Source organism: Cupriavidus sp. H19C3, from assembly GCF_049393815.1.
Classification (GTDB): Bacteria; Pseudomonadota; Gammaproteobacteria; order Burkholderiales; family Burkholderiaceae; genus Cupriavidus.
In genome coordinates this window covers 1,529,638-1,584,912 of sequence record NZ_CP184986.1, presented here as the reverse complement: position 1 = coordinate 1,584,912, position 55,275 = coordinate 1,529,638, and the positions used below count along the sequence as shown (strand labels likewise).

56 protein-coding genes (2 of these 56 cut by a window edge) are annotated in these 55,275 nt (G+C 67.5%); 40 read left to right on the top strand and 16 right to left on the bottom strand.

The genetic code is table 11. From position 1 onward, the window contains the following. The 5 genes from oxlT (DFLDMN_RS26685) to DFLDMN_RS26665 all read left to right on the top strand — a co-directional run. Positions 1 to 382, top strand: the 3' end of a protein-coding gene (gene oxlT, locus DFLDMN_RS26685; RefSeq protein ID WP_423198752.1) for an oxalate/formate MFS antiporter. Its footprint begins 965 nt before the window's first position; 382 of the gene's 1,347 nt are visible here — the last part of the coding sequence; its start codon lies off the left edge, out of view; its stop codon occupies positions 380 to 382. Between the two features lie 134 nt (positions 383 to 516). After that, on the top strand, positions 517 to 1,476 hold the full coding sequence (locus DFLDMN_RS26680; RefSeq protein WP_423198751.1) for a LysR family transcriptional regulator: 960 nt from the start codon (positions 517 to 519) through the stop codon (positions 1,474 to 1,476). Positions 1,477 to 1,701: 225 nt separating this feature from the next. Further along, positions 1,702 to 1,926 (top strand): hypothetical protein, encoded by a 225-nt coding sequence (locus DFLDMN_RS26675; protein WP_423198750.1) that lies wholly within the window; start codon positions 1,702 to 1,704, stop codon positions 1,924 to 1,926. A 705-nt stretch (positions 1,927 to 2,631) separates the two neighbouring features. Then, complete coding sequence (oxlT, locus tag DFLDMN_RS26670) at positions 2,632 to 3,951, top strand: OFA family MFS transporter (RefSeq protein ID WP_423198749.1); 1,320 nt, start codon at positions 2,632 to 2,634, stop codon at positions 3,949 to 3,951. A gap of 158 nt (positions 3,952 to 4,109) precedes the next feature. Next, positions 4,110 to 5,126 carry a zinc-binding alcohol dehydrogenase family protein gene (locus tag DFLDMN_RS26665; RefSeq protein WP_423198748.1) on the top strand — a complete coding sequence of 339 codons (1,017 nt, stop codon included), beginning with the start codon at positions 4,110 to 4,112 and terminating at the stop codon, positions 5,124 to 5,126. On the opposite strand, the gene DFLDMN_RS26660 is transcribed toward DFLDMN_RS26665, so the two are convergent. Together DFLDMN_RS26660 and DFLDMN_RS26655 are read right to left on the bottom strand one after the other, a co-directional pair. Continuing rightward, the gene (locus DFLDMN_RS26660; protein ID WP_423200586.1) at positions 5,127 to 6,134 is read right to left on the bottom strand and encodes an alpha/beta fold hydrolase; all 1,008 of its coding nucleotides are present in this window, start codon (positions 6,132 to 6,134) and stop codon (positions 5,127 to 5,129) included. 273 nt (positions 6,135 to 6,407) lie between these two features. Next, entirely contained in the window at positions 6,408 to 7,058 is a 651-nt protein-coding gene (locus DFLDMN_RS26655; RefSeq protein WP_423198747.1) for a TetR/AcrR family transcriptional regulator, read from the bottom strand. A 279-nt stretch (positions 7,059 to 7,337) separates the two neighbouring features. On the opposite strand from DFLDMN_RS26655, the gene DFLDMN_RS26650 reads away from it, so the two are divergent. The 21 genes from DFLDMN_RS26650 to DFLDMN_RS26550 all read left to right on the top strand — a co-directional run bounded on the left by DFLDMN_RS26650 (position 7,338) and on the right by DFLDMN_RS26550 (position 27,339). Beyond that, positions 7,338 to 7,751: a helix-turn-helix domain-containing protein gene (locus DFLDMN_RS26650; protein WP_423198746.1), complete on the top strand. Its 414-nt coding sequence runs from the start codon at positions 7,338 to 7,340 to the stop codon at positions 7,749 to 7,751. Between the two features lie 652 nt (positions 7,752 to 8,403). Next, positions 8,404 to 9,747, top strand: coding sequence for a homogentisate 1,2-dioxygenase (gene hmgA / locus DFLDMN_RS26645; RefSeq protein ID WP_423198745.1), 1,344 nt, complete (start codon positions 8,404 to 8,406; stop codon positions 9,745 to 9,747). 16 nt (positions 9,748 to 9,763) lie between these two features. Continuing rightward, entirely contained in the window at positions 9,764 to 11,053 is a 1,290-nt protein-coding gene (fahA, locus tag DFLDMN_RS26640; RefSeq protein WP_423198744.1) for a fumarylacetoacetase, read from the top strand. Between the two features lie 503 nt (positions 11,054 to 11,556). Further along, positions 11,557 to 12,399 (top strand): beta-ketoacyl synthase chain length factor, encoded by an 843-nt coding sequence (locus tag DFLDMN_RS26635; RefSeq protein WP_423198743.1) that lies wholly within the window; start codon positions 11,557 to 11,559, stop codon positions 12,397 to 12,399. Continuing rightward, the gene (locus DFLDMN_RS26630; protein WP_423198742.1) at positions 12,392 to 13,168 is read left to right on the top strand and encodes a lysophospholipid acyltransferase family protein; all 777 of its coding nucleotides are present in this window, start codon (positions 12,392 to 12,394) and stop codon (positions 13,166 to 13,168) included. The genes DFLDMN_RS26635 and DFLDMN_RS26630 overlap by 8 nt, the downstream gene beginning before the upstream one ends. Next, a complete protein-coding gene (locus DFLDMN_RS26625) occupies positions 13,155 to 13,427 on the top strand; it encodes a phosphopantetheine-binding protein (protein WP_423198741.1) in 273 nt (90 codons plus the stop codon). The genes DFLDMN_RS26630 and DFLDMN_RS26625 overlap by 14 nt, the downstream gene beginning before the upstream one ends. A 50-nt stretch (positions 13,428 to 13,477) precedes the next feature. Further along, positions 13,478 to 13,735 carry an acyl carrier protein gene (locus DFLDMN_RS26620; protein ID WP_423198740.1) on the top strand — a complete coding sequence of 86 codons (258 nt, stop codon included), beginning with the start codon at positions 13,478 to 13,480 and terminating at the stop codon, positions 13,733 to 13,735. A gap of 12 nt (positions 13,736 to 13,747) precedes the next feature. Next, a complete protein-coding gene (locus DFLDMN_RS26615) occupies positions 13,748 to 14,377 on the top strand; it encodes a hypothetical protein (protein WP_423198739.1) in 630 nt (209 codons plus the stop codon). Continuing rightward, on the top strand, positions 14,370 to 16,091 hold the full coding sequence (locus tag DFLDMN_RS26610) for an AMP-binding protein (RefSeq protein ID WP_423198738.1): 1,722 nt from the start codon (positions 14,370 to 14,372) through the stop codon (positions 16,089 to 16,091). Before DFLDMN_RS26615 ends, DFLDMN_RS26610 begins: the two co-directional genes overlap by 8 nt. Next, complete coding sequence (locus DFLDMN_RS26605) at positions 16,088 to 16,840, top strand: glycosyltransferase family 2 protein (protein WP_423198737.1); 753 nt, start codon at positions 16,088 to 16,090, stop codon at positions 16,838 to 16,840. The genes DFLDMN_RS26610 and DFLDMN_RS26605 overlap by 4 nt, the downstream gene beginning before the upstream one ends. Continuing rightward, a complete protein-coding gene (locus tag DFLDMN_RS26600; RefSeq protein ID WP_423198736.1) occupies positions 16,837 to 17,778 on the top strand; it encodes an acyltransferase in 942 nt (313 codons plus the stop codon). Before DFLDMN_RS26605 ends, DFLDMN_RS26600 begins: the two co-directional genes overlap by 4 nt. Positions 17,779 to 17,810: 32 nt before the next feature. Next, positions 17,811 to 18,227, top strand: coding sequence for an acyl-CoA thioesterase (locus DFLDMN_RS26595; RefSeq protein ID WP_423198735.1), 417 nt, complete (start codon positions 17,811 to 17,813; stop codon positions 18,225 to 18,227). Further along, on the top strand, positions 18,224 to 18,859 hold the full coding sequence (locus DFLDMN_RS26590) for a LolA family protein (protein ID WP_423198734.1): 636 nt from the start codon (positions 18,224 to 18,226) through the stop codon (positions 18,857 to 18,859). Before DFLDMN_RS26595 ends, DFLDMN_RS26590 begins: the two co-directional genes overlap by 4 nt. Continuing rightward, positions 18,852 to 21,233 carry an MMPL family transporter gene (locus DFLDMN_RS26585; RefSeq protein WP_423198733.1) on the top strand — a complete coding sequence of 794 codons (2,382 nt, stop codon included), beginning with the start codon at positions 18,852 to 18,854 and terminating at the stop codon, positions 21,231 to 21,233. The genes DFLDMN_RS26590 and DFLDMN_RS26585 overlap by 8 nt, the downstream gene beginning before the upstream one ends. Before the next feature lie 24 nt (positions 21,234 to 21,257). Then, positions 21,258 to 22,496, top strand: a complete 1,239-nt coding sequence (locus DFLDMN_RS26580; protein WP_423198732.1) for an NAD(P)/FAD-dependent oxidoreductase — start codon at positions 21,258 to 21,260, stop codon at positions 22,494 to 22,496. Between the two features lie 143 nt (positions 22,497 to 22,639). Further along, the gene (locus tag DFLDMN_RS26575; protein WP_423198731.1) at positions 22,640 to 23,119 is read left to right on the top strand and encodes a DUF3261 domain-containing protein; all 480 of its coding nucleotides are present in this window, start codon (positions 22,640 to 22,642) and stop codon (positions 23,117 to 23,119) included. Continuing rightward, on the top strand, positions 23,116 to 24,306 hold the full coding sequence (locus DFLDMN_RS26570; RefSeq protein WP_423198730.1) for a beta-ketoacyl-ACP synthase: 1,191 nt from the start codon (positions 23,116 to 23,118) through the stop codon (positions 24,304 to 24,306). The genes DFLDMN_RS26575 and DFLDMN_RS26570 overlap by 4 nt, the downstream gene beginning before the upstream one ends. 50 nt (positions 24,307 to 24,356) lie before the next feature. After that, positions 24,357 to 24,818 carry a hypothetical protein gene (locus DFLDMN_RS26565; protein WP_423198729.1) on the top strand — a complete coding sequence of 154 codons (462 nt, stop codon included), beginning with the start codon at positions 24,357 to 24,359 and terminating at the stop codon, positions 24,816 to 24,818. Continuing rightward, on the top strand, positions 24,815 to 25,546 hold the full coding sequence (gene fabG / locus DFLDMN_RS26560) for an SDR family oxidoreductase (RefSeq protein ID WP_423198728.1): 732 nt from the start codon (positions 24,815 to 24,817) through the stop codon (positions 25,544 to 25,546). Before DFLDMN_RS26565 ends, fabG begins: the two co-directional genes overlap by 4 nt. Next, positions 25,543 to 26,772: a beta-ketoacyl-[acyl-carrier-protein] synthase gene (locus tag DFLDMN_RS26555; RefSeq protein WP_423198727.1), complete on the top strand. Its 1,230-nt coding sequence runs from the start codon at positions 25,543 to 25,545 to the stop codon at positions 26,770 to 26,772. Before fabG ends, DFLDMN_RS26555 begins: the two co-directional genes overlap by 4 nt. A gap of 114 nt (positions 26,773 to 26,886) precedes the next feature. Then, a complete protein-coding gene (locus DFLDMN_RS26550) occupies positions 26,887 to 27,339 on the top strand; it encodes an excinuclease ATPase subunit (RefSeq protein ID WP_423198726.1) in 453 nt (150 codons plus the stop codon). A 47-nt stretch (positions 27,340 to 27,386) separates the two neighbouring features. On the opposite strand, the gene DFLDMN_RS26545 is transcribed toward DFLDMN_RS26550, so the two are convergent. Together DFLDMN_RS26545 and DFLDMN_RS26540 are read right to left on the bottom strand one after the other, a co-directional pair. Beyond that, positions 27,387 to 28,187 (bottom strand): IclR family transcriptional regulator, encoded by an 801-nt coding sequence (locus tag DFLDMN_RS26545; RefSeq protein WP_423198725.1) that lies wholly within the window; start codon positions 28,185 to 28,187, stop codon positions 27,387 to 27,389. 15 nt (positions 28,188 to 28,202) lie between these two features. Beyond that, positions 28,203 to 28,439, bottom strand: coding sequence for a hypothetical protein (locus tag DFLDMN_RS26540; RefSeq protein ID WP_423198724.1), 237 nt, complete (start codon positions 28,437 to 28,439; stop codon positions 28,203 to 28,205). Between the two features lie 112 nt (positions 28,440 to 28,551). Between DFLDMN_RS26540 and DFLDMN_RS26535 the strand changes: the two genes are divergently transcribed. From DFLDMN_RS26535 to DFLDMN_RS26525, 3 genes are read left to right on the top strand one after another with little or no spacing between them, the layout of a single operon-like run. Continuing rightward, positions 28,552 to 28,938 (top strand): cupin domain-containing protein, encoded by a 387-nt coding sequence (locus tag DFLDMN_RS26535; RefSeq protein ID WP_423198723.1) that lies wholly within the window; start codon positions 28,552 to 28,554, stop codon positions 28,936 to 28,938. Positions 28,939 to 28,961: 23 nt separating this feature from the next. Beyond that, entirely contained in the window at positions 28,962 to 29,954 is a 993-nt protein-coding gene (locus DFLDMN_RS26530) for a Bug family tripartite tricarboxylate transporter substrate binding protein (RefSeq protein WP_423198722.1), read from the top strand. A 31-nt stretch (positions 29,955 to 29,985) separates the two neighbouring features. After that, a complete protein-coding gene (locus DFLDMN_RS26525) occupies positions 29,986 to 31,158 on the top strand; it encodes an acyl-CoA dehydrogenase family protein (RefSeq protein ID WP_423198721.1) in 1,173 nt (390 codons plus the stop codon). Between the two features lie 474 nt (positions 31,159 to 31,632). On the opposite strand, the gene DFLDMN_RS26520 is transcribed toward DFLDMN_RS26525, so the two are convergent. Beyond that, on the bottom strand, positions 31,633 to 31,815 hold the full coding sequence (locus DFLDMN_RS26520; protein ID WP_423198720.1) for a glycine zipper 2TM domain-containing protein: 183 nt from the start codon (positions 31,813 to 31,815) through the stop codon (positions 31,633 to 31,635). A gap of 343 nt (positions 31,816 to 32,158) precedes the next feature. Between DFLDMN_RS26520 and DFLDMN_RS26515 the strand changes: the two genes are divergently transcribed. Beyond that, on the top strand, positions 32,159 to 34,225 hold the full coding sequence (locus DFLDMN_RS26515; protein ID WP_423200585.1) for a putative bifunctional diguanylate cyclase/phosphodiesterase: 2,067 nt from the start codon (positions 32,159 to 32,161) through the stop codon (positions 34,223 to 34,225). Here DFLDMN_RS26515 and DFLDMN_RS26510 read toward each other — a convergent pair. Next, the gene (locus tag DFLDMN_RS26510) at positions 34,209 to 34,445 is read right to left on the bottom strand and encodes a copper resistance protein CopQ (RefSeq protein WP_423198719.1); all 237 of its coding nucleotides are present in this window, start codon (positions 34,443 to 34,445) and stop codon (positions 34,209 to 34,211) included. The genes DFLDMN_RS26515 and DFLDMN_RS26510 overlap by 17 nt on opposite strands. Before the next feature lie 438 nt (positions 34,446 to 34,883). Between DFLDMN_RS26510 and DFLDMN_RS26505 the strand changes: the two genes are divergently transcribed. Beyond that, positions 34,884 to 35,234, top strand: coding sequence for a histone-like nucleoid-structuring protein (locus DFLDMN_RS26505; RefSeq protein WP_423198718.1), 351 nt, complete (start codon positions 34,884 to 34,886; stop codon positions 35,232 to 35,234). Between the two features lie 130 nt (positions 35,235 to 35,364). Here the strand turns inward: DFLDMN_RS26505 and DFLDMN_RS26500 are convergent, their stop codons facing one another. Continuing rightward, positions 35,365 to 35,868 (bottom strand): hypothetical protein, encoded by a 504-nt coding sequence (locus DFLDMN_RS26500; protein WP_423198717.1) that lies wholly within the window; start codon positions 35,866 to 35,868, stop codon positions 35,365 to 35,367. 376 nt (positions 35,869 to 36,244) lie between these two features. Between DFLDMN_RS26500 and DFLDMN_RS26495 the strand changes: the two genes are divergently transcribed. From DFLDMN_RS26495 to DFLDMN_RS26475, 5 genes are all read left to right on the top strand, one after another. Then, a complete protein-coding gene (locus DFLDMN_RS26495) occupies positions 36,245 to 36,931 on the top strand; it encodes a heavy metal response regulator transcription factor (RefSeq protein WP_423198716.1) in 687 nt (228 codons plus the stop codon). Beyond that, entirely contained in the window at positions 36,928 to 38,388 is a 1,461-nt protein-coding gene (locus DFLDMN_RS26490) for a heavy metal sensor histidine kinase (RefSeq protein ID WP_423198715.1), read from the top strand. The genes DFLDMN_RS26495 and DFLDMN_RS26490 overlap by 4 nt, the downstream gene beginning before the upstream one ends. 95 nt (positions 38,389 to 38,483) lie before the next feature. Then, positions 38,484 to 38,891 carry a VOC family protein gene (locus tag DFLDMN_RS26485; protein ID WP_423198714.1) on the top strand — a complete coding sequence of 136 codons (408 nt, stop codon included), beginning with the start codon at positions 38,484 to 38,486 and terminating at the stop codon, positions 38,889 to 38,891. 141 nt (positions 38,892 to 39,032) lie between these two features. After that, complete coding sequence (locus DFLDMN_RS26480; protein WP_423198713.1) at positions 39,033 to 39,281, top strand: hypothetical protein; 249 nt, start codon at positions 39,033 to 39,035, stop codon at positions 39,279 to 39,281. Between the two features lie 65 nt (positions 39,282 to 39,346). After that, positions 39,347 to 41,527: a heavy metal translocating P-type ATPase gene (locus DFLDMN_RS26475; RefSeq protein WP_423198712.1), complete on the top strand. Its 2,181-nt coding sequence runs from the start codon at positions 39,347 to 39,349 to the stop codon at positions 41,525 to 41,527. Between the two features lie 73 nt (positions 41,528 to 41,600). Here the strand turns inward: DFLDMN_RS26475 and DFLDMN_RS26470 are convergent, their stop codons facing one another. Genes DFLDMN_RS26470 through DFLDMN_RS26440 form a run of 7 tightly spaced genes read right to left on the bottom strand, consistent with a single transcriptional unit; the run spans position 41,601 to position 48,742 of the window. Then, the gene (locus DFLDMN_RS26470; RefSeq protein ID WP_423198711.1) at positions 41,601 to 42,500 is read right to left on the bottom strand and encodes a polysaccharide deacetylase family protein; all 900 of its coding nucleotides are present in this window, start codon (positions 42,498 to 42,500) and stop codon (positions 41,601 to 41,603) included. A gap of 1 nt (position 42,501) precedes the next feature. Next, complete coding sequence (locus DFLDMN_RS26465; protein WP_423198710.1) at positions 42,502 to 43,554, bottom strand: bifunctional UDP-4-keto-pentose/UDP-xylose synthase; 1,053 nt, start codon at positions 43,552 to 43,554, stop codon at positions 42,502 to 42,504. Then, a complete protein-coding gene (locus DFLDMN_RS26460) occupies positions 43,551 to 44,489 on the bottom strand; it encodes a formyltransferase (RefSeq protein ID WP_423198709.1) in 939 nt (312 codons plus the stop codon). The genes DFLDMN_RS26465 and DFLDMN_RS26460 overlap by 4 nt, the downstream gene beginning before the upstream one ends. Then, positions 44,477 to 45,475, bottom strand: a complete 999-nt coding sequence (locus DFLDMN_RS26455; protein WP_423198708.1) for a glycosyltransferase — start codon at positions 45,473 to 45,475, stop codon at positions 44,477 to 44,479. Before DFLDMN_RS26455 ends, DFLDMN_RS26460 begins: the two co-directional genes overlap by 13 nt. Then, positions 45,454 to 46,629 carry a DegT/DnrJ/EryC1/StrS family aminotransferase gene (locus DFLDMN_RS26450; protein ID WP_423198707.1) on the bottom strand — a complete coding sequence of 392 codons (1,176 nt, stop codon included), beginning with the start codon at positions 46,627 to 46,629 and terminating at the stop codon, positions 45,454 to 45,456. Before DFLDMN_RS26450 ends, DFLDMN_RS26455 begins: the two co-directional genes overlap by 22 nt. Before the next feature lie 8 nt (positions 46,630 to 46,637). Then, positions 46,638 to 47,009, bottom strand: a complete 372-nt coding sequence (locus DFLDMN_RS26445; RefSeq protein ID WP_423198706.1) for a DMT family transporter — start codon at positions 47,007 to 47,009, stop codon at positions 46,638 to 46,640. Further along, entirely contained in the window at positions 47,006 to 48,742 is a 1,737-nt protein-coding gene (locus DFLDMN_RS26440; protein ID WP_423198705.1) for a glycosyltransferase family 39 protein, read from the bottom strand. The genes DFLDMN_RS26445 and DFLDMN_RS26440 overlap by 4 nt, the downstream gene beginning before the upstream one ends. A 445-nt stretch (positions 48,743 to 49,187) precedes the next feature. Here DFLDMN_RS26440 and DFLDMN_RS26435 point away from each other — a divergent pair, with 445 nt between their 5' ends. Then, positions 49,188 to 50,054 (top strand): hypothetical protein, encoded by an 867-nt coding sequence (locus DFLDMN_RS26435; RefSeq protein WP_423198704.1) that lies wholly within the window; start codon positions 49,188 to 49,190, stop codon positions 50,052 to 50,054. Between the two features lie 7 nt (positions 50,055 to 50,061). Here the strand turns inward: DFLDMN_RS26435 and DFLDMN_RS26430 are convergent, their stop codons facing one another. Both DFLDMN_RS26430 and DFLDMN_RS26425 read right to left on the bottom strand, forming a co-directional pair. Continuing rightward, positions 50,062 to 50,973 (bottom strand): amino acid ABC transporter substrate-binding protein, encoded by a 912-nt coding sequence (locus DFLDMN_RS26430; RefSeq protein WP_423198703.1) that lies wholly within the window; start codon positions 50,971 to 50,973, stop codon positions 50,062 to 50,064. 190 nt (positions 50,974 to 51,163) lie between these two features. Next, on the bottom strand, positions 51,164 to 52,000 hold the full coding sequence (locus DFLDMN_RS26425) for a DUF1120 domain-containing protein (RefSeq protein WP_423198702.1): 837 nt from the start codon (positions 51,998 to 52,000) through the stop codon (positions 51,164 to 51,166). 141 nt (positions 52,001 to 52,141) lie between these two features. On the opposite strand from DFLDMN_RS26425, the gene DFLDMN_RS26420 reads away from it, so the two are divergent. From DFLDMN_RS26420 to DFLDMN_RS26410, 3 genes are all read left to right on the top strand, one after another. Continuing rightward, entirely contained in the window at positions 52,142 to 53,233 is a 1,092-nt protein-coding gene (locus DFLDMN_RS26420) for an acyltransferase family protein (protein WP_423198701.1), read from the top strand. A 325-nt stretch (positions 53,234 to 53,558) separates the two neighbouring features. After that, positions 53,559 to 54,797 carry a GTP cyclohydrolase II gene (locus DFLDMN_RS26415; protein WP_423198700.1) on the top strand — a complete coding sequence of 413 codons (1,239 nt, stop codon included), beginning with the start codon at positions 53,559 to 53,561 and terminating at the stop codon, positions 54,795 to 54,797. Next, positions 54,794 to 55,275, top strand: the start of a protein-coding gene (locus DFLDMN_RS26410) for a URC4/urg3 family protein (protein WP_423198699.1). It continues 820 nt past the right edge of the window; only the first 482 of its 1,302 coding nucleotides appear in the window; its start codon is at positions 54,794 to 54,796; its stop codon lies beyond the right edge, outside the window. The genes DFLDMN_RS26415 and DFLDMN_RS26410 overlap by 4 nt, the downstream gene beginning before the upstream one ends.

Here is a 55,275-nt window from a genome sequence, read left to right as displayed (position 1 = left end):
GGAGTTCGGCCACAACCCGTACTGGTTCATGTTCTTCGCGGCGCTGACGTTCCTGTTCTGGGGCGAGATCTTCTCGATCTTCCCGGCACTGTGCGCCGATACGTTCGGCAGCAAGTACGCCGCCGCCAACGCCGGCACGCTCTATACGGCCAAGGGCACGGCCGCGATGCTGGTGCCGGTGGCCTCGGTGCTCTCGCACCATGGCGGCTGGGGCCTGGTGTTCACCGTGGCGGCCGTGATGACGGTGGCGGCGGGTCTGGCGGCAAAGTTCCTGCTGCAGCCGATGCGTCGCCGCTTCATTACCGGGCACGCGATGCATGCACAGACGGTCGGCGACAACGGTACCTATCTCGCAGGCTTCTCGACCGGCAAGGGCGAGTAAGGTCAGGCTTCGGGCGTGCACGCCCAGGCAACGCGGGCGCCTGCGGGCGCCCGTACTCATGAGAAGTCGGAACGGGCCGACCAAACCGACTAGACGTTTTACGACAATGCGGCATCAGAACAAGGAGCGGCACCATGAATGTTTCGCTTCCCCAATTGAAGGCCTTCGCAGCGGTGGCGCGGCAGAAGAGCTTTACCCGCGCCGCTGCCGAACTGGGCCTCACGCAATCGGCGATCAGCCGTAGCGTGCGGGAACTCGAGGAGGAAATCGACCAGCGTTTGTTCGATCGCACCACGCGGCAGGTGGAGCTGACCGATGCAGGTCAACACTTGTCGCAACGGATCTGCCATCTGATCGAGGAAGTCGAGCAGACGCTGCGCGAAAGTCATGGCACGGCCAAGCCCTCGCAGGGCATGGTGCAGATCGCGACCGATCCGGTGCTGTCGTCGATGTGCGTACCGGCGTGGATGGCCGGCTGCCGCAGCGCCTGGCCCGGCATCGGCATCACGCTGCGCGACCGCTCGCACGACGGTGTGCTGCAGAGCGTGCGCAGCGGCGAGGTGGATTTCGGCATCGCCAGCAATCCCACGCCGTGCGACGACCTGTATTGCGAGCCGCTGTGCGTGGATCCGCTCCATGCGGTGCTGCCATCGCAGCATCCGCTCGCCTCGCGCGAGTCGTTGGGGTGGGGGGAGCTCGCCGACGCGACCGTACTCACGCTCGACCAGAACTCCGGCGTGCAACCCGCGGTCGAGCGTGCGCTCTCGACCTATCACGTGCGGCCAGGCACGTTGCAGGTGCTGGGGCATTTCGCGGCGATCTTCGGCATGGTGGCAATGGGTCTCGGCATCGGCGTGGTCCCGGCACGTGCGCAGGCGGCCGGCATGGCGCCTGCCGCGGTGCTGCGGCCGTTGCGGCCGCAGGTGACGTCGACGGTGATGCTGGTGCGCCGCAAGAGCCGGTCGCTCAAGCCCAATGCGGCCGCGGTCTGGGACAATCTGCGCGCGCAGGAATACGACCAGGGGCAGCAGAAGGAAGCGGCACAGAAGGCCGCTGCCGGCCGTCCGCCGATATTGGCGCCGGAGGCCGTCTGACGCAGTGCCGCACGGACTTTTTGGACGAATTCGGCCACTGCAGCGATATTCGCACACGAAAACGCCGCCTCTAAGAGACTGACAACGCACCCCTAGGGGTGCGTTGTTGCTTTATGTGCACTTAGAGGGAAAGCTCTCGTGATATATTACATACAAGATATTTACACGCTGTGCGTTGCAGCATATAATGAAAACTCCTTGACCTACCTCACTTAGGAGTTTTCCATGAATGCCGCTCTGCTGACCGTCCTTGCCCTTGGCCTGGTTTCCCTCGGTGTTGCCGTGACCTGGCTGCTTGCCACCCGCGTGCCGATGTCGACGCTGACCACCGCGCAGGAACATGGCCGCTTTGCCGGATTGGGCGCCGCCTCGCAAGCTTCGAACGGTGTTGGCCGCACCCGTCCCGTGGCCGCCACCCCGGCGCTGCAACCGGCCCTGGCACGCGCCTGAGCCTTGCCGGCGGTTGCCACGCGGTCTCTCCGTGCGTGGTACGCAGCCTGTCGTCCCGTAGTGCGTAGTCCCGTAGTGTGGAGCTTGTTACGGCCGGCAACTCCATGGATCGATGCCACCGCCGCATCGATGCAACAGGCTTGATGCAGTATCCAAAGCTTACGGCCGTCTCTCCCTGCCTCCCGGGGGCTTCTCCCCGTCGCTCATACATCTCTTTCCGCCCCTGCGCGCCCGATCTCAGGTCCGCTCGCAGGCACGGCGATTTGTCCGCATCCATTCCTGTCGCTTCTGAACGTCCAAACATTCAGCATCGAGAACACTTGTCCGCTTCTTAGGACTTTCCCTATCAGGGTATGCAGCGTGCTGCGAGCGCGTGTCTACGCACGCTCGGTCGAGGGGCGCGACATTGATTTGCCAGGCTGTGCTAACTCGTTGATCGGCAACGAAGACCGCGCGCAGAGCACGCCGCGTTTCATGCGGCACGCGCACGATTGCGGGCGGCGGAGCGGGACAGCGACGCGGCAGCGCGGGACGGGTGCCGCAGTGCATCGGAAACGGTCGCTTGACTTGGTTGATATACCACATACTGTATAGCACTAGAACGGCTCAGCTGTTCGAGAACCAGTGCGCAGTGCCTGATCAGAAAGAGCGTCCTCAAAGGGCGCCTATCCACAACGGCGGGCCCACCGCCCAGAAGGAGACACCATGGAACATTCGCAACATGCGCCGACGTCCCGGTTTGCATCCCCGTGGACGCAACTTGTCTTTGGCGTGATCTGTATGGCGATGATCGCCAACATGCAGTACGGCTGGACACTGTTCGTCAATCCCATCGACGACAAGTACCACTGGGGCCGCACCGCAATTCAGGTGGCCTTTACCATCTTCGTCGTCACGGAAACCTGGCTGGTCCCGATCGAAGGCTATCTCGTCGACAAGTACGGTCCGCGGCCGGTGGTGGTCGGCGGCGGTCTGCTGTGCGCCATTGCGTGGGCGTTGAACTCGGTGGCGTCGTCGCTGCCGCTGCTGTACATCGCGGCCGCCATCGGCGGGGTGGGTGCGGGCGCGGTGTATGGCACCTGCGTGGGCAACGCGCTCAAGTGGTTCCCCAACCGGCGAGGGCTGGCGGCGGGGATTACCGCGGCGGGCTTCGGCGCGGGCTCCGCGCTGACCGTGGTGCCGATCGCCAACATGATCAAGACGAGCGGGTACGAAGCCACGTTCCTGTGGTTCGGCCTGGGCCAGGGCCTGGTGGTGTTCTTCCTCGGCATGGCGCTCTATCCGCCTTCGGCCAGGATTCTCAGCGAGGCCAAGGCCACGCTCAAGAGCGCGCTTACCTACAACGCCACGCCGCGCCAGGTGCTGTCGTCGCCGATCTTCTGGGTCATGTACGCGATGTTCGTGATGATGGCGGCCGGCGGCCTGATGGCCACTGCCCAGCTCGGCCCGATCGCCAAGGACTTCGGCCTGCATGACGCGCCGGTGTCGATCCTCGGTCTGACGCTGCCGGCATTGACCTTCGCGCTGACCATCGACCGCGTGCTCAACGGCCTGACGCGACCGTTCTTCGGCTGGGTGTCCGACAATATCGGCCGCGAGAACACCATGTTCCTGGCGTTCGCGGTGGAGGCCGTCGGCATTCTGCTGCTGGCCAAGTACGGGCACAATCCGGTTGCCTTCGTGGTGCTGACCGGCATCGTGTTCTTCGCCTGGGGCGAAATCTACAGCCTGTTCCCGGCCACCTGCGGCGATACGTTCGGCCCCAAGTTCGCCGCCACCAACGCCGGCATGTTGTACACGGCCAAGGGCACGGCCGCGCTGCTAGTGCCGTTCTCGAGCGTGATCACGGCCGCCACCGGCAGCTGGCAGGCGGTGTTCGTGCTCGCGTCCGGCATGGCAGCAGTCTCGGCGGCGCTGGCGATCTTCGTGCTCAAGCCGATGCGCGAGGCGCATGCCCGCAAGTACGTGCATGCCAATACCACGGGGCCCATGGGCTACCAGCCGGTGCCGGACGACGTGACCTGACGCGCCCCTTGCCTGGCAACATTCCGAGCCCGCCGCAATGGCGGGCTTTTTCATGCGCGGATTTTCCTGGATTTCGTGAAAGTGATTGCCGTGGCTTGTGGCTAATCAAGCGGATCGAAGCGGGCTACGATGGCGTCATTGCTAATCGAGGAGTCGTCATGAAAGCCATTGGCCTGACCCGTTACCTGCCCATCAGCGATCCGCAGTCCCTCGTCGACGTGGAACTGCCCCAGCCCGTGGCCACGGGCCACGACCTGCTGGTCAGGATCGAGGCGATTGCCGTCAACCCGGTGGATACCAAAGTGCGTGCACCGAAGGACAAGGTCGAGGACGCGCCCCGCGTGCTCGGGTGGGATGCCGCCGGTACCGTGGCGGCGGTCGGGCCCGACGTCACGCTGTTCCGCGTGGGCGATCCGGTGTACTACGCTGGCAGCATCACGCGCCCCGGCACCAACAGCGAATTCCATCTCGTCGACGAACGCATTGCTGGCCACAAGCCCGCCACGCTGGACTTTGCCCATGCCGCCGCGCTGCCGCTGACCGCGATCACGGCATGGGAAGCCCTGTTCGATCGTCTCGGGGTCTCGGCCTCCGGTCAGGACGCCGGCCGTTCGGTGCTGATCATCGGCGGGGCAGGCGGGGTGGGCTCGATCGGCATCCAGCTGGCCAAGGTGCTGGCCGGGCTGACGGTGATCGCCACCGCCTCGCGCCCGGAGTCGGAGGCCTGGTGCCGCCGCCTGGGAGCCGACCATACCATCGACCACCGCGGCGACATGCCCGCGCAACTGCGCAAGCTCGGCTTCGAGCACGTGGACTACATCCTGTGCTTCAACGATACCGACCGGCACTTCGCGGCGATGGCCGAAGCCATCGCGCCGCAGGGCAAGATCTGCTCGATCGTCGAGAACGCCGGCCCGCTGGCGGTGGGCGCGCTCAAGAGCAAGAGCGCAACGTTCGTGTGGGAGTTCATGTTCACGCGCGCGATGTTCGGCACGCCGGATATGATCGAGCAGCATCGGCTGCTCAACGAAGTGGCGCGTCTGATCGATGCGGGACGCCTGCAGACCACGCTCGGCGAGAACCTCGGCCCGATCAACGCCGCCAACCTGCGTCGTGCGCACGCGTTGCTGGAAGGCGGCCAGACCATCGGCAAGCTGGTGATGGCCGGCTTCTGATCAGCACGTGCGCATGCGTGCGTCCTCCCGCTCGCGGGAGGACGGCGCCAGGCGATCGTGCGCGGCGCCGGCAAACGCCGCGATGCGCGCGATCACGTCGGCATCCAGCAGGATGCGCCGATGTCCGAGGCCCTGCGTGGTCATCAACCGCGCACCGGGCCAGGCGCCCGCGATGGCGGCGCCGTCTTCCCAGCGTACTTCCTTGTCGTCGCGGTCGTGAATGACCAGCGTGGGCGGCACCTCGCGCGTGCGTCCCAGATCGGGCACATTGAGCGCGGACCATGGCATGCCGAGCCATCTGGCGCTATCCCGCTCCATGCGCGCGCATACGGCCGGACTGAAACCGAGCTCGAAGGCAAGCGCGCGGCATGCGTGCGACATGTCGGCGGGCGGGCAGATCAGGGCGGCCGCGCGCACCGGCAGGCCTTCGCGCAGCGCCAGCGCGGTGGCCGGGCCGCCGGCGGAGTGGGAGATCACCGCATGTACCGGTCCCACGTGCCACGCCACCGCCAGCAGCGAGCGCGAGAGTTCGACGATCGAGCTGCGCTCGACGCCATGCGCGCCGGCATCGGAGGCGCCGTGCGAGAGCGCGTCGAACGCCACCACGCGCAGGCCGGCAGCGAGCAGGCCGGCCACCACGCCATGCCACTGGCCGGCGTTGCCGCCCCAGCCGTGCACCAGCAGGACCAGCGGGCCATGATGGCCCCAGCGGTACACGCGTACGCGGCGGCTGGCGCCCTGGCCCGTGACGAGCGCCCATTCGGTGCGCGCGCGATCGAGCATGCGCAGGCCGGCCGGCGGTACCGGCGCGCGCGGGGGGCGGAACCACGCGCGCTCCAGCGCCCTTGCGGCGGCCGCCGGGTGGAGCAGGGAAGTGGCCTGCCAGGCGAGGCGCCGCCAGCCCGGTACGGGCGCACGGCGGGCCGGGGCTGCGCCCTGGGCGGGGGCCGTGGAGGCAGTGGCCGGCGTGGCGTGCGGGGACGGCGCGGGAAGTGGGGCCTGGACCAGCCCGGATGAGATCTCCGTCCCGGCGGCAGCGGGGACGGCGGATGTAGACGACAGCACTTGCGACACGGCGAACACCTCCATCTGTTCCGACTTCGGACCGGGTCGGCGCGGCAAATTTCAGATTCGCCGCTTTTTTTATTATTTGCGACCGACCAGTCGTGCTATTTTTTGGGCAAGAAATCGCGGCGGAAATGCCGTTGGAAGCCCCCGCGCGCGTGCCCGGACGTGCGGTGCGTGATCCGTCTCCGGGCGGGCGGTCTCCTGCCGGATGCCTCAGTGGACGGCCGCGTGGCCGGCGCCGGCAAGCGGCCTCCCGGCACCGTCCACATCGGCCGCATCGGCCGCATCGGCCAGCAGGCGCGCAAACGCATGCCGTGCCATCGCCTCCGCGTCGGCGCCGCCGAGCAGTTTGAACGACGACTGGAACGCCATGCCGATCCCGACCATTTCGAACGCGAACTGGCGCGGATCGAGGCTGGCCCGCACCGCGCCTTCGTCGATGGCATCGCGCACCACGCGCGCGATGGTGCTGTGCCAGTCCTTCAATGCCTGCACCACCAGGTCCCGGATGGTGCCGGGCCGGTCGCGATATTCCTGTGCCAGGGCCATGAACAGGCAGCGCCCGCCCGTCACCGTTCCGCCGACCCAATCGAGATAGCCGTCAAACAGCGTACGCAGCCGCGGCAGGCCGCGCGGCTGGCGCATGGCAGGGGCCACCACAATCTCGGTGAAGCGTTGCGCGGCACGGTCGAGTACGGCCTCCTGCAGCGCCTCCTTCGACTTGAAGTGCGCATAGAGTCCGCTTTTCGACATGCGGGTCGCCGCGGCGAGGGAGGCGAGCGAGAGTTGCTCGAAGCCCACCTTGCTGGCGGTTTGCAACGCCTGTTCGATGATCGCGGTGCGAGTCAGTTGGCCTTTTTGCATGCGCTGCAGATTAGCACGACCGGTCGGTTTGTCAACTTGCCTTCATACACACATCGACAATACTTATGTGACGTCAACGCAAAGCGGACAGTGCCGTTACTGTCTGGGTGGCGGGCGCTGTGCTGCATACGCCTTTTGGACTAGAGCCCCGGGCACGTGAAAGGTCCATCATAAGAAATCTGCAAAAGTGTTCTGGCGAAGACCTACGGAACGCTTTACGTGCTCTATACTCGAATGCACGTCCGCGCACTTTTTTTTCACTGGTGACTGGAGACCGACATGAACAGTACAGCCGTGCCACGAGGCGCTAGCGAACCGTTCCGGCAACTGCGGGCGTTGCGTCGAGCGCGCAAGCTCAAGCAGGAGGACGTCGCCCGTAAGGCCGGGATCTCCCGGGAAGCTTATCTGCGGGCGGAATCGGGTCAGGCCGATCCGCGTATGTCCACCTTCCTCGCGGCCTGCGAGGCATTGGGCCTGGAGGTGGTACTCGCACCCCAGCATCTTGCCGCCGACGTGAACGCATTTATCGCCAGCCGCAACGGCGGGGTGACCGCCGCGTCGATGGCGGGCCAACCGGCCGCGTCGGGAGGCGCGGGCTCCGGCTCCGCGTCCGGCGCTTCGGGTGCGTCCGGCGGCGCGTCCGGCGGGTTTGGCTCGGGCTCGAACGTCGGCGAGGGCCACAAGCCGATGTAACAGCGGCCTCGCCGCGAGGCGGGCCCTGTCACGGGCAAGATGAAGGCACGGCGGCTGGCGCACAGCCTGTGCGCCAGCCGCCGTGCATCGTCCTTTGCCGGCGGGTGCTGCCGGGAAGTTGGCCGATGCATGGCGGGTGCTCCGGTGCGCGGCTTGATCGCGCTGTCGGCACTGTCTTCCGCCGTCTGCCTGCGTCGCTCGCCTGCGTCGCTCGCCTGCGTCGCTCACCTGCGTCGCTTACGGCGACGCTTTCTGCGTCGCTGCCTCGCGACCGCTTCCCGCGCCCCCTACCCGCGACCCCTTCCTGCGACCCCTTCCCGCGACGCCTTCCCGCGCCCGCGGCCGCACATATCGCGTGGGCCGCCGGGGGTTGCCCTGTCCTGCGGACCGGGCCCGTGGGTCTTCTTGTTGCCGCGCCACGGAATGGCCGGTGTTCTGCCGCACACTGGCACCGTCTCCCGGCGCATGCGCGCCTGGCTTCCACTTCCATGCCCGGTGTGCCGCCCTGCCTTGTCATGCTCGCGGACCCGTCATGGCTTTCCTCGACTATGGTTCTTCTGCATTGACACGGCCATGGCGTGTAATTACGATTAGCGAAATTCATTTCCTAATATGTAATTTTTGCGGCATAGCCGTCACGCGAGGAGACACCATGAGCGAGATCCGCAGCGCGGGCCCGGCCAGCCAGACGGGCACGAACGGCGACACCCGGTACCTGTCGGGCTTTGCCAATGAATTCGCCACCGAGGCCCTGCCGGGCGCATTACCGGCAGGCCAGAACTCGCCACAGCGGGTGCCCTACGGCCTCTATGCCGAGCAATTGTCCGGCACCGCCTTCACCGCGCCCCGTGCCCAGAACCGGCGCAGCTGGCTTTACCGGATCCGCCCGGCCGCCATGCACCGGCCCTTTGCGCGCATGGACGCGCCGCGCTGGGTCAGCCGCTTCGACGAAGTGCCGCCATCGCCGAATCAGCTGCGCTGGAGCCCGCCCGCGATGCCGGCGGCGCCCACCGACTTTGTCGACGGCATCGTGACCATGGCGGGCAACGGCGGTCCGGAGGCCAGCACGGGCTGCGGCATCCACCTTTACCTGGCCAACCGGTCGATGCAGGACCGCTTCTTCTACAACGCCGACGGCGAGATGCTGATCGTGCCGCAGCAGGGTCGCCTGCTGCTGGCCACGGAGCTCGGCCGGCTCGAGGTCGAGCCACAGGAGATCGCCGTGATACCGCGCGGGGTGCGTTTCCGCGTGGAGCTGCCCGATGGTGAGGCGCGCGGCTATATCTGCGAGAACTACGGCCAGTTGTTCCGGCTGCCGGACCTCGGTGTGATCGGCGCCAATGGCCTTGCCAATCCGCGCGACTTCCTGACGCCGGTGGCCTGCTACGAGGACCGCGAGGGGAGCTTTGAACTGATTGCCCGCTTCCAGGGCAACCTGTGGCGCGCCGAGATCGATCACTCGCCGCTCGATGTGGTGGCCTGGCATGGCAATTACGCGCCGTACAAGTACGATCTGCGTAACTTCAATACGATCGGCTCCATCAGCTACGACCATCCGGATCCATCGATCTTCCTGGTACTGCAGGCGCCGTCGGACACGCCGGGCGTGGACACCATCGACTTCGTCATCTTCGGCCCGCGCTGGCTCGCGGCGGAGCACACGTTCCGTCCGCCCTGGTTCCATCGCAACGTGGCGAGCGAGTTCATGGGCCTGATTGCCGGTGTCTACGACGCCAAGGCCGAGGGCTTCGCGCCGGGCGGCGCCAGCCTGCACAACTGCATGAGCGGCCACGGCCCCGATGCCGAAACCTTCGAGCGCGCCAGTGCCAGCGATACCGCGCGGCCGCACCACATCACGGACACCATGGCTTTCATGTTCGAAACGCCGGGCGTGATCCGCCCGACGCCGTATGCCGCGCAGTCGGCGCTGCTGCAGCACGACTACTACACGTGCTGGCAAGGCCTGCGCAAGCATTTCAACCCGAACGTACGCTGAGGCCGGAGACCGAACGATGACGCATCCGATGAAGAGCTGGATCCCGTCGGCCAACGATGGCCACACGCATTTTCCGTTGCAGAACCTGCCCTACGGCATCTTTTCGGCACCCGGCCGCTCCGCGCGCGTAGGGGTTGCGATCGGCACCATGGTGCTGGACCTGGCCGTGCTCGACGAGGCCGGCCTGCTGCCGGCGGCGGCGCGTGGCACGTTCGCGGCGGACGCCGGGCCCTGCACGCTGAACCGCTTTATCGCCTTGGGCCAGCCGGTCTGGCACGAGACCCGCGCGCGCCTGACCGCGCTGCTCGCCGAGGGCGATGCGGCGCTGGCCGGCAATGCCGCGTTGCGCGCACGCGCCTTGCTGCCGATGCAAGACGTGACGCTGCATCTGCCGGTGGAGATTCCCGGTTATACCGACTTCTATTCGTCGCGCGAGCATGCCACCAATGTCGGCCGCATGTTCCGCGATCCCGAGAATGCGCTGCTACCTAACTGGCTGGAGATTCCGATCGGCTACAACGGGCGCGCAAGTTCGGTGGTGGTGAGCGGCACGCCGCTGCGCCGGCCCAATGGCCAGATCAAGCTGCCCAACGAGCCGCGCCCGATATTCGGACCGTGCCGCAAGCTCGACTACGAACTCGAGATGGGCTTTGTCGTGGGCCAGCCGTCCGCGCTGGGCGAGCCGGTCGATGTGGCCGACGCGCCCGCGCACATGTTTGGCATGGTGCTGCTCAACGACTGGAGCGCGCGCGATATCCAGCAGTGGGAGTACGTGCCGCTGGGGCCGTTCAACAGCAAGTCGTTCGGCACCTCCATCTCGCCATGGGTGGTGACGATGGAAGCGCTGGCGCCGTTTCGCCGCGATAACCCGCAGCAGTCGCCGGAACCGTTGCCGTATCTGCGGCAGCAGGCGCGCAATGCGTACGACATCGCGCTGGAGGTCATGCTGCGTCCGCACGGCGCGGCCGACGCGACCACGGTATGCCGGACCAATTTCCGGGCGATGTACTGGACCATGGCGCAACAACTGGCGCACCACACGATATCGGGTTGTAACGTGCGCGTGGGTGACCTCATGGGCTCGGGCACTATCAGCGGTACCACGCCGGACTCGTTTGGCAGCCTGCTGGAGACCACGCGCAATGGCGCCGAGCCGGTGACGCTGGCCGATGGCAGCCGCCGAAGCTTTCTCGAGGATGGCGACGAGGTGATCATGACGGGCTGGTGCCAGGGCGAGGGCTTCCGTGTCGGCTTCGGCGAGGTGGCGGGCCGCATTCTGCCGGCCCGCATCCTGCCCACCTGTTGAGTCGGCTCTCACGCATCCCTCCATGCACGGGGGGCAACACGTCGGACCGTGTTGCCCCCCGGTTACATTTTTGCCCGACTTTAACGTTCGTACACACCTGCGGCAGTGGGTTTGTGCGAGAATTCGCCCCTGATTAAAACCACGCCCGGACCGGTTTGCCGGTACCGCGCGGATCGCCGGTCGTGCCACCGGTGCCTCAGCCCACGGCCCCGAATGCGTGACCGTCAGACTACGGATTGGTCGCGGCGCTGCCGTTAGTGGAGCGTATTGCCGTTAGTGTTTCCTGAACGCGCGGCTTGGCGCAGGCGGAGACACGGTGACAGCGGTGTTGCACACTAACCAGAAAATCACGGTGAATTACCGCGATTTCGGTCTAATTTCAGGGAAAATGCGGAGTTTTTATCCAGGACGCGCGCAAGCGCGGGGCCCTGTCCGCCTGCCCGGACAGAGCGCTTCGTGTGCGTGTGGGGCGCTGGATCGTCTCTCGGCTCAAGGCGTTCGGCATGGCATTTGAATTCGGAATTCGCGCATGGGCGGCCAGTGCGCCCGCGCTGCAGTCGCCAGATGCCTGGCGCGCGTGGAGCCACGCGCCCTGGGTGCCGACCGGCACCGAACTGCCTCAGTTGGCGCACATGGCGCCGATGTTGCGCCGGCGCGTCAACGCGCTTGGCCGCGCCGCACTGCATCCGGCCTACGCATGCCTGCCGCAGGACTACGCCGATGCCGCCACCGATGCCGCCACCGATGCCGCCACCGACGCCGCCACCGACGCCCATGTCCCTGCGCCCCGCACGGCCATGCCGATGGTCTTTGCCTCGCGTCATGGCGACACCGCGCGGGCGTTCGACATGCTGACCGAACTGGCCAGCGACCAGCCGCTTTCTCCGACCGCCTTTGGCCTGTCCGTCCACAATGCCGTGGGCGCGATGTTCTCGATCGACCAGGCCGATACCGCCAACCTGCAAGCCATCGCGGCGGGCCGCGATACCGTGGAGGCAGCCGTCGTGGAGGCCTGTGGCCTGCTGGCCGACGGCGCGCCGGAAGTTTTGCTGGTGTGCTACGACGCGCCGCTGCCGGAGCCCTATGTGCCGTTTGCCGACGAGCCCGATTGCCTGTACGGCTGGTGCTGGCGCATTGGCGCGCCGCGCGCGGGCGAGCCGGCGTGGCAGCTGGAATATGAGGCTGACGTGGGGGACGCTGCGGGGCACGCGGCGGAGGCGCGCCCGGGCGAGGCGGCGCCGCTGTTGCCGCATGGTCTCGACGTGCTGCGTTTCATGCTGACGGCGGCGCCCGAACTGCGCTATCGCGGCGAACGCGCGGTCTGGAGGTGGCGTCGCCATGGTTGAACGGTTCGACCGCGCCTGGCGCATCTGCGCCACCGGGCTCTGCTTCTCCAGTTTCGGTCTTGGCGGGCTGGTACTGCGCGTGGTGATATTCCCGCTGGTGTCGCTGTTGCCGTGGTCACGGCTGACACGCCAGCATGTATGCCGCGATATCGTGCATTACTCGTTCCGGCTGTTTATCTGGGTGATGCGCACGCTCGGCGTCAATCGCTGCGAGGTGCGGCATGCCGAGCGCCTGCAACGGTCGGGTCTGCTGATCGTGGCCAATCACCCGTCGCTGATCGACGTCATCTTCCTGATGGCGATTGCGCGTCGCGCCGATTGCGTGGTGCGCTCGGGGCTGGCGCGCAATCCGTTCACGCGCGGCCCCGTGCGGGCGGCGGGCTGGGTGCTCAACGACGCTGGCGCCGCCATGGTCGACGATTGCGTGGCATCGTTGCGCGCCGGCAATTCGCTGATGATCTTTCCCGAGGGCACGCGCACGCGGCCCAACGAACCGATGCGCCTGCAGCGCGGCGCGGCCAATATCGCGGTGCGCGGCGGTTTTGCGCTGACACCGGTGGTGATCCGCTGCACCCCGCCCAACCTGATCAAGGGGCAGAGCTGGTGGCGCGTGCCGTCGCGGTGTCCGCGTTACGTCATCGACGTGCATCCCGACATCCATGTCAACGACCTCGTGGCGCCCGGTACCGAGGATGCCCTGGCCGTGCGGCAGGTCACGCAATCGCTATCCGAATTTTTTACCAGGGAGGTCGGCCGTGAAGCCGCTTGAACAGGAAATCAAGGAACTGATCATTTCGGCGCTGTCGCTCGAAGACATCACGCCCGACGACATCGATACCACCGCACCGCTGTTCGTGGAAGGGCTGGGCCTCGATTCGATCGATGCGCTCGAACTCGGCCTGGCGCTGCAAAAGCGCTATGGCGTCACGATGAACGGCGACAAGGAAGCCATTCGCGCACGCTTTGCCAGCGTGGCCGCGCTGGCCGAATTCGTGACGGAGCAGCGCGCTGGCGCGCCCGCTGCCTGAGCGCAGTCCCCCGCCCATACCGGCATACCGGAACCAACGGAGTCCAGATCATGACCCACGACGAAATCTTTGCGCGCGTGGCCGCGGTGCTCGAGGAAACCTTCGAGATCGAGCCGGCCCGCATCGTGCCCGAGGCGCGGCTCTACGAAGACCTCGACATCGACAGCATCGATGCGGTGGACCTCATCGTCAAGCTCAAGCCGATGCTCGACAAGCCCGTCAAGCCGGAGCACTTCAAGACCGTGCGTACCGTGCAGGATGTGGTGCAGGCCCTTGCGCAACTGATCGATTCGCCGGCCACGGCCTGATCGCTGCCACGCATGTCCTGGCGCAAATGGGGACTGGGGCTGTCCATGGGGCTGCTCACGCTGTCCTATCCCGTGATCGTCTACCTTGGGCTGCAACACTGGTCGCCACGTGCCATGGCACTGGTGCTGGTGGCGCTTGTGTTGCTGCGTGTGGGGTCGTTTCGGCGGGCGCGTGCCAGGGCGCAGTCGCCGGCGCAACCGCCGGTCGCCGCGCCGCTCGCCACGCCGGCCAGTCGCGGTGCCACCGCGCTCCTTGCCGCGCTGCTGGCGATGGCGGTCCTTGCCACTGACAGCGCCTTGCCGCTCAAGTTCTATCCCGTGCTGGTCAACGCCACCATGCTGGTCGTGTTCGGCTGGAGCCTGCGTCATCCGCCTTCGCTGATCGAGCGGCTGGCGCGCCTGCGCGAACCCGATCTGCCGCCGCGCGGCGTGGCCTATACGCGGCGTGTGACGCAGGCCTGGTGCCTGTTCTTTGTCGCCAACGGCACGGCCGCCATGGTTACCGCGCTGTGGGCGAGCGACCGCGTCTGGGCGCTCTACAACGGCGCCATTGCCTATGTGCTGATCGGCGCGATGTTCGCCGGCGAATGGCTGGTGCGCCAGCGCGTGATGGCGCGACCCGCGGAGCACGGTCATGGTTGAGTGGTGCGGTCTCGGCGAGGTCATGGCCACGCGCGCCGCCGCCGCGGGCCAGGAGGGACCGAGCGATGCGCGCGCGTGGTTCACGCGCGCCGACGCCTGGCGGCGCGCGTTTGCCGCAAGCGATGGCGCGCGCTGGGCCCTCTATCTGGATGACACCGCGGAATTTGCCGCGGCGCTGTTCGGCGCATGGCACGCGGGCAAGCATGTGGTGCTGCCCGGCGACACGCGCGCGGAGACGCTGGCCGCGCTGCGCGCGCAAGTCGATGGCTGGGCCGGCGACATTGGAGAGGGTGCGGCACGCGGGGCCGCGCTGCAACCCGCGCCGGAAGCTGCCGCATCGGCATCCGCCCTCGGCTGGTCCGCATTGTCGACGCGCGACACCGGCATCACGCTGTTCACGTCGGGATCGACCGGCGCGCCGGAAGCCATTGCCAAGCGCCTCGACCAGCTCGATGCCGAGGTTCATGCGCTGGAGCAGGCTTTCGGTCCGCGGGTGGCCGGTGCGCGCCTGTTCAGCACGGTGTCTCACCAGCATATCTACGGCCTGCTGTTCTGCGTGCTGTGGCCGCTTGCGGCCGGGCGCGCGCTGCCGGCCGCGCGCCTCGCCTATCACGGCGAACTGATCGATGCCTGTCTGGCCGATGCGCGCCCCGCGCTGCTGGTCAGCAGTCCGGCCCATCTGCGGCGCATGCCCGGGACGCACGCGTGGGACGCGGTACGCCGGACCCTGGTCGCGGTGTTTTCGTCGGGCGGACCGCTGCCGGCCGATGCCGCGGCCGAGGCCACGCGCCTGCTCGGCGAAGCGCCCATCGAAGTGTTCGGCAGCTCGGAGACGGGCGGCATCGCATGGCGCCAGCGCACCACCCATGGCGACCGCTGGCAGGCGCTGCCGGCGGTGTCATGGCGCCTGGAGGACGGTTGTCTCGCGGTGCGTTCCCCGCATCTGCCCGACAGCGACTGGTTCATCTGTGCCGACCGCGCGCTGCCGGCCGGCGACGACAGCTTTGTGCTGGCGGGCCGTGCCGACCGCATCGTCAAGATCGAGGAGAAGCGCGTCTCGCTGACACGCATCGAGCAGGTGCTGTGCGGCTCGGCGCTCGTGCGCGAGGCGCGCGCGTTACTGGTGGAGCTGGACCTCGGCACGCGCGTGGCGGTGGCGGTGGTGCCCGGCGAAGCCGGGCAGGCGCTGCTGGCGCGCGAGGGACGGGCCGCATTGGGCGCGGCCCTGCGCGCGCTGCTCGCGGATGCCGTCGATGCGGTGGCATTGCCGCGCCGCTGGGCCTTTGTGCCGGCGCTACCCTGCAATGCACAGGGCAAGACCACCGAGGCGATGCTGCGCGACCTGTTCCGGCGGACCTTGCCCCAGGTGCAATGGGAGACGCAGGAGCCGGGCGCGGACAGCGCCGCCGCCACGCTGGAGGTGTCGGCCGACCTTGCCATCTTCGATGGGCATTTTCCCGACGCGCCGATCGTGCCGGGCGTGGCGCAGGTGGACTGGGTGATGACGCTCGCGCCGCAGCGCCTGCCGATCCCGCCGCGCGACCGCTTCCATCGGATCGACGTGCTCAAGTTCCAGAACGTGATCCGGCCTGGCGACATCGTGCAGATGGCGCTGACGTGGCAGCCCGATACGCAGGTGCTGGCGTTCCGCCTGACCTCCGCGGCCGGCCCGCACGCCAGTGGCAAGATTCTTTTTCATCCCGCGCAGCCATGAGCGAAGCCTTCCGTCCCGTCGTACTGGTCCCGGTCTACGATCATGAAGGTGCCATCGGCGCCATGGTCGGGGCGATCCTGCGCCATCCGTGGCCGTGCCTGCTGGTCGACGACGGCAGCGGCCCGGCCTGCGCCACCGTGTTGCGCGAACTGGCCGCGGCCCATCCCGAGCGGGTGCGGCTGCTGCGTCTGCCGCGGAACCAGGGCAAGGGCGGCGCCATCATGGCCGGCTTTACCGAGGCCGCGCGTCTCGGTTACACGCATGCGTTGCAGATCGATGCCGATGGCCAGCACGATGCGGACAGCTTGCCGCAATTCGCGGCGCTGGCATGCGCGCAGCCCGCGGCGATGATCTGCGGCCAACCGGTGTACGACGATACCGTCCCGCTCGGCCGCAAGATCGGGCGCTACGCGACCCATGTATGGGTGTGGATCAATACGCTGTCGTTCGAGATCCGCGATTCGATGTGCGGGCTGCGCGTATATCCGCTGGCGGCGGTCACGGCGCTGATGCGCGACGTCGAGCTCGGCAAGCGCATGGAGTTCGATACCGAGGTGCTGGTGCACCTGGTCTGGCGCGGCGTACGCGTGGTCAATGTGCCAACGCGCGTGACGTACCCCGCCGATGGCGTTTCGCACTTCGACGTGTGGCGCGACAACGTGCTGATCTCGCGCATGCATGCGCGTCTCTTCTTCGGCATGCTGTGGCGCCTGCCGCGGCTATTGGGCCGCAAGGTGGGGCTGGCATGAGCGTGGAGACCGGGCTGCGGAGTGCGCCGCCGCGCCACTGGAGCGCGCTTGGCGAAGCGACCTGCGCCTGGGGCGTGTGGACGCTGTACGGGCTGTACCGCGTATCGGGCCGCGCGCTGTTCCGGCTGGTGCTGTATCCGGTAGTGGCGTACTACTGGCTGTCGCGCCCGCTTGCGCGGCGCGCCTCGCTCGACTATCTGCGGCGCATGCAGGCCGCGGCCGGCACCATCGGCACGCGTCCCGCCTGGCGCCACTCGCTGCGCCATCTGTTCTCGTTTGCCGACACGCTGCTCGACAAGCTGCTGGCGATCGGCGGCCATTACCCGCTCCACAACGTCCGGCAGGAAGGGCACGAGGTACTCGTGCGCCAACTGGAAAGCGGGCAGGGCGGCATTATCGTCACGGCCCATATGGGCTGCCTGGAGCTGTGCCGTGTGCTGGCCAACCGGCGTGCCGGCCTGCGCCTGACAGTGCTGGTTCATACCGCGCATGCCGAACGCTTCAACCGCATCCTGGCGCGCCTCGATCCGCGCGCCGGGCTGCAGCTGTTGCAGGTGGACGACATCACGCCGGCCACGGCCGTGGAACTGCAGGCGCGCGTGCGCGCCGGAGAATTTGTCGCGATTGCGGGCGACCGCGCGCCGCTGCACAGCGGTCGCGCGGTGCGCGTGCCGTTCCTGGGCGCACCGGCGCGCTTTCCGGTGGGGCCTTACGTACTGGCGTCGCTGCTCGATTGCCCGCTGTTTGCGATGGGCTGCGTGCGGCACGGCAAGGGCCACCTGATGCGCGTCACCGAGCTTGCGCGCGAGGTCAGGCTGCCGCGTGCCTCGCGCGAGGCGGCGCTGGCCGGATACGCGACGGCCTACGTGCAATGGCTCGAGGCGCTGCTGGTGACCGCGCCGTACGACTGGTTCAACTTCTACGATTTCTGGGCCTAGCCCGGGATTCCAGACGCTTTCCGCTTTTGCTCATGCCCAAGGTCCTCAGTCACGAGATTACTCTCAGCCCGGCGTTTCACGACCTCGACCCGATGAACGTGGTCTGGCACGGCAACTACGCCCGCTATTTCGAACTGGCCCGCTGCGCGCTGCTGCAGCAGATCGACTACGACTATCCGCAGATGCGCGACTCCGGCTATGCGTGGCCGGTGGTGGACATGCGCATCAAGTTCGTGCGTCCGCTCGTATATGGCCAGGCGATGATCGTGCGCGCTACCTTCACCGAGTGGGAGAACCGGCTCAAGATCGATTACGAGATCCGCGATGCGCAGTCGGGCCAGCGTCTGACCAAGGGCTATTCGATCCAGGTGGCGGTGGAGATGGCGACCAACGAGATGCTGTATGTCTGCCCGCAGGTGTTGTGGGACCGTCTGGGGGTGCAGCCATGATGCGCCGCCGTTTGCTGTCGGTGCTGGCCGCCGCGCTCGGGACCGCGGTGCTGGCCGTGCCGATGCCGGTGCGCGCGCAGGGCGACCTTGCCGCGGCCGTCTCGGCCCGGCTGTCGGATGCCGCGGTGATTCGTGGCCGCTTCGAGCAGACGCGCAAGCTGGCTGGCTTCAGCAATCCGCTGGTGTCCAGGGGCGATTTCGTGGTGGCGCGCGGGCGTGGCGTGTTGTGGAGCACGCTCGAGCCGATCGCGTCGAGCCTGCTGGTCACGCCGGACAAGCTCGTCGTGCGCGGTGCCGACGGGCGCGTGCAGCAGCAGATGCAGGCCGATGCGCAACCGGCCATGCGCGTGGTGGGCGAATCGATGATCGCGGTGCTGCGTGGCGACCTGCGCGGCCTGTCGTCGCGCTTCGAGATCGATGGCAAGCTGGTCGGCAAGGCCGGCTGGACGCTGACGCTGGTGCCGACCGACGCAGGCATGAAGCGCGTGTTCGCCCGCATCGAGCTGGCGGGCGACCGCTTTGTGCGCGACGTGCGCATCGCGGAGGCCGGAGGCGATAGCACGACGGTGCGCATGATCGACCCGGTGGCCGCGAGCCAGCTCAGCGCCGCGGAGGAGCAGCGCTTTGAGTGAACTGGTGCACGGCATACGCCGCGGTCAACACGGCCCGACCCGCGTCGAGCGCCTGCTGGCGTTCGCGTGGCTGGTGCTGGTGCTGGCCGTGGTGGCCCACCAGGTGCAGTTCTGGCGCGCGTTCCGCGTCGATACCGACGTGATGGCACTGCTGCCGGCCAGCGAGCGTACCGCCACCGCCGACCGCGTGCTGCGGCAACTGGCCGACAGCGTCGCGAGCGAGGTCGTGGTGCTGGTGGGCAGCCCCGACTGGGCGCGCACGCGCGCCGCGGCCGGGCGCTTTGGTGCCGCCGCCGCGCAAGGGCAGGGCTTGCTGCAGCCGGTGGACAAGCTGGCCGCGTTCAACCTGGACGCCGCGCTCGCGTTCTACCGGCCCTGGCGCGATCGCCTGCTGACCGACGCGCAGCGCGCCATGCTGCGCGATACCACATCGGACCAACTGGCGCAGCAGGCGCTGACGCGGCTGTATCAGTTCTCCACCGGGCCGCACCTGACCGACTGGGCATCGGACCCGCTCGGCCTGTGGCAGGCATGGTGGCTGCAACGCGCGGCAGTGACGCGTGTGCACGAACGCGATGGCCTGGCCGCGCTCGAAGGCGATGGCCTGGCATGGGCGCTGCTGACGTATCGCATCACGCGGCCGGCGTTCTCCGTCAGCGGCGATACCGCCTATGGCGACCTGCTGGCGGCGGCCGGACGCGCGGCACGGCAGGGCGATGCGCAGGTACGCGTGATCGCCGCCGGCATTCCGCTTCATGCCGAAGCCGCGGCGGCACGGGCCAATCTCGAAATGAACGTGATCGGCTGGGGCTCGCTGGCGGCCGTGCTGCTGCTGGTGTGGCTGGCGTTTCGTTCGCTGCGGCCGATTGTGCTGGTGGGGCTGTCGCTCGCGGTGGGCACCGCGGCAGCGATTTCGGTCACGGCGCTGGTCTTCGACCGCGTGCACCTGATCACGCTGGTGTTCGGCGCGAGCCTGGTGGGCGTGGCGGAGGACTTCGGCATCCATTACTTCGTCGCGCGCCAGGCCTCGCCGCAGGCTTCGCCGCCGCGCGTGATGCGCTTCCTGTTTCCCGGCATGGCGCTGGCGCTGTCCACCAGCGTGGTGGCATATCTCGCGCTGGGCATCGCGCCGTTTCCGGGGTTGCGGCAGATGGCGCTGTTCTCCGCGGTGGGCCTGGTGGCCGCGTTCGTGACCGTGGTGTTCTGGTTTCCGTTGCTCGATCGCGGCACGCCGCGCCAGACGCGGCTGTCGCAATGGCTCGCCGCAAGCCTGGCACGCTGGCCGCGTGTGCGGGCCGACCGCCGCACGTGGATCGCGCTGCTGGTACTCGCCGCCATCATCGTGCCCGGCGTGCTGCGCGTAGATGTGGTGGACGATGTGCGCCAGTTGCAAAGTTCGCCGCAGGCCCTGATCGATGCGCAACGCGCGGCCGGGCGGCTGCTGGGCACGCCGAGCCCCGCGCAGTTCGTGCTCGTGCGCGGCAGCACGCCGGACCAGGTGCTGGCGCGGGAGGAGGCGGTCAAGGACGCGCTGGCCAGCGTGGTGGCTGCGGGCAAGCTCGAAGGCGTACTGGCGATTTCGGACTGGGTGCCGTCGGCGGCGCGCCAGCAGGCCGACGCGGCACTCGCGGACCGGCAGGAAGCGGCAGTGCGCGAACGGGTCGCACAGATCGTGGGCGGCGCGATTGCCGCGCCGCGCGGCGTCTCGGCGCAACCACTGACGCTCGACGCGTGGCTCGCGCATCCGGTTTCGAATACGCTGCGGCACTTGTGGTTAGGGCGCGAAGGTAGCGGCCAAGATAGTGGCTACGCCAGCGTGATGCTGCTGCGCGGGCTCGACAGTCCGGCCACCATGCCCGCCATCGAGGCGGCCGTGGCCACCGTGCCGGGTGCCGAATGGGTCGATCGCATCGCCGGGCTATCGTCGCTGCTGCGCCATTACCGGGTGTTGATGAGCTGGCTGCTGCTGGCCGGGGCTGCCGGCGTGGCGGTGCTGCTGGCCTGGCGTTACGGCCGCGCGGGCTGGCGCGCGCTGGTGCCGACCTTGCTGGCGGCCGCGTTCAGCGTGGCGGTGCTGGGCTGGCTTGGCGTGCCGTTGCAGCTGTTCTCGGTACTGGCGCTGGCGCTGCTGCTGGGCGTGGGCGTGGACTATGGCATTTTCCTGCTCGAACACCCGGGCGATGGGGTGTCGTGGACCGCGATCGTGCTCGGCGCGGCCAGTACGCTGCTGGCCTTCGGCCTGCTCGCGCTGTCTTCCACGCCGGCGCTCCATGCGTTTGGCATGACCATGCTGTGCGGCGTGGGTGCGGTCTGGGTGCTGTCACCCTGGTTCCGCCCGGCCGTGCCGCATGCCGCGGCATCATCACAACACTGACAAGGTAGAAGGTAAGGTCGCCTCATGAACACTGAACAGGCCGAAGTACTGATCGTTGGCGCCGGGCCCGCGGGCTCGGTGGCGGCAGGGCTGCTGCGCAAGCGCGGCATCGATGTGCTGGTCATCGAGAAGGAAACCTTTCCCCGCTTTTCCATCGGCGAAAGCCTGCTGCCACAAAGCATGGCGTATATCGAGGAAGCCGGCATGCTGCAGGCCGTGGTCGAGGCCGGCTTCCAGTACAAGAACGGCGCCTCGTTCGTGCGCGGCGACCGCTATACCGATTTCGATTTTCGCGACAAGTTCTCGCCGGGCTGGGGCACGACCTACCAGGTGCAGCGCGCGACGTTCGACGATGTGCTGATCCGCGAGGCGCAGAAGCAGGGCGCGCGCGTGCGCTTCGGTCATGTGGTGGAAGCAGTGGACGCGGTGGACGTCGGCGGCGCGCAGCCGGTGGTGACCGTGCGCCCGCCCGAGGGCGAGCCCTACCGCGTGCAGGCAAAATTCCTGCTCGATGCGTCCGGCTTCGGCCGCATTCTGCCGCGCCTGCTGCAGCTCGAGTCGCCGTCCAACTTTCCGGTGCGCGCGGCGATCTTCACGCATGTGGAGGACCGCATTCCACCGGGCACGTTCGATCGCAACAAGATTCGCATCAGCGTGCACCCCGAGCATGTGGACGTGTGGTACTGGACCATTCCGTTCTCCGATGGGCGCTGCTCGCAGGGCGTGGTGGCCGAGAAGGCCTTCCTCGACCGCTATACCGGCACCGAGAGCGAACGTCTGCGCACACTGTGCAACGAGGAGCCGGGCCTGGCGTCGCTGCTGCGCGATGCCAACTGGGATACGCCCGCACGTCAGATCGTCGGCTACTCGGCCAATGTCCGGTCGCTGTGGGGCAACGGCTACGCACTGCTCGGCAATGCCGGCGAATTCCTCGACCCGGTGTTCTCGTCGGGCGTGACCATCGCGTTCAAGTCCGCGAGCCTGGCCACCGCCTGCCTGATGCGCCAGCTGGCCGGTGAAACCGTGGACTGGGAGCAGGATTTTGCGCGCCCGCTGCGCGCCGGTGTCGCCTGCTTCCGCACCTTCGTCGAGGCGTGGTACCAGGGCAGTTTCCAGAAGGTCATCTTCCATCCGCATGCCACGCCCGAGATTCGCCGCATGATCTCGGCGATCCTGGCCGGCTATGCATGGGATACCGACAATCCGTTCGTGGCCGAGTCGCGGCGCCGCCTGGGTGTGCTGGAGCAGCTTTGCACGGGCTGAGACATACCCTCCCATGGCTGGTCGCCGTCCTGCTGCTCGGCGCGTGTGCCGGCGCGCCGCCGGTGGAACCGGGCGCGGTGCCTGCCGTGATACAAGGCACGGACTCAGCCACGGACTCAGCCACGGACGCGGCGCCAGGGACGATGCCGCTGCTGCGTCTGCCGCCGGCTTCGCTTGGCCGCACGCTGCAGCTCCAGCAACAGATCACCGTGCAGTACCCGTCGCCGCAGGGGGAGCAGACGCGCGATATTCTGGCGCTGCTGGAGGCCGATGCCGCGCATACCCGGCTCGCCGCGATGGCGGGCGGGCAGGTCCTGGCGCGGCTCGACTGGGATGGCCGCGACCTGCATGTGACGCGCGCGCCGTGGGCGCCCGCGGAACTTGTGCCGGAGCGTATCCTCAGTGACCTGCAGCTGTCGCTCTGGCCCGTGCCGGCGATTGCGGCGGTCTTGCCGGCTGGCTGGCACGTCGAGGACATGGGCGACGTGCGCCGCCTGCGCGCGGGTAACGAGGTCGTGGCGGAGGTGCGTCATCCCGATGCCATCACCACGGTGTTCGACCAGCGCCGCGCCGGCTACCGGCTGACGATCCGCACGCTACAGCGGACAGGAGGGCAGCCATGACAATCTATCTGAACGCGTGCAACGTCATCTGCGCGCTCGGCAGCGGCAACGATGCCGTGCGGGCCGCGCTGTGGCGCACCGATGGACCGGCCGGGGGCGAGCTGACCGACCGCTATACGCCCGGACTGCCATTGCATCTCGGCACCGTGCGCGAGCCGCTCTCGGCCGCCGACCTGCCCGTCGATACGCCGGCGCGTCATCGCAGCCGCAACAATGCGCTGCTGCTGCGCACGCTGGACGCCATGCGTCCCGCGGTGGCGGCGGCGATCGCGCGCGTGGGCCCGGCCCGCGTGGCGGTGGTGCTCGGGACCAGCACGTCGGGCATCAGCGATGCGGAGCGCGCCGTGCGCGCGCGCGTGAGCGCGGGCGCGTGGCCGCCGGCGTTTCACTATGGCCAGCTCGAACTCGGCTCGCCCGCGCAATTCCTCGCGGCCACGCTGGGCATCGCGGGGCCGGCCTATACGCTGTCGACGGCGTGTTCGTCGAGTGCCAAGGCGCTCGCATGCGCGGCGCGGCTGCTGCGCCATGGCATGGTCGATGTTGCCATCGCGGGCGGTGTCGATACGTTGTGCAGCTTTACCATCGCCGGTTTTCGCGCGCTCGATTCCGTGAGCGTGGAACGCTGCAATCCGCTCTCGCTGCATCGCCATGGCATCAACCTGGGCGAGGGTGCCGCGCTGTTCGTGATGTCGCGAGAGCCCGGTCCGGTGCGGCTGGCGGGCTGGGGCGAAACCTCGGACGCGCACCATATGTCGGCCCCCGACCCAAGCGGCACCGGGGCGCGCGTGGCCATGCAACAAGCCCTCGCGGGCGCGGGGCTGGCGGCCGCCGACATCGATTACCTGAATCTCCATGGCACCGCTACCGAGCAGAACGATGCGATGGAAACGCGCGCGGTGGCCGATGTGCTCGGGCCACGCGTGCCCGTGAGTTCCACCAAGCCGCAGACCGGTCATGCGCTCGGCGGTGCCGGCGCGGTGGAGGCCGCGCTGATGTGGCTGACGCTGACCGACAATCCGCGCGGCCGGCTGCCCGCGCACTGGTGGGATGGCGCGGTGGATCCGGCGCTGCCCGCGCTGCAGGTGGTAGGCGCCGACGATGCGCTCGGCCGTGCGCCGCGCCATGTCATGAGCAATTCGTTTGCGTTTGGCGGCAGCAACAGCGTGCTGCTGATGGGGGCGGCATGAGCGAACTACCGAAGTTGACCCCCGCGTCGCCGCCTGGGCGGTGGTCCGGGATGGCGCCGGATCCGCTGCCGCCGATCGCCGAGATCGTGCCGCATGCCGGCGCCATGCGGCTGGTCGACGAGCTGGTGCAGGCCGATGCCGAGCGGTGCATCACGCGCGCCACGGTGCGCGCGACGCAGCTGTTTGTCGACGAGGCCGGTATGCCGGGCTGGGTCGGCATCGAGTATATGGCGCAGACCATCGCCGCCTGGGCCGGCATGCGCGACCGCGCGGCCGGCCAGCCGCCGGGGCTGGGCTTTCTGCTCGGCTCGCGGCGCTATGTGTGCGAGGTGCCGGCGTTTCCGGTCGGCAGCGTGCTGCTCACCGAGGTGAACCTGGAACTTGCCGGCGACAACGGGCTTGGCATGTTCTCGTGCACCATCCTGCTCGCCGGCCGCGAGGTCGCGCGCGCCAATGTTTCGGTATTCCAGCCCGCGGACGCGCGGGCGTTCCTGCAAGGATTGCAACCATGACGACCAAGACCGTGCTGGTCACGGGTTCCTCGCGCGGCATCGGCCGCGCCATCGCGCTGCGGCTGGCCCGCGACGGCTACGATGTGGTGGTGCACTGCCGCGCCAGCCGCGACGAGGCGGAATCCGTGGCCGATGCCGTGCGCGCATTCGGCCGCAACGCGCGCGTGCTGAGCTTCGATATCGGCCAGCGCGAGGCGACGGCCAGCGTGCTGCTGGCGGATATCGAAGAGCATGGCTGCTACTACGGCGTGGTGTGCAATGCCGGCATTGCGCGCGACGCGGCCTTTCCGGCCATGAGCGGCGAGGAGTGGGACGAGGTCGTGCATACCAACCTCGATGCCTTTTACAACGTGCTCAACCCGCTCGTGATGCCGATGGTGCAGCGCCGGCAACCGGGTCGGATCGTCACGCTGTCGTCGGTGTCGGGACTGGTCGGCAATCGCGGGCAGACCAACTACAGCGCCGCCAAGGCCGGCATTATCGGCGCCACCAAGGCGCTCGCGATCGAGCTGGCCAAGCGCGCCATCACGGTCAACTGCGTGGCGCCGGGCCTGATCGACACCGAGATGGTCGAGGCACACGTGCGCGAGGAAGCGTTGAAGATGATTCCGGCGCGCCGCATGGGCACGCCGGATGAAGTGGCGGCGACCGTGGCCTTCCTGCTGTCGGCGGACGCGGGCTACATCACGCGGCAGGTCATTTCCGTGAATGGGGGGATGTTCGGATGAAGCGCGTCGTCATTACGGGCGCCGGCGCCATCAGCGCCATCGGCAACGACTGGCCCAGCGTGCGCGCACGCCTGGCCAGCGGGCGTACGGCGGTGGTGAATATGCCGGAATGGGAAGACTTCCGCGGCCTCAACACGCGGCTGGGCGCACCGGTGCCGCCGTTCGCGCTGCCGCCGCATTACACGCGCAAGCTCACGCGCGCGATGGGGCGGGTGGCGCTGATGGCGGTGCTGGCCAGCGAGGCGGCGCTGCAGGATGCCGGCCTGCTTGGTGATCCGCTGGTGACCGGCGGCGACATGGGCATTGCGTATGGGTCGTCGACGGGCACGCCGCAGGCAGTGGCCGATTTTGGCCGCATGATCACCGAACGCACCACCGAGGACATCAGCGCCACCACATATATCCGCATGATGCCGCATACCACCGCCGTCAATATCGGCGTGTTCTTTGGTATCAAGGGCCGCATCGTGACGACATCGAGCGCGTGCACCTCGGGCAGCCAGGGCATCGGCTATGCGTTCGAGGCCATCCGCGCGGGACGGCAGGTAGCGATGCTGGCGGGCGGTGCGGAGGAACTCGACGCGACCGAAGCGGCGGTGTTCGATACGCTGTTTGCCACCAGCACGTGCAACGATCGTCCCCACACCACGCCGCGCCCGTTCGATGCGGCGCGCGACGGGCTGGTGCTGGGCGAGGGCGCGGGCACGCTGGTGCTCGAGGAACTGGAGCATGCACAGGCGCGCGGCGCCAGGATCCTCGCGGAGATTGTCGGCTATGGCACCAACAGCGACGGTACGCACGTGACGCAGCCTCAGGCGGAGACCATGGCGATGGCGATGCGCCTGGCGTTGCGCGACGCGGAGATCGGCCCCGAGCGCATCGCCTACGTCAACGCGCACGGCACCGCCACCGATCATGGCGATATCGCCGAGTCGCACGCCACGCACGCCGTGCTGGGCGAGCGCGTGCCCGTGAGCTCGCTCAAGAGTTTCGTGGGCCATACGCTCGGCGCGTGCGGCGCACTGGAGGCCTGGATGACGATCGAGATGATGCGCGACGGCTGGTTCGCGCCTACGGCTAACCTCGACACACCGGATCCGCGCTGCGCGCCGCTGGACCATATCGTCGGCACCGGTCGCGAAATCGACGCGGAGTATGTGATGAGCAACAACTTTGCGTTTGGCGGCATCAATACGTCGCTGGTGTTCCGGCGCTGGGAAGGCTGAGAGTCGTCATTGGCCGGGCTGTCCCGGCCGGCCCGAGCCGCTGTTTTTTTTGCTGTTCCTGCTGTTTGCCTGAACCTGCCGTACCCTTTTCCACAACCACAACAAAGGAAGGTCATGAAACACGCCATCACGCTTGCCGCCGCTCTGGTCTGCGCCAGCACGCTGTTTGCCACGCCCGCCGCGGCACGCGATACCAAGTACATGCTGCCGTTCAAGGACGTCCTTGAGCTGCCGGAAGCGAAGGAAAAGCTCGACGGTTCCGTCAAGTTCTACCTGGCAGGCGAGAAGACGCCCAAGGTGCTGAACAAGATGGAAAGCGATGTCTCCAACAAGAAGACCAATGGCGTGGGCAAGAGCGACGAGGTGGCCTGCCAGTGGGCCGCACTGTCGGTGCTGGTGGCGTTCCAGGACAAGGCCAAGTCGCTGGGGGCGAATGCGGTGGTGGATATGGCCAGCTACTACAGGAAGAACGAGGTGGCCGACGCTCACGACTTCGAATGTCACGCCGGCGCCGTGGTGGTGGGCGTGGCGATGAAGGGCACCTACGCCAAGGTCGCCGACAAGTAAGCAACAAGTAAGCGACAAGCACGGGACAAGTAAGCGGCCAGGCCCGCTCAGTTGACCTTTTCCAGGGTTGCGCACGCGGTGCGCAGCATGGCCGAGTACCGCTCGAGGTTCGGTTCGATGCGGTACACCGGGCCCGCGATCGAAATGGCATAGCACTCGCCCGATAGCCGGACCGGCCACGCCAGTGCGCCGACATCGGGCATCGACTCGCTCAGGTTGACGAAGGCGCCGCGCTCGCGCGCGCGGCGCAGGTCGGCTTCGAGCGTGGCCGCCGTGGTCAGCGTGCGCGCGGTAAAGCGTGCGAACGGCAATTGCGCCAGCAGCGTGGTGCGCTCGGCGTCGTCCATCATCGCCAGCAGGGCCTTGCCGATGGAATTGGCATGCAGCTCGCGCCGCTCGCCCGCGGTGGCGATATAGCGGATCGCATGCGGCGACTCCAGGACGTCGAGATAGAGCACCGCCTGGCCTTCATGCAGCTTGCCGATCACGATGGTCTCGCCGGTCGCATCGCGCAATTCGCTCATGGTGTCGTGGACGCGGTCGAGCACGGGGTCGTGCCGCGCGATCTGCTGGGCCATCGCCAGCAGGCGGCCGGTGGGGTAATAGCCCTGGCGCCGCCCGGTCTCGTACAGGTAGCCCAGCGACGTCAGCGTGCGGATCAGCGCGAGGCAGCTCGAGGCCGGCACCGCCAGCAGGCGCGCCAGCTCCGATAGCGAGAGCGCGCGCCGCTCGCGCGCAAAGGTCTCGATGATCTCGATGATGCGCAGCGCGGTCTTGACGTTCGTCGCGGGGCTTGCGGTCGGATTGGCGGGCGGCGCCTTGGCTGCCGAGGTAGAGGATTTGGCCATGGATGGGATGGAGCGTCAGCCGCGGATCTCGGCCGCGGCCGGCACCAGCAGGTGGACCAGGCGGCTGACCCCGCGAAAGCCCGTCCAGTCCTCGCCGAGACCGGCCGCACGGATCTGGTCCGCGTGCCGGGCGAAGATCGCCTGCAGCGTGCGCGTCTGCTGGAACGCCAGAATGATACGTGACGGTCTTACTGTTGTATTGAGAATAATGATGTCAGTTGACCAAGCCACACGCCGCCGTGCGCGGCGCACCTCAGGGTTCCCCCCGTTGACGGCGTGATTTTCATATCTATAAAATAAAATTCATAAACATGAAAATTAGCATGCCTTGCGCTGGCATGCACCGTTGGAGACAGCCCACCCCATGACGCAGACCTACTTCGTCCGCACCGAGGACGTCCCCGGCTATCATCCGGCCAATCACATTGGCACGCTCAATCGCCGCATTATCGGCCGCGATAACGTCGGAGCGACCCAGCTCGAAGTCATCCACGGCACCATCGAGCGCGGCAAGGGTGCGCTGCCGCATGCGCATCCGGGCATCGAGCAGGTTTGCTACATCCTCGAAGGGCGTGCACGGGCCGAGGTCAATGGCGAGGTGTGCGAGCTCGGGCCGGGCGAATGCTGTTTCTTTCCCGCCGATGCGATGCATGTCTTTACCGTGATCAGCGAGGAGCCGGTCAAGCTGCTCGTGATCTATGCACCGCCATACGAAGAAGCGCCGGATCGCGTGATTCGCCCGGCGGCATAACGACAGCACTGGAGGAGACCAGCATGCGGAAATTCCATCTGCGGCGCCTGGCGGCGACCGCGGCAACCCTGGCCGTGGCGTTGCCCGCGGCGCTGTTTGCGACCCCGTCCATGGGCAGCGATGCGTATCCGAGCCGGCCGATCCGGCTGGTGGTGCCGTTTGCCGCGGGCAGCGGTACCGATGCGGTAGCGCGCATAACCGCCAAGGAACTTGGCGACGCGCTCGGCCAGAACGTGGTGGTCGACAACCGTCCCGGCGCCAATGGCGCGATCGCGGCAGAGCTGGTGGCGCAGTCCGCGCCCGATGGCTACACGTTGTTCATGACCACCAATACGACGCATTCGGCGAATCCGTCGCTGATGAAGAAGCTGCCCTACGACCCGATCAAGGACTTTACGCCCGTGGCCCGCATGGGCAACCTGCCGTTCATGCTCGTGATCAACCCGAAGCTCCCGGTGAAGTCCGTCGCCGAGCTGATCGCGTACGCCAGGACGCATCCGGGCATGTCGTATGCGAGCGGCAACAGCACCGGCATCGTATCGGGTGCCACCTTCGGTCGCATGGCCGGCATCGATCTGTTGCACGTGCCATACAAGAGCACGCCGCCGGCCATGACCGATGTCATCGCGGGCCAGGTGCCGATGATGTTCGTCGATGTCGCGGCCGGTATTGCCAACGTCAAGGCCGGCAAGATGCGCGCGCTGGCGGTGACCACCGCGCAGCGCAGCCGGCTGCTGCCCGATCTGCCGCCGATCGGCGATACGCCTGAGCTCAAGGGCTTCGACATTACCTCCTGGAACGGCGTATTCGCACCAGCGCGCATGCCCGCGCCGATCGTCGACCGCCTCAACCGCGAGCTGTCGAAGATCGCGGCCAGCAAGGAGGCGGCGCCCAAGTTCGAGGCGCTCGGTTTCGAAGCGTTCGGGCAGTCGCCGCAGCAGTTCGCCGCGTTCGTAAACAGCGAACTGGTCAAGTGGACCCGGCTGGTCAAGGACGCGGGCATTCAGCCCGAGTAGGGCGGGCAAACCAGCGAGCGTAAGGCGCAGCATGAATTTCGAACGAACTCCCGAACAGAACGCCATCGTCGAGGCCGTCGCGCAGCTTTGCGGCGACTTCGGCCCCGACTACTGGGCCGGGCTCGACGCCCGCCACGAGTTTCCGCACGCGTTTCACCAGGCGATGGCGGGCGCGGGCTGGCTCGGCATTGCGATGCCCGAGCAGTATGGCGGCGCGGGGCTCGGCATCACCGAGGCGGCGCTGATCATGCAGACGGTGTCGGCTTCCGGCGCCGGCTTCTCGGGCGCCTCGGCCATCCATATGAACGTGTTCGGCCTGAATCCGGTGGTCGTGTTCGGTACCGAAGCGCAGCAGCAGGCCGCCTTGCCACCGCTGATCGCCGGCCAGGAGAAGGCGTGCTTTGCCGTGACCGAGCCCGATGCCGGGCTCGATACCACGCACCTGAAGACGCAGGCGGTGCGCACCACCGATGGCGCTGCCTATCGCGTGGATGGCCGCAAGATCTGGATTTCGACGGCGCAGGTGGCCACGCGCATGCTGCTGCTGGCGCGCACCACGCCGCTGGAGCAGGTGGCCAAGCCCACCCAGGGGCTGAGCCTGTTCTATACGCGGCTCGACCGCGACCGCGTGGAAGTGCGCGAGATCGACAAGATGGGGCGCGGGGCGGTCGACTCCAACATGCTGTTTATCGACGGCCTGATGGTGCCGGCCGCGGATCGCATCGGCGATGAGGGCAGGGGCTTCGAGTACATCCTGCATGGCCTGAATCCCGAGCGCATCCTGATTGCCGCCGAGGCGGTCGGACTGGGCCGCGCCGCGCTGGACGCCGCCACGCGCTACGCCCGCGAGCGCACCGTGTTCGGCCGTCCGATCGGGCAGAACCAGGGCATCCAGCATCCGCTCGCGCAGGCCTGGATGGCGCTCGAAGCCGCGGACATGATGGTGTGGAAGGCCGCCTGGCTCTATGACCACGGCAAGCCATGCGGCGCGGAAGCCAACGCGGCCAAGTACCTCGCGGCCGAGGCGGCGCACCAGGCCTGCCAGACCGCCGTGCTGACGCTGGGCGGCATGGGCTATGCGCGCGAGTACCACGTCGAGCGCTATCTGCGCGAATCCTATATCCCGCGCATCGCCCCGGTCAGCGCGCAGCTGATCATGTGCCATATCGCCGAGCGCGTGCTCGGGCTGCCCAAATCGTACTAGCGGGCCGGGGTGGACGGAGGGTCGGCGGCGCGCAGTGAAAACGACCCGACAGATTGGCACGCATCGGCACGAATGGCACGAATGGCACGAATGGCACGAATGGCACGGATGGGCCCCGATCCCCGTATCGCCACCGTATCGACATGAGGCCGCATGAAAAAAGCCCCGGATCGAGCGATCCGGGGCCTTCCTCTTGCAGGTTTCCCACGCGCCGCGCCACGAACACCGTGTCGAGCGTGACGCCTTTCAGCGATGAAACACGAAGGCCGTAGGCGCGGCGGTGGCGGTGGATTCTTCCCATCAAGAACCACACCGCGCGATTCTGGGGGACCCTGCCCGTCCGTCCAGGTCGCGGAAATCTTTCGTACTGCCTGTTCTTACGTACTGCCCTTACATACTGCCGGGTGAAGTAAAGCGGTGCCTTCCGGGGCTTGTTGCCAGCGATTCGGGGGTTGCTGCCGGGCTACTGGCGCACTACTTGCCGAGCTCGTGGCCGATCACGCCGCCGACCACCGCGCCACCGACCGTACCGGCCGTGCTGCCGTTGGTCAGTTCATGGCCCGCGTAGCCACCCGCGGCCGCGCCGCCCAAGGTGCAGCCGGACAGTGCCCACATGCATGCGCCCGCGCTGAGCGCCATTGCGATTCGCTTCCACATGATCTGTCTCCTGCAACGTCCTCACACGTCTGCAGAATAGGCGCCCGGACGCGCGTGGCCTCTCCGGCGCCCGCCGATTGAGTTGTAGGAATCGTCGGACGGCAACGCGGGCGGGCGGTCGGCATGTCAAGCGTCGTAGCGCAATGTTTCAGTCGCGCCGCGCCGCTCTCCTCTTCAGGCTCGGCGGTAGTTGCCGATAACCCTTTCAGACGCCGGGGAATGTGCGAGGCCGCGCGCGATTGCGGGTACGATCCGGCGCCCGCGCCGGCGCGCAGGTCCGCCTCTTCCTGCCGTTGTCCGCCTTGCCGGGCCGATTTCCCGTATGCCTTCCGACGCAATCCTGATGATGTCCCCCAGTTACGACGCGCTGCTCGTCCTGTTCTCGCTGCTGGTGGCGACACTGGCTTCGTACACGGCCCTCGATCTCGCGGGCCGCATTGCCAGCGCGCGCGCACGCCAGGCGCAGGCGTGGCTGGCCGGCGGCGCGCTGGCCATGGGCCTGGGGATCTGGTCAATGCATTTCGTCGGCATGCTGGCGTTTCGTCTGCCGATTCCGCTCGGCTACGACGTGGGCATCACCGTGCTGTCGCTCGCCATCGCCGTCGTGGCGTCGGCCTTCGCGCTGCACCTGGTCTGCCAGGAGCACCTGCCGTGGCAACGGTTGCTGATGGGTGCGCTGGTGCTGGGCGGCGCCGTGGCGAGCATGCATTACACAGGGATGGCGGCGCTGCGCATGGATCCTGGTATTTCCTACCATCCGTCGCTGTTTGCGCTGTCGATCCTGATTGCGGTGGCCGCTTCCGGGGCGGCGCTCTGGATTGCCTTCCGGCTGCGCCGCAACATGCCGCGGGTGTATCAGTTACGCATGGGCGCGGCGGTGATCATGGGCGGTGCCATCGCGGCCATGCATTACACCGGCATGGCGGCCGCGCAATTCCCGTCAGGCAGCATCTGCCGCGCCGCCACCACGGGTGTGGACAGCAACGCGCTGGCGCTGCCGATCCTGGTGATCACGGTGTGCGTGCTCGCGGTAGCGCTGATCACGTCGATTCTCGACATGCGGCTCGAGATGCAAACCTCGCTCATGGCCAGGGCGCTCGGCGTGGCTAACCAGGAACTGGAATTCCTCGCGCTGCACGACAAGCTCACGCGCCTGCCCAACCGTGCGCTGCTCGACGACCGCTTCCAGCAGGTGATCCAGGCCAGCGTGCGCCAGCAGGGCCGCTTTGCCGTGCTGTTTGTCGACCTCGACGGCTTCAAGGGGATCAACGATACCTACGGCCACCACGTCGGCGACGCGCTGCTGGTGGAGATTGCCGGCCGGCTGTGTGCCGGCATGCGTTCGGGGGACACCGTTTCACGCGTGGGCGGCGACGAATTCGTGCTGCTGACACGCGTGGACGAGCCCGAGGATGCCGGCGTGGTCGCCGAATCGCTGCTGGCCGCGCTGCGCGAAACCGTGCACGTGGGTGGGCTGGGGTTGCATGTGTCCGCAAGCATCGGCATCGCGCTGCATCCGGCCGACGGCGCCGACCAGGATACGCTGATGACCAATGCGGACGCCGCCATGTACCACGCCAAGGCGAGCGGGCGCAACGCGTACTGCTTCTTCGAACGCTCGATGAACCACCAGGCCCGCGCGCAGCAGACGCTGCTGCAGGACTTGCGCGCCGCGCTCAGGCAGAACCAGCTTCAGCTGCACTACCAGCCCAAGTATTCGGCCGATGGCCAGACGCTGATCGGCGCCGAAGCGCTGCTGCGCTGGAACCACCCCACGCAGGGCCAGCTCATGCCGGACCAGTTCATTTCGCTGGCGGAGAAGACCGGCGCCATCGTCGCCATCGGCAACTGGGTTCTCGACGAGGCGTGCCGCCAGCTATCGGTATGGCACGCGGCGGGGCGCACCTCGTTGTCGATCGCCGTCAACCTGTCGGCGCTGCAGTTCTGTCATGTGGGAATGGTCGATGCGGTGGCGGGGGCGATCGCGCGCCATGGCGTACCGCCGGCGGCGTTGACCCTGGAGATCACGGAAAGCACGGCGATGCGCGACGTGGAGACCAGCCTGGCCATTCTCACGCAACTCGATGACATGGGCGTGCGTATCGCCATCGACGATTTCGGCACGGGCTATTCGAGCCTGCTGCACCTGAAGCGGATTCCCGCCAGCGAGCTCAAGATCGATCGCGGCTTTGTACGGGAACTGGAGGAGGATTCAGAGGACGCGGCCATCGTCTCGGCGATCGTCGCGCTCGGCCGCACCCTGAACCTCAAGGTGGTGGCCGAAGGGGTGGAAACCGCGGCGCAGCAGGCGTTTCTGGCCGGACTCGGCTGCGACGCGTTGCAAGGCTACCTGCTCGGCCGGCCGATGCCTGCCGAGCAGTTCCCGGTGCAGGTCAGCCGCCCTGCGTGAACGGGTCGCGCGTCTCGTGCACCGAGCGGGCGCCATCGGTAAAGGCGCTGCGCGGATCGTGCACGCCGCGGGCGCCGTCGGTAAAGGGGTCGCGCGCGCCGACGCGCGCACCATCGGTATAGGGGTCGGCGGCGCGCGTCGCCGCATTGGCCAGGCCCGCGGTGCCGGCCAGCGTGGCGAGCAACGTGGTGGACAGCAGGACATGTCTGAACGTTCGCATGGTGAGCTCCTTGAAATGGCAAAGCGTGGGGGACGGAGGATCGAAAGCGGGCCGGGCCGGATGCCCGGGCTGCCCTTGTCGATCACGGAGCCAGTTTAGAAATAACGCGCCCACGTCAGCATGACTGCGCGATGACATTGCTGTCATGCCGCAAATCCCGACGGAAAAATTGCAGGAAGCGGGCCCCCTCGGCGTGAAAGTCGCAATCCTGACCCCTCTGACGTGGGGACTGGGGAGCAAACACCCTGTAGAATCCTGTCTGACCCAGCGTCGACCCGCTGGCGCGCGAGCCCGGGGTTCAGCAGGGCTCGTCCCGTGTTCATCCCGGTGTGTCGAGCGAAAACCAACTTGCGCGACAACTAGTTAAGCCAAAACCGGGCCGCCTCCGTCCAAGTTTTTCATCGGCCAGCCCGTGCGTGGCGGCCCATCACAAAAGTCATGTCCGAGTCCGAATCAGCCAAGCAAGCCGCCGTGACCTGGATCCACGAGCAGATGGATCGCCATGGTCTGACCTTCGACGATCTGGTCGAGGCAGGCTGTTTTGCCCATCTGGAGGGCGACGAGGGCGCTGACGGCCATGAGGGCCTGGAAGGCCACGAGGGCCACGAAGGCCGCGGCGGCCATGAGCCTCGCGACAGCGAGGCCGCGGGAGCAGCCACGCCGGCCCGCGCCACGCCGTTGTACCGCAACGCGATGGGGCAGACGTGGGACGGTACCGGGGAATATCCGGACTGGCTGCAACGCGCGGTCAACGCCGGCCAGTCGATCGATTTCTATCGCGTCGACTGAGCGTCGACTGAGCGTCGGCATGCCGGCGCGCGCGCCGGGGATCGCATGGAAACGTTGCGCGTTCAGGTTGCACGTTCAGGTTGCGCGTTCAGCGCGGACCGGACCGGTGCGACGGACGCACCGCGCGGTGTCAGCAGGCGCGGGCAGGCAACCGTTCGGCCGTGGGAGGCGCCAGGAGGGAAGCATAGCTGGCGAAGATAGCCGGAGCGGCCAGGGGGGCGACGTGGCGCTGGTGCATCAGTGCCACGGCGGGAATTTCCGGCAGCGGCATCGCGCTGGCGGCACAGGACGGGCATGCGCTGCAACTGCCCGCGACGTGTTGGGTGGCATGGCGGCCACCATGGTGCGCGCCGTGAGGCATGGCGCCTTCGCCAGGATGGCCAGTGGCGTCACGCCACTGCGGCAGGTCTTCGGCGGCATCGACAGCCGATGCGTGCGCCGGCGTGGCACAGTGCGCGCGGCCCGCTTCGAGCTCGGCTTCGGCTTCCGCCTTGATCGCCGCGTGCCGTTCGGGCATCGACAGGCCCACCGCCTCGATCTTGCTGCAAACCATCATGACAGCCGCTGCGGCACCCTGGGTGGGCAACGCGAACATGGCAAGACATAACAGGAAGCTGGCGGACAGTCGTTTCATGAGGCCGGGGCCGGATAGTGAATCAAAGGGCGTCAAAGGGCGGCGCGATCAAGAATGGAATCGAGGATTGGCGCGCACGAGCGGTCGGTAACGGTAACGGTAGCGGTAGCCCAATCGCGTGTTGGCGCAATCGGCGCAATCGGCGCAATCGGCGCAATCGGCGTAGTCGGACCGCCTGATCGGATCCTCTGAGGGCGCCCCGCATCGCCGCGCCATGCGAATTTGCGGGATTGTACTGTCTTTGCCGCGTCGCGGCTGCCACGGCGACGTGACATTTTTGCAATGTTTTGCCGGACGGGCCGATCCTCGGCTATCGTGCTGTTCCGAACAATGGAAGACAGGGGCGGCACGGCGAGCCGTCCCGGAGTGATTGGCCATGCGCATCCTGATCGTGGAAGACGAGCCCAAGGCAGGCGATTACCTGCTCAAGGGACTGACCGAGTCCGGCTTTGTGGCGGACCTCGCGCGCGATGGCATCGACGGCCTGGCCCATGCACGCGGCCAGCACTACGACCTGATCGTGCTCGACGTCATGCTGCCCGGGGTGGACGGCTGGCAGGTCTTGCGCGAATTGCGCCGCGACAAGGACAACAAGGACACCCCGGTACTGTGCCTGACCGCCCGCGACGAACTGACCGACCGCCTCAAGGGCCTGGAGCTCGGCGCCGACGACTATATGGTCAAGCCGTTCGCGTTTGCCGAACTGGTCATGCGCATCCGCACCATCCTGCGGCGCGGGCCGCTGCGTGAAAGCGAGTTCATGGAGGTGGCGGACCTGCAGATCGACGCCATCCGCCGCCGCGTCACGCGCGCCGGTCAGCGCATCGACCTTACCTCGAAGGAATTCGCGCTGCTGCAACTGCTGGCGCGCCGGCGCGGCGAGGTGCTGTCGCGCTCGCTGATCGCCTCCCAGGTGTGGGACATGAACTTCGACAGCAATACCAATGTGGTCGATGTCTCGATCCGGCGGCTGCGTGCCAAGGTCGACGACCCGTTTCCGCACAAGCTGATCCATACGCGCCGCGGCATGGGTTACGTGCTCGACGACGTCGAGGAAGAATGAGCCCCTCGCGCGGCTGGCTGCGTGCCTGGGTGCGACTGCACCTGTCCTCGCTCACGGCGCGGCTTGCGCTGGCCTATGGCCTGACCACGGTGGCGATCCTGGTCGGCGTGGCCGCGTACCTGTCCAGCGCGCTGGAAAGCCAGCTGCAGGGCCATGCCGACAGCGAGCTCGTGAGCGAGGTTCTGCGCGTACGTCACCTGCTGCGCGAGGTGGAAAGCGAGACCGAGATCCGTGCCGATACGCATCGCTTTGCCGATATCGCGATGGGGCACGAGGGCCTGATCCTGGTCGTGCGCACACGCGACGGCGAGCCGCTGATCACGCTCAATCCGCGCAATGAGATCCTGCCGCGCCTGCGCGTGCATGGCGTCTCGGTTACGCCCGACCGCTCGATGCTCGAATCGTGGCGGCCTTCCAGCGGCGCGCCGTCACGCGGTCTGGCGGCGCTCGGCGAGGTGGGGCATACCGGCCGCACCGTCGAGATTCTCGCGTTGAGCGATGCCGGCTCGCGCGTGACGCTGATGCGCGAATATCGCAACCAGCTGCTCGGCGCCACGCTGTGCGGCGCCATCGTGGCGGCGGCGCTGGGCTTTCTGCTCGCGCGGCGCGGCCTGCTGCCGCTGCGGCGCATGGCCGATGACGCCGCCGCCGTGACCACCAGCCGCCTGGCCACGCGACTCGATGTGGGCAACGCCCCAGCCGAGTTGCGCGAGCTGGCCGGCGCGCTCAACGACATGCTGGCCCGCCTGCAGGACAGCTTTACGCGGTTATCCACCTTTTCGGCCGACCTGGCGCACGACTTCCGCACGCCCATCAGCAATCTGGTCGGGCAGACCCAGGTCACGCTCGCGCAGCGGCGCAGTCCGGCCGAGTACCAGGCGCTGCTCGAATCGAACCTGGAGGAATACGAGCGGCTGGCACGCATGATCGAGAACATGCTGTTTCTCGCGCGCGCGGATCATGCGCAGGTGGCGCTCGACCAGAAGTCGCTCGATGCGCGTGCGGAGCTCGACAAGGTGGCGGAATATTTCGATGCCGTGGCCGCCGAGCGCGACCTCACGCTCACCATTACGGGCGCCGCGACCGTGCATGCCGATCAGACGCTGCTGCGGCGCGCCATTACCAATCTGCTCGACAATGCCTTGCGTCATGCGCCGGCGGGCACTACGGTGAAGCTTGCGGTCCTGCGAGCGCGCTCGGGTCACACCGATATCCGCATCGCCAATGCCGGCCCCCCGATTGCCACGGAGGCCTTGCCGCACCTGTTCGGCCGGTTTTTCCGCGCCGATCCGTCGCGCCGCAATTCGGCGACCTCGACCGGCCTCGGGCTGGCCATCGTCGATACCATCATGCGGCTGCATGGCGGCAGCGTCACCGTACGCAGTCAGGAAGGGCAGACCGAATTCGAGCTCCAGTTTCCTGACGATGCGCCCGGCCGCAAGGCCGTTGCCACGTAAGCACGCGCACGGATGCCGGCAAGTCGATGCCGGCAAGTTGGGGAACGTAATGCAAGGCCGCGCCATGCGGCCCGTCGAACAAAGGAGATGACAGCATGGATGTACAGCCGTATCTGAACTTTGGTGGACGCTTTGACGAAGCCATGGCGTTCTATGGCAAGGTGCTCGGCGCCAGCGTGACATTCCTGATGCGCTTCAAGGACACGCCGCAGGGCGACCATCCCACCGCGCCCGAGTGGGCCGACAAGGTCATGCACGCCAATGTCACCATTGGCAACAACCAGATCATGGCGTCCGACGGCATGATGGGCGAGGCACCCGCGTTCGCGGGGTTCTCGATGTCCGTGAGCGGTGTGCCCAAGGCCGAGGGAGAACGCATTTTCCAGGCGCTTGCCGAGGGCGGCCAGGTGACCGTACCGTTCCAGAAGACCTTCTGGGCCGAGGGTTTCGGCATGGTAACGGACCGTTTCGGCCTGATGTGGATGGTCAATTGCGAGCAGTGACGGGATTGCCGCGCTTGACTCTGTAGCCGCTACAGGGTCTTCAATGCCAGACAGGACACAAGCAAACGGAACCTGGAATGGCTCGCCACCCTGCTGACGGTCAAGCAAACGACTACCCGCATTCCCGCCACGATACCGCGTGTGAGCACGATCATGCCCATGGCGGCGCCCCCCACGGCCACGACCATGGCCATGACCACGATGCGCACGATGACCACGGCCATGGCCCTGGCGACGATGTGCACGCCCATGGCCATCATCACGATCACGATCACGGCCACGCGCACCCGGGCCACACCCACGCACCTGTTGTCACCGCTGCCACCGCTGCCGCCGCTGCCGCCGCGCCGGCGTGCTGCGGTGGTGGCTGTGGCGCTGCCGCGACGCTGACGTCGCCCCGTGCGCCGCTGGCGGCCCCGTCCGGCACGCGGGCCGCGCGTTATCGCATCGACGCGATGGACTGCCCCACCGAGGAAACGCTGATCCGCAACAAGCTTGGCGGCATGGCCGGCGTGTCGGCGCTCGATTTCAACCTGATGCAACGGATCCTGACCGTGCATCACACCCTCGATGCCACCGACGTTCTGGTGCGGGCTATCGGCACCCTTGGCATGAAGGCGGAACCGCTGCCGGCCGGGGCGGACGCCGCGTCCGAGGCGGAGGCCGACCGTGCCGCGCCCGCGGCATCGTGGTGGCCGCTGGCCGTGGCCGGCGTGACCGCGCTCGGGGCCGAGGCGGCCGAGTGGTTCGGCATTGCCACGCCGTGGCTGCCGGCCGCCCTGGCGTTGGCGACCATCGCCATCGCCGGTCTCGGCGTCTATCGCAAGGGCTGGATCGCGGTCCGCAATGGCAACCTCAATATCAACGCCCTGATGAGTATCGCGGTCACCGGCGCCATGCTGATCGGGCAGTGGCCGGAAGCGGCCATGGTCATGGTGCTGTTTGCGCTGGCCGAGCGCATCGAGGCGGCTTCGCTCGATCGCGCGCGCAATGCCATTCGCGGGCTGATGGCGATGGCGCCCGAGCAGGCCACCGTGCGCCAGCCCGATGGGGCCTGGCAGGCGGTGCCCGCGCGCGCGGTGGCGGTCGGTGCGCTGGTGCGCTTGCGGCCCGGTGAGCGCGTCGCGCTCGATGGCCGGGTGGTGCGCGGGCAATCGGCACTCGACCAGGCGCCCATTACCGGCGAAAGCGTGCCGGTCGACAAGAGCGCGGGAGATCCGCTCTATGCGGGCTCGATCAACCAGTCGGGCGAACTCGAATATGAGGTGACGGCGCCGGCCAGCGACTCCACGCTTGCCCGTATCATCCACGCCGTGGAGGCCGCGCAGGGCAGCCGCGCGCCGACGCAACGCTTTGTCGACCGATTTGCCCGCATCTATACGCCGGCGGTGTTTGCGATTGCACTCGCGGTGGCGGCGGTGCCGCCGTTGTGGATGGGCGGGGCATGGCATGCATGGATCTACAAGGCGCTGGTGCTGCTGGTAATTGCCTGTCCGTGCGCGCTGGTGATCTCGACCCCGGTGACGATCGTCAGCGGCCTCGCCGCCGCGGCCCGCCGCGGCATCCTGATCAAGGGCGGCGTCTATCTGGAGCAGGGCCGCCAGCTGGCCTGGCTGGCGCTCGACAAGACCGGCACACTTACGCACGGCAAGCCCGCGCAGACCGATATGGCGAGCCTGGTGGACCCCGCGGGCAGCGGTGCGGATGCCGGTCTTGCCGCCGGGGCCAACGGCACTGACGAAGCCACCGGCGCCCATCCGGACGCCGCCTATGCGCGCATGGTGGCCGCCAGTCTGGCCGCGCGCTCGGATCATCCGGTCTCGCGCGCCGTGGCCGATGCCGCGCGCGCCGACGGTGTCGTGACGCGCGAGGTAAGCGAATTCGAGGCACTGGCCGGGCAGGGCGTGCGCGGCCGTGTCGACGGCACGCTGTATTGTCTCGGCAATCACCGCCTGATCCACGATATGGGCGCATGCTCGCCCGCGCTGGAGGCGCGGCTGGAGGCGATCGAACGCCAGGGCAAGACGATCGTGCTGCTGGCCAGCATGGCGGACAAGCCGGCCGTGACGATGCTGTTCGGCGTGGCCGATACGGTGCGCGAGACCAGCCGCCAGGCGATTGCCGAACTGCATGCGCTGGGCATCCGCACGCTGATGCTGTCGGGCGATAACCCGCATACCGCCAGCGCCATCGGCAACGAGGTCGGTATCGACGAGGTGCGCGGCAACCAGATGCCGCAGGACAAGGCCGATGCGATCGCGGCGCTGTCCGCGCAGGTGCGCACGCATGGGCAACAGGTGGCGATGGTCGGCGATGGCATCAACGATGCGCCGGCACTGGCGCGCGCGGATATCGGCTTTGCGATGGGCGCGGCCGGCACCGATACCGCCATCGAGACCGCCGACGTGGCGCTGATGGACGACGACTTGCGCAAGATCCCGACCTTCGTGCGGCTGTCGCGCCGGACCTCCGCAATCCTGCGTCAGAACATCGCGCTTGCGCTGGGCATCAAGGCCGTGTTTCTCGTGCTGACGGTGATGGACATGGGCACGATGTGGATGGCGGTGTTCGCCGATATGGGCGCGAGCCTGCTGGTGGTGTTCAACGGCTTGCGCTTGACCCGGCAGCGCGTGTAATACGCGGCGCGTCGCAGTGCCGGTGCTGCGGCGGCGCCGGCAGGGCGCCAGCGCCGAGTCGGGCCCGCGACGTCTACGCGCCGGGCTGCACGATCAGCTCGCCGCTGCGGCCGGCGATCTCGCCCCAGGTGACCGGCAGCACCGGCAGCGTGCTGCGGTCGAGATGGCGGTACCACGTCGCCATCGAGACCAGCTCATGCCCCTGCGCGCGCCAGCCGGCCAGCAGCTTCTCGAATACCGGCGCGAGCTTGCCGCCCTCCAGCTCGGTATGAAGCGTGAATACGTGGTCCTGCGGATCGGCTTCCGTCAGGCGCAGGATGGCGGTGTGCACGTTGTCCTCGGTCATGCCGTCCACGCCGATCAGCTCGTCGAGCGTGGGCAGCGTGGTCGGCATCTGCACATGCCGGCAGGCCACGCCGTCGACACTCGGAATATACGGCGTCACGCCGCGTCCGTCCGACGCGTAGGCCATGCCCCAGTCGTCGATCTGGCGGAACGCATCGTCGTTCATCTGCCAGCCGGCGGCGCCGTGGGTCGGCGGCGGCTCGCCGAAGATATCGACGAAGCGATCGAATGCATTCTGCATCTGGCGGCGCGTCCACGCGGCATCGCGCGCGCGGACGTTGTCCTGCCAGTAGACGTGGTCCCAGGTATGGATGCCACACTCATGGCCGGCCGCGCCCGCCGCGCGCATTTCGGCGGCAGCCTTGCGGCCGATATCGGGCCCGGGCAGCAGCACGCCATACATCAGCGTGCGCACGCCATAGAGCGATACCACCGAGGTGCGCGAGACCTTTTTCAGGAAGCCGGGCCGGAACACCCGGCGCAGCGCCCAGCCCGTATGGTCCGGGCCCAGGCTGTAGAGAAAGGTTGCCTGCGCCTGCACGGCGGACAGCATCGACAGCAGCCGCGGCACCCCTTCGCGGGTGCCGCGCAGGGTATCGACATCGACCTTGAGCGCGATCCGGGCCATGTCAGTGGGTCGAGTCGACCAGCGTGCGCGCTTCCACCACCTTGCCGCGGTACGCCTCGAAGATGCGGCGCAGCGCGTCTTCCATGCTGACCTCGGGCTTCCAGCCGAGCTCGCTGATGGTGTTCTCGATCTTCGGCACGCGGTGCTGCACGTCCTGGTAGCCCTTGCCGTAGAAGTCGCCCGACGAGGTCTCGACGATGCGGGTCTGGCGTGCGTGGTCGGCGTATTCGGGATACTCGGCGGCCATCTTCAGCATCATCTCGGCAAGCTCGCGCACCGAGTGGATATTGGCCGGGTTGCCGATATTGAAGATCTTGCCGCTGGCCACGCCGTCCTTGTTATCGATGATCTGCATCAGCGCGCTGATGCCATCGGAAATATCGGCAAAGGCGCGTTTCTGCGCGCCGCCGTCGACCAGCTTGATCGGCTCGCCGCGCACGATATGGCCGAGGAACTGCGTGACCACGCGCGAGGAGCCTTCCTTCGATTCGAAGATCGAGTCGAGGCCGGCGCCGATCCAGTTGAACGGGCGGAACAGCGTGTAGTTGAGGCCTTCTTCCATGCCGTAGGCATGGATCACGCGGTCCATCAGCTGCTTGGAGCACGCATAGATCCAGCGCGGCTTGTTGATCGGGCCGTACACCAGCGGCGAGGCTTCCGGATCGAATTCGTCGTCGGCGCACATGCCGTAGACCTCGGAGGTCGAGGGGAACACCAGGTGCTTGCGGTACTTCACGGCCGCGCGCACGATCGGCAGGTTGGCCTCGAAGTCGAGTTCGAACACGCGCAGCGGATGGCGCACGTAGGTGGCCGGCGTGGCGATGGCCACCAGCGGCAGTACCACATCGCACTTGCGGATGTTGTACTCGATCCATTCCTTGTTGATGGTGATGTCACCCTCGAAGAAATGCATGCGCGGATGGTTCACCAGGTCGCCCAGGCGGTCCGACGACATATCCATGCCGTAGACCTCCCACTGCGTGGTTTCGAGGATGCGGCGCGTCAGGTGGTGGCCGATGAAGCCATTGACGCCAAGAATCAGGACCTTTTTCATCGGTTGTCTTCCTTGGGCAGAGCAGTCATAAAGGATGCGAATTCGGAGGGGGCGATGGCGGCCGCGGCGCTGGCGGCATCGCTGGCCAGCAGCGTGTGGATCTCGATCAGGCCACCGTCGCCGCAGGCGCCGACGATGCGGCCATCGTGCACGTGCAGGCCGGGCGCCAGGGTGCCGACCGCACCCGTACGGGCGCGGCGCGCGCGTGCGACCACAAAGCGGCGCCCGCCCAGATCGGTGAAGGCGCCCGGATAGGGCGGCGCCACCGCGCGGATCAGGTTGTACACCTCGGCGGCCGGACGCTGCCAGTCGATACGGCCATCCTCGGGTTTGCGGCCCGAGAAATAGCTGCCGGCCTCGAGCCGGTTCGGATGGCGCGGCGTGGTGCCTGCCAATATTGCCGGCAGCGCGCGCCACAGGGTCTGTTCGGCGGCCACCGTGACTTTCTCGAAGACCTGACCCGCGGTATCGTCGGGCAGGATCGGTACGGCGGTCTGGTCGACGATAAAGCCGGCATCGGGCCTGGCTTCCATCGCGTGGAGCGTGGCGCCGGTTTCGGTCTCGCCGCGCAGCACCGCCCAGTTCACCGGTACGCGGCCGCGATACTTCGGCAGCAGCGACCCGTGCATGTTGAAGGCGCCGGCGGGCGCGAGTTCCAGCAATGCCGGCGGGATCATCGCGCGGTAGTAGAACGAGAAGATGATGTCCGGCGCGGCGTCGCGCACGACCGCCATCAGCGCGGGATCGTGCGGATCCTCGCCGTAGACGAACGGCACGCCGAGCTCCGCGGCGGTATCGGCCACGCGTTCGAACCAGATGTTCTCGTCGGCACGGTCGCGATGCGTGACCACCAGTGCAATCTCCACGCCGCGCGCGTGCAGCACGCGCAGGCAGCGATCGCCGACGTTATGGTAGGCAAAGACTACCGCGCGCACGATGCCGCCTCCGGGTTGCTGGCGCCGGCGCGCACGTCGCGCTCGAGCACGGCCTGGATGCGGTAGCGCGGGCGGTCGCGCACTTCCTGGTAGATGCGGCCGACGTATTCGCCGAGCAGGCCGATGCCGAACAGCATGATGCCGACCAGGAAGAAGTTGAGGGCGAACAGGGTGAACACACCCTGGACTTCCGAGCCGAGCAGGAAGCGCCGTACCAGCAGTACCACGAACAGGCCGGCCGAGGACAGCGACAGCAATGTGCCGATGGCGGAGAACCACTGCAGCGGCACGATCGAGAAGCCGGTGACCAGGTCGAAGTTCAGGCGGATCAGCTGGTACAGCGAATACTTCGATTCCCCCGCATGGCGCTGTTCGTGCCCCACCTCGATCTCGATCGGATTCGAGGCAAAGGTATAGGCCAGTGCCGGAATGAAGGTGTTGACCTCCCGGCATGCGTTGATGGTATCGATGACATTGCGGTCGTACGCACGCAGCATGCAGCCCTGGTCCGTCATGCGGATCTTGGTGATCTTCTCGCGCAGGCGGTTCATCGCGCGCGAGGCATAGCGGCGGAACGCGGTGTCGTTGCGCTGGCGGCGGATGGTGCCGACGTAGTCGTGGCCCTCGCGCATTTTCTCCACCAGGCGCGGGATTTCCTCGGGCGGATTCTGCAGGTCGGCGTCGAGCGTGATGACGATGCGGCCGCGCGTATGCTCGAAGCCCGCCAGGATCGCCATATGCTGGCCGAAGTTGCCGTTGAACAGGATCACGCGCGTCACGTCCGGGCGCTGGTGGAACTGCGCGGCCAGCATCTGCGGCGAGCGGTCGGCGCTGCCGTCGTTGATGAAGATGACTTCATACGACGTGGCCATGCCGTCGAGCGCCGGATACAGGCGGTCGAACAGCGCCTGCAGTCCGTCTTCCTCGTTGTAGACCGGAATGACGACCGAGACTTCGACCGGGCTTAGTGAGAGAGGCGTTTGCATGTTTCGGTGAAGATTTCGCATACTCGCTCCACGTCGGCAGGTTGCATCGCAGGGAAGAGGGGCAGCGTGACGATGCCGCGGCCGATGCGCTCGGCGTGCGGCAGCATCCCCTCGCGCCAGCCCAGGGAACGGTAATAGGTAAACAGGTGTACCGGCGGGTAATGCACGCCGGTGCCGATGCCGCGCTCGCGCATGGCTTCCATCAGGCGCTTGCGCGCTTCCGCCGGGCCGCCGGCCATGCGCTCGGTGGGCAGCACCACCTGGAACATATGCCAGTTGGTGGTGGCGGCTTCGCCGTCGCGGGGCAGCGGCAGTTCCACGCCAAGCTCCGCCATGCCGTTGGCGGCGGCGCAGCGGAAGTACGTCTCGGCAAGCATCGCGCGCCGCGTGGTGATGGCGTCGAGCTTGGCCAGCTGCTGCAGGCCGATGGCCGCGTTGACATCGGTCAGGTTGAACTTGCCGCCGGGCTCCTCCACGTCCATGCCGTCCATGCCGGTACGGATCACCCCCTGGAGGCGCAGGCGCTCGGCGCGTTGCGCTTCCTCGGGCGAGTTCATGACGAGGCAACCGCCCTCGATGGTGGTGATGTTCTTGTTGGCCTGGAAGCTGAAGCTGGCGAGGTCGCCAAAGGCGCCGATGCGCTGGCCGCGCCAGCGCGCGTCGATGGCCTGTGCCGCGTCCTCGATCACGCGCAGCCCGTGGCGCGCGGCGATCGCGTAGAGGCGGTCCATGTCGACCGGCAGGCCCGACAGATACACCGGCATGATGGCGCGTGTGCGCGGCGTGATGGCCGCTTCCACCGCGTCCAGATCGAGGTTGCGCGTGCGCGGGTCCACGTCGACGAACACCGGCCGCGCGCCCACGGTCAGCACGACATTGGCCGTCGCGACCCACGTGATCGGCGTGGTAATGACTTCGTCGCCGGGGCCGATATCGGCGATGCGCAGCGCGATCTCCATCGTCGCCGAACCATTGGCGAACGTGCGCACCGGCCGGCCACCGAACAGATCGGACAGGGCAGACTCGAACGCCTGCATCTTCGGGCCGGAAGTGATCCATCCGGAAGCCAGCACCTTGCCGACCTCGGCGATGGCCGCGCCGTCGATGTCGGGCCGGACGAACGGCAGGAATTCCTGGGCGGGTGAAGCAGTCATGGTCGTTCCTAGGAGCGGGCGATCAGGAAGACGCCAGCCAGTATCAGCAGGATGCCGGCCACGCGCAAGGGGCCGATCATTTCGCCAAACAGCCACCAGGCGGCCAGCGCGTTGACCACGTACCCGAGCGACAGCATCGGATAGGCGATCGAGACGTCGACGCGGGACAGACCGATGATCCAGACGCCCACGCTGACCACATACAGCGTAAGTCCGCCCAGCACGGGCCATTGCGTCAGCACCCGGCAGGCGGTGGACAGCAGCGTGGCGCGGTCGAGCGTGATGGCGCCGACCGCGTTGACGCCGGCCTTGAGCAGCAATTGCGCGCAGGCGTTGAGCAGCACGCCCGTAAAGATGAAGGCAAAGGTCGAAAGCGTCATGGCGCGGGTTTCGTCTCCTGGGGCGTTGCCTGCGCGGGCTGGCCCGGCGGCGGAAAATTGCTGACGACGACGCGGCGCACATCGCGTGCCACCACGTACATCGGGACCTGGGCCGCGCGCAGGCTGTCGTACGTGTCGGGCGACATGATACCGACCGCTGGCTGGCCATCCTGCCACCGGGCAATGAAAGCCTTCATGGTGGGGATCCAGCGGTCCGGTGCCTGTGCGATACCGAACTCAAGTTCATCGGGATGTTCCACCATGGTCAGCGTATGCCGCAGGTAGAACGGCAGCGTGTGGTCGAGCACGCCCACGCCATAGAGCGGCATGTCGTCCTTGAGCACCGCGCGGATTGCGGGTACCAGATCCACGCCGGAGGCGCGGCGCCCCATGACCTCGTGGCCCAGCAGCGCCACCGTGCAGCACAGGTACAGCGCCATGGCATAGGCCGTGATGCTCGGGAACAGGCCGCGCGAACGCAGCAGGCGACGCGCCACGATCATGCCCACCAGCAGCACGAGAAAGGCCGCGCCCACCCAGAGCGCGAACGCGCGATAGACCTCGTTGGGTGTGGTGGGCTTGTCGAGCGTGGCGACGTATGGCGTGGCGATCAGGCCGACCACCGCCAGCGCCAGCATGGCGTTGACCTGCCGTTGCCACGAGCGCTCGTTGATATGGTCGAGCGCAATGCCCGCCAGCATGGCCAGCGCGGGGAAGATCGGCACGATATAGCCGGGCAGCTTGGAGCCCGACAGGCTGAAGAAGGCGAAGATGGCGAAGGCCCATAGGGCCGCCATCAAGGCCGGCTGGAACGGCTTGCCGGCGGCGCCGCGCACTGCGCCGGCGCGCTCGCGCACCTCGGTCCACATGCGCGGGGTGAGTCCCAGCCACGGCAGGAAGCCGGCCACCACGAGCGGCACGAAATACCAGATCGTGCCCTTGCGTTCGTGCACCGTGGACGTGTAGCGGTCCCAGTGCTCGTGAATGAAGAAGAAGTGGGCAAATTCGGGATTCCGCGCATCGATCAGCCAGAACCACGGCACCGTGACGATCAGCATCGCGATGACGCCGCCGGGCAGATGCAGGCGCCGCCAGAGACCGACGTCGCGCGTGACGAGGGTGTACACCACCAGCACCAGGCCGGGCAGGACCAGGCCGACCAGGCCCTTGGTCAGTACGGCCACGCCCATTGCGACCCAGCACGCGAGCATCCAGTTGCGGCGTGCGGCCGGGGTGGCGTCCGGATGCTGGGCCAGCAGCATGAAGGCGAGCACGCAGGCCAGCGCGCCGGACAGCGTCATGTCGAGCGAATTGAAGTGGCCGGCCACGCTCCACATCGGCGCGGCCACCAGCGCCAGGCCGGTCAGCACGGCCACGCGCGGACCGAACCAGCGCGCCGCGGCCAGCATCGACGCGGCCAGGCCGACGATGCCCGACAGTGCCACGCACAGCCGGGCCTGCCAGTCGCCCACGCCGAACAGCGTATAGGCGATGGAGGTCACCCACAGGTGAAAGGGCGGCTTCTCGAAGTATTTGAGGTCGTTGTAGCGGATCGTCACCCAGTCTCCGCTCATGAACATCTCGCGCGAGATCTCGGCGTAGCGGCCTTCGTCCGGGCGCAGCAGGTGGCGGGCGTCGAGCGTGCCAAACCAGACCAGCAGGATCGCGATGGCGACCATGGCAATCATGCCGACGGGCAGCCCGGCTAGGCGCGAGGGCGAGGAACTGCGCATAGATCTCCTGGAAGGGGCCGGCCATGGACAAGGCCGGCAGGTGGCAAGCCACGCACAACGCGGCAGGCCCGAATCTGGTGGACAACGGGGGGTGCTGCAACATGAGAACGGCGCCGTGCGCCTCGGTTCCCATCCCGCGAACCCGTGCGCCATCAGCCGGGCCGGGGCCTGGGCCGAACCGCCTGGGCCAAACTGCGCGGGCGCGCAATGTTAGCACGAGCGCATGCCGCGACCGGCATGCCATCGACCCGCGCGCGCGGGGTGCCGAGCCGAGGCGCGCGGGGCGAGCGCCGGGCCATCCCACCGCTTGAACCCATATTCGGCAAGCCGTTTTCAGGCAATACTGATGGTATTCGCCTGGGCAGCATGCCAGGCAACAGGATTGCCTACCGGCTTGTCTCCACCTTCAACGCCTGCCCCGGCGTGCATTCAGTCGCAAGAAGTGATGAAAACGGCACTATATCAATGGCCAGTCGTGCTGGCGTGCCTCGCCAGCCCTGCCATGGCCCAGGTCGCCGCGCCAGCGAACGCCAACCCGCCGGTGGAATCGGCGGCACCGATGCCGGCCGGCGCGGTGCTGTGCGATGCGCCGTGGTTCCGTTCCGGCTCGCGCGTGCAGATGGAGGGGGACGGGGATATGCCGATGTCCATCACCATGACGCTGCGTGACGTCATGCGTTGGAGCACCGGCTGCAGCGCCCAGCTGGAAGTGCGCTCGAAGTCGGCCCTGTCCGCGCTGATGGGGCCGCCGGTGATCATGGAGCAGATGCACGAGATCAATATTGACCGGCGCGGCGCCCACAGCAAGACCAGCATCGACAGCCGCAACGCCGTCATCAATGCCCGCGCCCGGTACGCGCGCATGTTTGGCGAGGCGGCGTTCCGCGGCAGCGGCGTGTTCAACTACGCCGGGCTCGATATCAAGGAGGGGGCGGAACTGGAAGGCGAGACCTTTCGCTCCAGCGTCGCGCTGAAGATCTATCCGCTGTCGTCCGACGAGGTGGTCGGCACCATGCAGGCGCTCTATGCGTCGATCATCGTGAGCTCGCGCCATGTGGGCCGCAAGCAGATGATCGATACCGTGATGGGGCGCAAGGAATGCCTGCCGATTACCTATGAGAAACGGACCTCGCTGGGCCCGTTGCAGGTGGGTGACGATGTGCTGCAGGTCGAGCCGAGCGTGCTGCGCGTGACCGACTGGTACTGCCCCGCCGAGGCCTTCGTGCTCCGCACCGAGATCCGGCAGAACAACCGCGTGCAACGGATCGACGTGACGTCGCTGGAGATCGATCCGGCCGCGGCGGGAGAGTAGGCCCGGCTTATTCCGTCACCACGTCCGACGGGTGCTTCCACGCCCGCAGGACTTCCGCGGACGGCGCCAGCGCGAGGTTGGTGCCGCGCGCGCCGATCGGTTGCTGGAACCAGCGCTTCTGCAGCGCGGCGGCGTCCGGCCCGGCAAAGGTCGCGGCTAGCGTCTGGTCCACCACCTGCTTCCACTCCGGATCGGCCTTCGACAGCATCAGCGCGTTCTGCTCCACCGACAGCGCGGGGCCGACGATCACAAACTGCGACGGGTCCCTGGACTTGGCGCGCAGCCCGGCCAGCAGCACGTCGTCCATCACGAACGCCTGCGCCCGGCCGGACTCCAGCATCAGGAACGATTCGCCATGATCCTTGGCGTAGATGTCCCGGTAGCCGTACTGGCCCTTGAGCCGGCGTACATGGCGGTCGCCGGTCGAGCCGGCGCTGGTGACCACGGTCTTGCCGCGCAGGTCTTCCAACGAATGGATACCCGAGTCCGCACGCACCAGCATGCGGACCGTGGAAACGTAATGCGACACGCTGAACGCCACCTGCTTCTGGCGCTCGAGCGTATTGGTGTTGGGCGCGCAGTCGAGGTCCACCAGGCCGTTGACCACGGCGGGCACGCGGTTCTGCGGCGTGAGCGGCAGCCAGCGCACCTTGATGGTCTTCAGGCCGAGCTTGTGCCGTGCCGCCTCCGCCGCGCGCAGGCACAGGTCCACGGCGTAGCCGGCAGGCTGACCCTTGTCGTCGGCAAACGAGAACGGCAGGGCGGATTCGCGGTAACCGAGCGTGATCACGCCGGTACTGCGGATCTTGTCGAGCACGGGGCTGTCCGCGTGAGCGGCAAGCGGGACCAGCGCGGAGATGGCAACCGCAGCGGTGGCCAGTACGCGTTTCAGGAGGTGGGAGAGGGCGGGCGAAGACATGAATGCGGGAACCTTGCGAAAAAAGCAAGGGTAAACCCCGGTGCCGCCCAGCCGAACGACATTCTGGTGATATGCAAATGCAAGCACGCCAACGCAAGCACGCCAACGCAAGCATGCCAATGCACGCGTGCGCCGCGATCTGAACGCGATCCACGCCAACGCTGCCCTGCCGGTCTCTGTCGGGGCCTCGCTACAGGTAGACCAGCGAGAACGTCGCCGAGCCATCGAGGTGGACCGGCGCATCCAAGGGCGGCAGATCCGCTGCCGGCAGCACGAACGCCTCGACCTTGAGCGGCTGTGTGACGCTGCGGTAGGCTGCCGGCGCCTGTCCGCTGCTTGTGGCCCAGCTTTGCAGTACGCCGCCATCGGGACGCAATGCCCGTAGCGGCGGCGCGTCCCATGTCTTGCCCTTGTCCGATGAACTGACGATATGCACCGTGCCCTGGTCGCTGGTGACCGGGTTGAGCATGGTAACGAGATAAGCCCCCAACTTCTTGCCGCCGACGAGCCCCAGACCAAAGCCGTACACGCCCGATGACGGCAGGCTCGCCGTGCCGACCCGGTTGTCGGTGATGGTGAAGCCGACACGGGTGGCCACGTCGCAGCTGATCAGCAGGTTGACATTATGAATACCCAGGCTGGTGATCTTCGTCTGCTTGGCGAGATGCGGGCCGGAGATGACGCCGTAGTCGACCTGACCGTTGCCGGACAGCAGGATATTGCATGCCGATGGCCGGATCATCCCCGTGACCGCGAGGTCGGCCGTATCGGCGGCTACGGCATGGCCAGACACCGCAATCAGGGTGGCGCCGATCAGGGTGGCGCCAGCCTTGCGTGCGGCTGCGCGCCCGCGGCGCCAGCCGCGCAGGCGGACGGGAAGCGCCGGATGCAGCGGATGCAGCGGATGCAGGGCATGCGCGGCGTGCGCGGCGTCCAGGGAAGGGGTGTAGCGAGCAGTTGTCATGTCGACCCAACGCAATAGGAAGAAGAGCCGCCAATTGTGATAATTCGCACCGCCAAGCAACATCGCCGGCTGCCGAATTTTGCAGTCCGCGGTGCGATCCGCGCCAGGGGCCCGCGCTGGTTACGCGCTCGCGGGCCTGCGCGGCGCGGCCGGACCGGCCCATGTAGAATGCCGGCTTCGCGTTATCCTGAAGTCACTATAACTATGAGCTCCCGTCCGTCGCGGATGGCGTGCATCGACGCCCTCAAGGCCGTCAGTTCGCAACTGATCGTGCTGCACCACCTGGCCTTCTACGGCCCCATGTCCGCCGCGGCGCACGTGCTGGCGCCAGGACTGATCGACTGGCTGGCCGACTATGCCCGTATCGCCGTCCAGGTCTTTCTCGTGATCAGCGGGTTCCTGGCCGCGCGCAGCCTGGCGCCGCACGGCCACCTCGAAGTCGCGAATCCGGTGGTCGTCCTGTGGCGGCGCTACCGGAAGCTGGTGGTGCCCTATGCCGCCGCCATTCTGCTCAGCATCGCGGGCGCCGCCATCGCGCGTGCCTGGCTGGTCGACGACGCGATTCCGGCCGCGCCGCACCTGCGGCAGTTCCTCGCGCATCTGCTGCTGCTGCACAACATCCTGGATGTCGATGCGCTGTCGGCCGGGGTCTGGTATGTCGCCATCGACCTGCAGCTGTTTGCGCTGCTGATCCTGTCGCTCTGGCTGGCGCGCACGGTGTCCGGCCGTGGCCGGGCGTGGGGCATGCCGGTGGTGGCCGCACTCGCGGTAGTGTCGCTGTTCTGGTTCAACCGCAATGCCATGTGGGATGTGTGGGCGTTGTATTTCTTTGGCGCGTATGGCATGGGCACGCTGGCGTACTGGGCCTCGCACCCGGAGCGCTCGTCGCTGCCGCTGATCGCGCTGGGCGCGGTCGGCACCGCGGCGCTGGTGATCGACTTCCGCCTGCGCATCGCGGTGGCCCTCGCCACCGCGCTGCTGCTGGCCATCGCGCGGCGCGGAGACTGGCTCGAACGCTGGCCGCGCGGCCGCGTGGTGGCCTGCTTCGGCCGTATCTCGTATTCCGTATTCCTGGTGCATTTCCCGGTGCTGCTGGTGGTCAACGCCGTGGTCCACCACCTGGCGCCGGGCCAGCCGCTGTGCAACGCGCTCGGCATGCTGTTCGCCTGGGTCGCGTCCAATCTGGCCGGCGCGCTCTTCCATCGCTACGTGGAGCGGCGCGATCCGCTGCACACGCTAGGCCAGGCCCTCTGGCTTCGGCGCGACCGTAAGCAAGGTGCGCTGGGCAATACCTGAGCCCTGTTCCTGCCCGGGTCGGCGCTGACCGGCGCCCACCGGCGCTCACCGGCGCTCACCGGCGCTGTCACCGGTGGCAAGTCGTCGACGCCCCGGCGCGGCCCCGACCGCGACCGGGCGCGCTCCCGCCCCATCCTCCGCCCACCCTGCGCCCACCCTGCGCCCTTTTCTCCTCATCGCGGTGCATCGCGCACCCGTGCAGTGCGTGAATATTCCGTTGCCCTGCGCGCACACCCGTTACAACCCCGATTGGTCGGTGGCATGAACGTTGCCTAGTATGGAATCGTAAACCTGACCATTTGGTCAGGATTCCAGTGAGGCTGCCATGTCCGACCACATCGTCCTGACCTCGCACGCGCGCCGCGACAAGCCGGCGGAACCCATCCACTGGGGAGCGCCGACGGCCGTGGAGCGGGGCCCCGTCATCGCCAGCCTGACCGATCCCGCGCGGCGCAACGTGATTGGCACGCACGCGGGGTCGTACGCGATCTACCGCGCGCTGGCGGTTGCCTCGGGCAACCTGCAGCGCGCCCATCGTCCGGACCTGACCGATACCGCCCCGGCCGAAGCCATCGGCCCGCATCCGCAATGGGGCGATCCGGAGAAGATCGTCTCGCTCGATCCGTGGGGCCATCTGGTCTCGACCGCGTTCGAGGATCGCATTGCCGCGGGCGTCGATATCCGGCCGACCATCGCCGTCACGCGCGCGCACATCAATATGCCCGAGCTGACCGCCGCCATCGCGGCGGGGCGGCTCCAGCCCGATGGGGACATCCTGTTTCCAAACGGCGATGTGCGCGTGACCAAGGCCGCGGTCGATCCGGTCTGGTACCTGCCAGGCCTGGCCAACCGCTTCCATATCAAGGAAAGCGTGCTGCGCCGCAGCCTGTTCGAGCAGACCGGCGGCATGTTCCCCGAACTCGTGACGCGCCCCGACCTCAAGGTGTTCCTGCCCCCCATCGGCGGCATGACGCTCTATTTTTTCGGCGATATCGCCCGGCTTGGCCAGGACGACACGCGCGTGGCCTGCCGCGTGCACGACGAGTGCAACGGTTCGGACGTCTTCGGTTCGGATATCTGTACGTGCAGACCCTACCTCGCGCATGGCATAGAGGTATGTATCGAGATGGCGCAGCAAGGCGGCGTCGGCCTCGTGGTCTATAACCGGAAGGAAGGGCGCGCGCTGGGCGAGGTGACCAAGTTCCTGGTCTATAACGCCCGCAAGCGCCAGGCGGGTGGCGATCGCGCGGAGACCTATTTCGAGCGGACCGAATGTGTGGCGGGCGTGCAGGACATGCGCTTCCAGGAGCTGATGCCGGACGTATTCCACTGGCTCGGCATCCGGCGCATCGATCGCTGGGCGTCCATGAGCAACATGAAGCATGGCGCGCTGACCGCGCAGGGTATCGAGGTGGTCGAGCAGGTGGCGATCCCCGAGGCGCTGATCCCGGCCGATGCGCGCGTGGAAATCGATGCGAAGGTGGCGGCGGGGTACTTCACGCACTACACGCCGCCAGATGCCAACGAACTCGCCCTGGCGAAGGGCAGGGGGTTGAAGGAATGAACGAATATCCCGCAGGGGAACCAGACACCAGACATGACGGCACGGGCAGCGGCTGGCACAGCTGGGTGCCGCCCGATCATCCGGCCAGTCCGTTGCTGACCGCCGAAGCGGTACGCACGCATTGCGCCGCGGTGACGGGGTACGTGGCGGCCGGCGACTCCGCGCTGTTCACCTGGCACCCGGACCGCGTCCACGCCATCGCGGACTACGTGGCGGCGACGATTCGGCGCCGCTATCCCGACCTGCAGGTGCCGTACCACAGCCGCTGGCGTCATTTCGAGGCCGGCGCACCCGGCGAGAAGGTCGACCGCTGGCAGATCCTGTGCGAGCGCGCGGGACTCTCGGGCGCCGATCACTGTGCCGAGCGCGCGCGCATCGGTATCGACCTCGTCATCCCGAGCGTGCTGCTCGATGCGGGCGCAGGGCCGGACTGGCGCTATCGCGACCCCGCCAGCGCCATCAATCTCACGCGCTCGGA

Bases quoted from the DNA above. Each gene is read 5' to 3' on its own strand.
- DFLDMN_RS26680 (WP_423198751.1), top strand. From the start codon at position 517: ATGAATGTTTCGCTTCCCCAATTGAAGGCCTTCGCAGCGGTGGCGCGG.
- DFLDMN_RS26675 (WP_423198750.1), top strand. From the start codon at position 1,702: ATGAATGCCGCTCTGCTGACCGTCCTTGCCCTTGGCCTGGTTTCCCTC.
- oxlT (WP_423198749.1), top strand. From the start codon at position 2,632: ATGGAACATTCGCAACATGCGCCGACGTCCCGGTTTGCATCCCCGTGG.
- DFLDMN_RS26665 (WP_423198748.1), top strand. From the start codon at position 4,110: ATGAAAGCCATTGGCCTGACCCGTTACCTGCCCATCAGCGATCCGCAG.
- DFLDMN_RS26655 (WP_423198747.1), bottom strand. From the start codon at position 7,058: ATGCAAAAAGGCCAACTGACTCGCACCGCGATCATCGAACAGGCGTTG.
- DFLDMN_RS26650 (WP_423198746.1), top strand. From the start codon at position 7,338: ATGAACAGTACAGCCGTGCCACGAGGCGCTAGCGAACCGTTCCGGCAA.
- hmgA (WP_423198745.1), top strand. From the start codon at position 8,404: ATGAGCGAGATCCGCAGCGCGGGCCCGGCCAGCCAGACGGGCACGAAC.
- fahA (WP_423198744.1), top strand. From the start codon at position 9,764: ATGACGCATCCGATGAAGAGCTGGATCCCGTCGGCCAACGATGGCCAC.
- DFLDMN_RS26635 (WP_423198743.1), top strand. From the start codon at position 11,557: ATGGCATTTGAATTCGGAATTCGCGCATGGGCGGCCAGTGCGCCCGCG.
- DFLDMN_RS26630 (WP_423198742.1), top strand. From the start codon at position 12,392: ATGGTTGAACGGTTCGACCGCGCCTGGCGCATCTGCGCCACCGGGCTC.
- DFLDMN_RS26620 (WP_423198740.1), top strand. From the start codon at position 13,478: ATGACCCACGACGAAATCTTTGCGCGCGTGGCCGCGGTGCTCGAGGAA.
- DFLDMN_RS26615 (WP_423198739.1), top strand. From the start codon at position 13,748: ATGTCCTGGCGCAAATGGGGACTGGGGCTGTCCATGGGGCTGCTCACG.
- DFLDMN_RS26610 (WP_423198738.1), top strand. From the start codon at position 14,370: ATGGTTGAGTGGTGCGGTCTCGGCGAGGTCATGGCCACGCGCGCCGCC.
- DFLDMN_RS26605 (WP_423198737.1), top strand. From the start codon at position 16,088: ATGAGCGAAGCCTTCCGTCCCGTCGTACTGGTCCCGGTCTACGATCAT.
- DFLDMN_RS26600 (WP_423198736.1), top strand. From the start codon at position 16,837: ATGAGCGTGGAGACCGGGCTGCGGAGTGCGCCGCCGCGCCACTGGAGC.
- DFLDMN_RS26595 (WP_423198735.1), top strand. From the start codon at position 17,811: ATGCCCAAGGTCCTCAGTCACGAGATTACTCTCAGCCCGGCGTTTCAC.
- DFLDMN_RS26590 (WP_423198734.1), top strand. From the start codon at position 18,224: ATGATGCGCCGCCGTTTGCTGTCGGTGCTGGCCGCCGCGCTCGGGACC.
- DFLDMN_RS26580 (WP_423198732.1), top strand. From the start codon at position 21,258: ATGAACACTGAACAGGCCGAAGTACTGATCGTTGGCGCCGGGCCCGCG.
- DFLDMN_RS26575 (WP_423198731.1), top strand. From the start codon at position 22,640: ATGCCGCTGCTGCGTCTGCCGCCGGCTTCGCTTGGCCGCACGCTGCAG.
- DFLDMN_RS26570 (WP_423198730.1), top strand. From the start codon at position 23,116: ATGACAATCTATCTGAACGCGTGCAACGTCATCTGCGCGCTCGGCAGC.
- DFLDMN_RS26565 (WP_423198729.1), top strand. From the start codon at position 24,357: ATGGCGCCGGATCCGCTGCCGCCGATCGCCGAGATCGTGCCGCATGCC.
- fabG (WP_423198728.1), top strand. From the start codon at position 24,815: ATGACGACCAAGACCGTGCTGGTCACGGGTTCCTCGCGCGGCATCGGC.
- DFLDMN_RS26555 (WP_423198727.1), top strand. From the start codon at position 25,543: ATGAAGCGCGTCGTCATTACGGGCGCCGGCGCCATCAGCGCCATCGGC.
- DFLDMN_RS26550 (WP_423198726.1), top strand. From the start codon at position 26,887: ATGAAACACGCCATCACGCTTGCCGCCGCTCTGGTCTGCGCCAGCACG.
- DFLDMN_RS26545 (WP_423198725.1), bottom strand. From the start codon at position 28,187: ATGGCCAAATCCTCTACCTCGGCAGCCAAGGCGCCGCCCGCCAATCCG.
- DFLDMN_RS26535 (WP_423198723.1), top strand. From the start codon at position 28,552: ATGACGCAGACCTACTTCGTCCGCACCGAGGACGTCCCCGGCTATCAT.
- DFLDMN_RS26530 (WP_423198722.1), top strand. From the start codon at position 28,962: ATGCGGAAATTCCATCTGCGGCGCCTGGCGGCGACCGCGGCAACCCTG.
- DFLDMN_RS26525 (WP_423198721.1), top strand. From the start codon at position 29,986: ATGAATTTCGAACGAACTCCCGAACAGAACGCCATCGTCGAGGCCGTC.
- DFLDMN_RS26520 (WP_423198720.1), bottom strand. From the start codon at position 31,815: ATGTGGAAGCGAATCGCAATGGCGCTCAGCGCGGGCGCATGCATGTGG.
- DFLDMN_RS26515 (WP_423200585.1), top strand. From the start codon at position 32,159: ATGATGTCCCCCAGTTACGACGCGCTGCTCGTCCTGTTCTCGCTGCTG.
- DFLDMN_RS26510 (WP_423198719.1), bottom strand. From the start codon at position 34,445: ATGCGAACGTTCAGACATGTCCTGCTGTCCACCACGTTGCTCGCCACG.
- DFLDMN_RS26505 (WP_423198718.1), top strand. From the start codon at position 34,884: ATGTCCGAGTCCGAATCAGCCAAGCAAGCCGCCGTGACCTGGATCCAC.
- DFLDMN_RS26500 (WP_423198717.1), bottom strand. From the start codon at position 35,868: ATGAAACGACTGTCCGCCAGCTTCCTGTTATGTCTTGCCATGTTCGCG.
- DFLDMN_RS26495 (WP_423198716.1), top strand. From the start codon at position 36,245: ATGCGCATCCTGATCGTGGAAGACGAGCCCAAGGCAGGCGATTACCTG.
- DFLDMN_RS26490 (WP_423198715.1), top strand. From the start codon at position 36,928: ATGAGCCCCTCGCGCGGCTGGCTGCGTGCCTGGGTGCGACTGCACCTG.
- DFLDMN_RS26485 (WP_423198714.1), top strand. From the start codon at position 38,484: ATGGATGTACAGCCGTATCTGAACTTTGGTGGACGCTTTGACGAAGCC.
- DFLDMN_RS26475 (WP_423198712.1), top strand. From the start codon at position 39,347: ATGGACTGCCCCACCGAGGAAACGCTGATCCGCAACAAGCTTGGCGGC.
- DFLDMN_RS26470 (WP_423198711.1), bottom strand. From the start codon at position 42,500: ATGGCCCGGATCGCGCTCAAGGTCGATGTCGATACCCTGCGCGGCACC.
- DFLDMN_RS26465 (WP_423198710.1), bottom strand. From the start codon at position 43,554: ATGAAAAAGGTCCTGATTCTTGGCGTCAATGGCTTCATCGGCCACCAC.
- DFLDMN_RS26455 (WP_423198708.1), bottom strand. From the start codon at position 45,475: ATGCAAACGCCTCTCTCACTAAGCCCGGTCGAAGTCTCGGTCGTCATT.
- DFLDMN_RS26450 (WP_423198707.1), bottom strand. From the start codon at position 46,629: ATGACTGCTTCACCCGCCCAGGAATTCCTGCCGTTCGTCCGGCCCGAC.
- DFLDMN_RS26445 (WP_423198706.1), bottom strand. From the start codon at position 47,009: ATGACGCTTTCGACCTTTGCCTTCATCTTTACGGGCGTGCTGCTCAAC.
- DFLDMN_RS26440 (WP_423198705.1), bottom strand. From the start codon at position 48,742: ATGCGCAGTTCCTCGCCCTCGCGCCTAGCCGGGCTGCCCGTCGGCATG.
- DFLDMN_RS26435 (WP_423198704.1), top strand. From the start codon at position 49,188: ATGAAAACGGCACTATATCAATGGCCAGTCGTGCTGGCGTGCCTCGCC.
- DFLDMN_RS26430 (WP_423198703.1), bottom strand. From the start codon at position 50,973: ATGTCTTCGCCCGCCCTCTCCCACCTCCTGAAACGCGTACTGGCCACC.
- DFLDMN_RS26425 (WP_423198702.1), bottom strand. From the start codon at position 52,000: ATGTTGCTTGGCGGTGCGAATTATCACAATTGGCGGCTCTTCTTCCTA.
- DFLDMN_RS26420 (WP_423198701.1), top strand. From the start codon at position 52,142: ATGAGCTCCCGTCCGTCGCGGATGGCGTGCATCGACGCCCTCAAGGCC.
- DFLDMN_RS26415 (WP_423198700.1), top strand. From the start codon at position 53,559: ATGTCCGACCACATCGTCCTGACCTCGCACGCGCGCCGCGACAAGCCG.